Here is a 57,671-nt window from a genome sequence, read left to right on the forward strand (position 1 = left end):
GAATTTTTAGAAATCGGGTGTTATTATTTTTTATAAAAATTTAAATTTTGGGTTGATTTTCAATCAAAAAAATATATTTATATTGTAATACCCATGGCTCTTTTGTAATATAATACAATCAAGAAAGCGTGGGTTTTATTTGTTTAAAGCTAATAAAACACATTATTTATGGTATTAAGGCGAGTTGTTGTAACAGGATTAGGCGCACTTACCCCTATTGGGAATAACATCCAGGATTATTGGAACGCGCTTATTAATGGAGTAAGCGGTGCTGCCCCAATAACGTATTACGATACAGAGAAACATAAAACGAAATTTGCTTGTGAAGTAAAAAACTTCAACATCGAAGATTTTATGGATCGTAAAGAATCTCGTAGACTAGATAAATTTGCACAATATGCTGTTGCCGCAAGTGACGAAGCTATAAAAGATGCTGGTCTTACTGATGACAACGTCGACAAAGAAAGAGTTGGAGTTATCTGGGGAGCTGGAATTGGTGGTTTAGAAACTTTTCAAGAAGAAGTTATTTACTACGCTAAAGGAGACGGAACACCAAAATTCAATCCGTTTTTTATTCCTAAAATGATTGCTGATATTGCCCCTGCACACATTTCTATGAGAAATGGTTATATGGGACCAAATTATACAACTGTTTCTGCTTGTGCTTCTTCTGCCAATGCACTTATTGATGCTTTTAACTACATTCGTTTAGGAATGTGTGATATTATCATCTCTGGTGGATCTGAAGCTGCTATTACAATTGCAGGAATGGGAGGCTTTAACTCTATGCATGCTTTATCAACCAGAAATGATAGTCCTGAGACTGCTTCAAGACCTTTTGATGCTACTCGTGACGGTTTTGTTTTAGGTGAAGGAGCTGGTGCATTAGTACTTGAAGATTACGAACACGCTAAAGCACGTGGAGCAAAAATATATTGCGAAATTGGCGGTGGCGGAATGTCATCTGATGCGTACCACTTAACAGCACCTCATCCGGAAGGACTTGGTGTTATTGCTGTAATGAAAAACACATTACGTGATGCTGGTATGAAACCTGAAGATGTTGATCATATTAATACGCACGGTACATCTACTCCACTTGGAGATGTTGCTGAATTAAAAGCGATTAGTGCTGTTTTTGGTGATCATGCCAAAAACATCAATATCAACTCTACAAAATCTATGACTGGACACTTACTTGGTGCTGCTGGTGCTATCGAAGCTATTGCTTCTATACTTGCTATGCAACACGGTATTGTTCCTCCAACAATCAATCATACGGTTGCTGATGAGAAAATAGATCCTTCATTAAATTTAACACTAAACAAACCTCAAAAAAGAGAAGTAAATGTTGCTATGAGTAACACTTTTGGTTTTGGAGGTCACAATGCTTGTGTTTTATTTAAAAAATTAGTTGACTAATTTTCTTATGAGTATTTTCAAAAAAATATTTTCAAAATCCCGTTCTCAAGAAGACGGGATTTTTTTTGATTCTATTCAAAAAATCCTTGGTTTTCCACCTATTTCGCTTCAATTTTATAAGAAAGCCTTTACTCATCGCTCTTCTAATCGACTGGACGAAAACGGAAATCCTATTAACTACGAACGTTTAGAATTTCTTGGAGATGCAATGCTAAGTGCTGTAATTGCAGCACATCTCTTTAATAAAGCTCCTGCTGGAGATGAAGGTTACCTTACCAAGATGCGTTCTAAAATTGTAAGTAGAGAACATTTGAACGAACTTGGAAAAGATCTTAATCTGGCTCGTTTTATAGAAAGCAAAGTGCCTTTACAACACTTTGGAGAAAACATTCATGGTAACATTTTCGAATCACTTATTGGAGCCATTTATCTTGACAGAGGGTATTCATTTTGTGAAAAATTTATCCAGAGTAGCGTAATCGGTCCGTATGTAGATATTACCCGACTTGAGGGAAAAGTAATAAGCTATAAAAGCTTAGTTATTGAATGGTGTCAGAAAGAGAAAAAGATATTCCATTATGATATTTTTGAGGATAATGGCATTGGTGGAGAACGTTTATTTGGCGTCAAATTAAGTATTGACGATAAAGTAGTCGCAAGAGCGCGAGCAACTTCCAAAAAGAAAGCAGAAGAAAAAGCATCACAACGTGCGTATTTTGCATTTCAAGAAAAAATGGACAAGAAATAAAACTAGTTTTCTTAAAACTACATCGTTTTCGTTTATAAATTAACAAAAACATACCAATCTTAACTATTGAACCAGCAATAGAAATAGTATATTTACAACTTATTTTTTCAGGAAATGGCTATTCATAAATTAGAATTAGGCGAATTTGATGAAATTGATTATAATTTGATTGCCATACATACTTCTATGGAAGATTATCGACTGGCTTATTTTATCAATCAAAACTTCCCGGTTCTTTTGAGTAAAAGTAAAAATGAAATCCAAATTAATGTGAAAGAAGGTGAGACTCATTTTTCACGATTTGATTATTACGATGAAGAAAAAGAACTTTATTGGGATTTAATTCAAAATAAAAACGAAGTCATTCAGAATACACCAAATGACAGTCAGGATTTATTTTCAGATACTTCGATGGAGGTCGCCACAAAAGTATATCTACTACCTGAGTTTAAAAAAGTTGATTATTTTTTAAAAATTGAAAAGAGTGAGGAAGCTTTCGATATATTAAAAATACAACAAATATTAAATACCATTGATACCATCTCAACGGTTTATATAGTTGATACAAATAAAATAAAATCAAAAAACAATTTAATTTTTTAATAGAAATGCTTACAAACAAAAAAACCAAAATTGTAGCCACACTTGGGCCTGCATGTGGAACTAGAGAGATCATCAAGGACATGATCGAAGCAGGTGTTAATGTGTTTAGAGTTAATTTTTCGCATGCAGATTACGAAGGAGTAAAAGAGAAAATCAACATTATTAGAGGACTTAACGAAGAGTTTGGTTATACCACGGCAATACTCGGAGATTTACAAGGACCTAAACTTCGTGTAGGAGTAATGGAAGAAGGAGTTGTAGTAAACGATGGTGATGTAATCACTTTTACTACTGCAGAAGATATTATAGGTACTGCAAAAAAAGTTTTCATGAAGTACCAAAACTTTCCAAATGATGTAAATCCTGGAGAGCGTATTTTATTAGATGATGGAAAACTTATCTTTGAGATCCTTACAACTGATAAAAAAACAGAAGTTACCGCTGTAGTTATTCAAGGTGGTGAATTAAAATCTAAAAAAGGTGTAAACCTTCCTAATACTAAAATATCTTTACCTGCATTGACAGAAAAAGATATTGCAGATGCAATTTTTGCTATTGAGCAAAAAGTAGACTGGTTAGCTCTTTCTTTTGTAAAAACACCACGTGACTTACAAGACTTACAAGAGTTAATTGATAAACATTCTGATTATAAAATTCCGATTGTAGCTAAAATCGAAATGCCAGAAGCATTAGAGAATATGGATAAAATCGTTGCTTATTGTGACGCTTTAATGGTTGCTCGTGGAGATTTAGGAGTTGAACTTCCTGCTCACGAAGTACCATTAGTTCAAAAAGAATTAATCCGCAGAGCAAAAACTGCTCGTATTCCTGTAATTGTGGCAACACAAATGATGGAAACTATGATTACTAGTTTAACTCCAACTCGTGCGGAAGTAAACGACGTTGCAAACTCTGTTATGGATGGTGCTGATGCTGTAATGCTATCTGGAGAAACTGCTGCAGGAAACTATCCTGTTCAGGTTATCCAAAAAATGACACAAATTATCGAAGCCGTTGAAGACTCTCCGCTAATTCATGTTCCACAAAACACACCACAAATAAAAACAAAACGTTTTATTACTAAAACAATTTGTCAGCAAGCTGCGCTTATGGCTAACGTTATTAAAGCTAAGGCAATTTGCACACTTACAAATAGTGGTTATACTGCTTTCCAAATTTCGGCTTGGAGACCATCTGCTCACATTTTAGTATTTACTTCTAACAAAAGAATCTTAACTCAATTAAGTCTTTTATGGGGAGTTAAATCATTCTATTATGACAAAGATGTAAGTACTGATGATACTGTAACCGATGTAAATCAAATCGTAAAAGATAAAGGATATGTTGTAAAAGGAGATTACTTAATCAACCTAGCAGCAATGCCTATTAAAGATAAAGGAATGGTAAACACCATGAGAGTTTCTGAAATAGAGTAATCTTATCTGATTTCAAAATATTAAATCCGTCTTGTAGTTTCTACTTGACGGATTTTTATTTTATATCCCCTAGATATTATTTCCCAAAGAAAAAAACACAAAGAATCACTAAATTTTCTTTCTTATTATCCCACTTCACAACTAGCATTATGCAAGATTGGGAAATTACAAGAATTGGCTATAAAGCATAATTGATTTGCTTTTTTGTGCAGTTCTAATGCTAATTGAATTTTATCAGGATTAGCTATAGTAACTTTTGGATTTAATCGAACCTCAGTAAAGCGTCCGCTTCCGTCAAATTCTACTTCAAGAGTTGCTTCAGCATTATCAGAATAACTCAAAACTTCAATTCCGTTTTGACTGCATACATATAGATATGACATCATGTGGCACGAAACCAGACTGCTTAACAACATATCTTCTGGGTTATATAACTCTTCGTCGCCTTTAAAAGCTTTTGCCGCAGAAACACTCAAAACAGGCTTTCCTTCAATTATTATCTCATGATTTTTAGAAACAAAGCCTTTTTCATTTTTACTCGATGACCATTTGGCTTCTGCTTTAAATAAATGTTTAAATCCCATACTTTTTTATTAGTTAAAAAAATGCAACTTCTTAGTTTCCCACTATAATGAGTTACGCATGATCAGTGACGATTTGTTTTCGATGTTTTGCTTCTTTCCAGACAAAACCATCTTTGCCATAATTTTTCCCATTTCTTCAAAATTTGTCGAAATAGTTGTTATCCCGTTTTCTACCACTTTTTTTAATGGTGTTTCATTGTAAGAGATAATTCCGAAATCGTGACCAAGTTTTAAATCCTGACGCTTTGCTTTTTCGATAACCCGAACCAAATCTCTGTCATTAGGGATAATATATACCTCTCCTACTTTAATTTCTCTTTCTCTAAACTCAGTAATCACTTCATTCTCAAATAAAAAATCATTACAAAAATTTAGAAAACCAGTTTTCATTCCTAAAGGTTCTCTAAATCCTGGAAAAATCATAATTAATTTGTTGTACTTATCCAGCTTAGGCTTTCCCTTAACTAATGCATCATAAATATCTTTTGGGAAATTCTGACAAACTGAAGGATATGCTTTTAAAGCTTCACTCGTCTGATCCAAAATATAAACCTCATTTACTGGTAGGGTATTTATACAGGAAGCTGCATCTGCCAAATCGGTTGGCATAATTATATATTTAGTGTATGCTCCGTTATTATCATTTATTAGTTTCTTAAAAACCTTTGTATTGAAATAATAAAAAAAGATATCAACTTGTACTTCTTCTCCAATATTTCTTAAAAAGGAAATATAGATATCTTCCTTAAAATTATTAAGCTCATCAAAAAGTAAAAAAACGCGCTCTTTGATTGTGATTTCGACACTTTTAATATAATACCCCTTTCCTGGTATGGCATAAATAATCCCTCTTTTTTTTAATTCATCATAAGCCTGCAAAACAGTATCTCTTGATAAAGAAAAAGCCAAACACACTTTATTTACCGATGGCAATCTATCGCCTTTCTTTAAGTTTTTCTTATTAATACTACTCTCGATTGAAGCTATAATCTGTTTGTATTTAGGAATACCTAGATTATTCTGGATAGAAATTATATTCATAAAAGATAATATTTTCATGCAATATACAAAAAACTGGTAGGTGCTGGTATGGATTACATTAATAATATACATATTTTTGAATTTCATTTTTCACAAAAAAATAATGAAAATAAAACACAAATCACATTTTACAGATATAAACACAAAAGAATTCTTTGGTATATTACCTGACAACGAAGCTATTCATTCCTATAAATTAACCAATAAAAATGGCATGCAAGCCACTATTATCGATTATGGCGCAACGGTTACTTCCTTAATCGTACCCCTTGAAAACGGAGATCTTATAGATGTGGTTTTGGGTTTTGATACCTTAGAAAAATATTTAAAATCATACTCTTTTTCTGGCGCTCCTTATTTTGGCGCAACAATAGGACGATATGCCGGCAGAATAAACAACGGAACTTTTACCTTAAATGATAAGACTTATCTTTTAAACAAAAACAATAACAATCATGCTATACATGGCGGAAATATAGGCTTTGCTCAAAAAAAGTGGGAAGTTGAAACCATGACAGAGGGTGAAAATCAATCAATAACCATGACTCTTTTAAGTCCTGCAAATGAAGAAAATTATCCCGGAGATTTGTCTGTAAGCCTAACCTATACGCTAACTGATGACAATGAGCTACAATTAGAATATAATGCTACTACGACACAGGATACCATTATAAACTTAACGAATCACAGTTATTTTAATCTTAACGGACATGGTTCTAGCGTTACTGACCAAGAAATGATTGTAAACTCGGATAAAATATTAGAAACATCCTCTGAGAATATCCCAACAGGAAATATCTTAAATCTTTTAAACCATCCTTTCGATTTTAGAACTCCTGCAAACTGCCCTTCTATTATTGATAATTCATTTATAATAGAAACTAAAAATGATATTGCCGCTGCACTTTATAGCCCAACAAGCAGATTGCGAATGACGGTTTATACAGATCAACCAAGTGTACATGTTTTTGTAGGTGGTAATTGCTCCACCGAAATAAAAGGAAAAGAAGACGTTACTTATCATGCTTTAAGCGGTATTTGTTTTGAAACTCAAAACTATCCCGATGCGCCTAATCAATCTCGTTTTCCTAATTCGATACTAAGAAAAGAAGATAAATACCATCATAAAACTGTCTATAAATTTCAGTGTATTTAAAAAAACCAATAACTATAACCACGAAATACTTTATATTAATTATCTCCTTAAACACAATTAACCATGAACCAAAACCTTGCCATCGCAGATTATGCGGTTTTTATAATCTACTTTATTGTAGTATCTACCTACGGTTATACTATATATCGCAAACGTAAAAAAGACGAAAAAGACGCCAAAGCTTATTTTCTTGCCGAAGGAAACCTAACTTGGTGGGCAATAGGAGCTTCATTAATCGCATCTAATATTTCGGCAGAACAGTTTATAGGAATGAGTGGCGAAGGTTTCTTTTTAGGAATTGCTGTTGCTGCTTACGAATGGGTTGCTGCCATCACTTTAATAATTGTGGCTGTATGGTTTATTCCTGTTTATCTTAAAAACAAGATATACACTATGCCGCAGTTTTTAAAAACACGTTATAATGAATCAACAGCTTTGATTATGGCTGTTTTTTGGTTGTTCCTGTATGTTTTTGTAAACCTTACTTCTATTTTATACTTAGGAGCTGTAGCCATAAACGGATTGGCTGGAGGAGAATACCTTCATGTTATTATGGTAGGATTGGCACTTTTTGCTTTGATAATTTCATTGGGAGGAATGAAAGTTGTTGCTTACACAGATGTTATTCAGGTTGCTGTATTAATCATAGGCGGATTAGTAACTTCTTATATTGCTTTAACAACTGTAGGACAATATTTTGGCGTGGGTCAAAATGCAATTGCCGGTTTTAAAGTTTTGATGCGAGAAGCTCCAGAACATTTTAAAATGATTATCCCAAAACCAACAGCAACTTCCTCTCAGTTAGAAATAGATAAGTACTTAACTTTCCCTGGTATAATGTCTTACGTAGCCGGTATCTGGATTATCAACCTTAACTATTGGGGTTGTAACCAATACATAACTCAAAGAGCCTTGGGTGCCGATTTGCAAACTGCTCGTACGGGTATATTATTTGCTGGTTTCTTAAAACTATTAATGCCTCTAATTGTTATGTTACCTGGTATCGCCGCTTATGTTTTATATCAAAACGGACATTTACCTCAACTTGTTGGCGGAAAAGACGGAGCGTACTCTGCGGTATTAACTTTTTTACCAACAGGATTAAAAGGACTTTCGGTAGCTGCATTAACCGCGGCAATTGTAGCTTCATTGGCTGGTAAGGTAAATAGTATTTCGACTATTTATACGCTAGACATTCATAAAAAATATATTCAAAAAGAAGCTGGTGAAAAACAACAAGTAAACATCGGTCGAATTGCTGTTTTTGCCGCAATGCTTTTGGCTGTTTTATTTACTTGGAATGATATTTTAGGAATTGGCGGTGTTGGAGGTTTTACCTACATCCAAAAATACACTGGTTTTATAAGTCCTGGAGTTTTTGCCATGTTTATTCTTGGTATGTTCTGGAAAAGAACCACTGGAGCTGCAGCTATTGTAGGTGTGATTTTAGGATTTGTATTATCTATTTTATTCAATGAATATGCTCCAATATTATTTGGCAACGATACATTGTTATATACTGCTTATCCAAACGGAAAAGGAGCTTATGAGATTCCGTTCCATATTTGTATGGGATTATCTTTCTGCTTTACTACACTTGCAATGGTTCTTATAAGTTTTGCAGGTCCAAAAGTAAACCCGAAAGCATTTGAACTAGACACTACAATGTTTAAATTAAAACCACAAACAACTGTATTAATAGTAATTACTTTATTGATTATTGCCTCTCTATATGTGAAGTTCTGGTAATACGATACAGCTTAATTAATAAAGAAAGGATACTGTAAATGGTATCCTTTCTTTATTAAATAGAATAAGTTCTTTTAAAAAGCGAACATTAAAAAATTAACAAGACAAATAACACTTTACAAATAACCTTTAATTACATTTGAGCACTAAAAAAATTAATAAACCAACCGTTTAAGCATAAACAAAAAATGAAAAAACTAATAGTTGCCTTTTTATTTCTCTCTTTCGCAATGTCTGCACAAGACATGAAAGTTGTATCTGGAGATTTTAAATTCTTGAAAGACCAAAAAGAAATTAATACCGAATTTGATTATAGCAACTTTACTATGATGAAAGAAAATAAACCAGAAGCACAATATGTTGAAGAACACAAAGTCGATTTAGACAAAAAAGCAAAAGGGAACGGAAATCTTTGGTACAAAAGATGGGTCGTTGCCAAAGAACAAATCTGGACTCCAAAATTTTTAGAAATAGGAAACATTGTATTATCTAAAGCTGGTAAAGACGTAAACTTTCAGGAAGGCTTAAATACCCCTTATACTTTAATCGTACAAACAGTATGGATTTATCCGGGCTGGGACGCAGGAATTATGAAACAACCTGCAAAAGTTACGACTAATTTAAAATTTGTAGAAACAGCTAATAAATCAAATGTATTGTTAGAAATAAAAAGCGAAGAAGCCCCAGGAGATCAATGGGGAAATAATTTTAATAATGAAACAAGAATTGGAGAGGGTTATGCCAAGACAGCAAAATCACTTTCTAAAATGATTCTGAAGAAAGCATACAAATAAGATTCAAAAAACAAAAACCCTAGTTTTCACTAGGGTTTTGTTTTTTCTTACTTTCCATATTTAAGAGGTAAGCCATATTTTTAATTACATTATCGTGTTTCTTCACAAATGGATTTTCTTCATCCCAAACATATCCAGCAAGCACAGCACAGATTTTACGTTTTACATCTGGGTTCTCTGGCTGATGAAAGAATAACGTTTGTAAATTTCCTGTGTACCATTCTTTCACGTAAGTGGTAAAAACATTAATTCCACGTTTCATATATTTGGTAAATTCTACTTCCCAATCTACAGGAATTCCTTGAGATTGTTTCAAATAAAGTTTTGCAGCAAGCATACCCGATTCGGTAGCAAAAGCAACTCCTGATGAAAATACAGGATCTAAAAATTCAGTACTATTTCCTGTCAAAGCAAATCCATCACCATACATTTTCTTTACCGAACGCGAATAGTTTTCTAACTTTATTGGTTCGAATAAAAACTCTGTTCCCTGAAATCTTTTAATATAATAATCTGAAAGCTGAATCGCATTTTTTAATGCTTCGGCATTGTCTTTATTCTCAGAAAGTGAATTGATGAAATCTGTAGGGCCTACCACTCCTAAACTTGTATTTCCGTTAGAGAAAGGAATTACCCATAACCAAACTTCAGTTTCAAGAACATCAAAAGAAATCATTGTTCCCTCTACACCTTCTGGTCTGTTAATATCTTTTACATGCGTAAAAATAGAAGAATGCGGATCTAAAGCCGATGGTTTATCCAAATCTAAAAGTCTTGGTAAAACTCTACCGTAACCACTAGAATCAATAATAAATTTGGCGTGAATCTCTTTTAAATTTCCATTTACATCTTTCACAATTGTTTTTGAATTGCTTCCTTCAAAAGAAACTTCTATAACTTCCGACTCAAATTCTAAATCAATTCCTTTTCGAATTAATTCCTGAGCCATCGTATTGTCAAAATCGGCTCTGGGAACTTGCCAGGTCCAATCCCAACCTTCAGAAAATTTATTAGAAAAATCAAAAACACAAATTTCATTTCCTCTTATAAATCTCGCTCCTAACTTTTTCTCAAAGTTCATTGCATTGAGACTATCAAATAATTCTGCTTCGGCAAAATGATCCATTACACGTGGTATTAAACTCTCACCAACAACAATTCTAGGAAATTTAGTTTTCTCAACAACCTTTATCTTACAATTATTCTTACGTAAATAAGCTGCTGATACGCATCCAGAGGGTCCCGCTCCTATTATTAAAACATCTACAAACTCCTTTAACATATACGAATTGTTATTAATTATTGCCTTACATTTGCCATCATCAAAATAACTACATTTATTTTAATAAATAAAATTAATTTAGCATAATCAAAAAGGGTTAAATGAACACAATTGGCGAATATTTAAGTTTAAAAGAATTTGAATCCATAATCTTTGGAAATAGTAAAATAGACATTAGTAAAACTGTCTTAGACCGGGTAAATGAAAGCTTTGATTTCTTAAAAGAATTCTCTGGCAACAAGGTGATCTATGGTGTAAATACTGGTTTTGGACCAATGGCTCAATACCGTATCAAAGACGAAGACCGAATTCAATTACAATACAATTTAATAAGAAGCCACTCTTCAGGAACAGGAAAACCTTTAAATGCAGCTTGTGTAAAAGCAGCAATTCTAGCTCGATTAAACACACTTTCTTTAGGAAATTCCGGAGTACATCCTTCGGTAATTCATTTAATGAAAGAATTCATAAATAAAGATATTACTCCATTAATTTTTGAACATGGAGGAGTTGGAGCAAGTGGAGATTTGGTTCAGTTATCTCACTTGGCATTAACATTAATAGGTGAAGGCGAAGTTTTTTACAAAGGCGAAAGAAGACCTACAAAAGAGGTTTTTGAAATTGAGAACCTAACTCCTATTCAGGTAGAAATAAGAGAAGGTCTTGCGCTTATAAACGGAACCTCTGTAATGACAGGAATAGGTGTAGTAAATGTACATCACGCCAATAAATTATTAGATTGGTCATTAAAGTTTTCATGCGCAATTAATGAAATTGTACAGGCTTATGACGACCATTTTTCGGAAGAATTAAACCAAACAAAACGTCATAAAGGACAACGAGAAGTAGCTGCAAGAATGAGAGAAAACCTCTCAGACAGTACCTTAATCCGTAAAAGAGAAGATCACTTATATACTGGAGAAAATACCGAAGAAATCTTTAAAGAAAAAGTACAGGAATATTATTCTTTAAGATGTGTACCACAAATTCTAGGTCCAATCTTAGAAACTATCAATAATGTAGGTTCGATTCTAGAAGATGAGTTTAACTCGGCAAATGATAATCCTATTATAGATGTAAAAAACAAACATGTATATCATGGAGGTAACTTTCATGGCGACTACATTTCATTGGAAATGGACAAGCTAAAAATTGTTATTACCAAACTTACCATGCTTGCAGAACGTCAATTGAATTATTTATTAAATTCTAAAATAAACGAAATCCTTCCTCCATTTGTAAATCTTGGAACATTAGGATTTAATTTCGGAATGCAAGGCGTTCAGTTTACTGCAACCTCAACAACTGCCGAAAACCAAATGTTGTCTAACCCAATGTATGTACACAGTATACCAAACAACAATGACAATCAAGACATTGTAAGCATGGGAACAAATGCTGCTGTTATTACTGCAAAGGTGATAGAAAATTCATTTGAAGTTTTGGCTATAGAACTGATTACTATTGTTCAGGCAATTGATTACTTAGAACAAAAAGATCAAATCTCGTCTGTGACCAAAAAAATATATGACGATATTAGAACAATTATACCTAAATTTAAAGAAGATCAGGTTATGTATCCTTTTGTTCAGAAAGTAAAAGACTACCTGATAAATAATTAATATTTTATTTTACATTATTAATCTTGAATCTTAAAATCATGAAAAAAACACTTATTTTTTTATTGCTGTGCAGCATTCAATTTGTTAATAGTCAAGAACTGGCATTAGTTAAGAAAAACGGAAAAATTGGATATCTTACTAAAGATGGAACATTTCGTATTGAACCTCAGTACAAAACTGCAAGAAGTTTTTCTGAAGGCTTAGCTGCTGTAGAAGATAATGGAAAATGGGGGTTTATCGATACTAAAGGAGCTTGGGCAATTCCAGCTACTTTTGATAACGCCAAAGATTTTAATAGTGGTATTTGTATCGTATCTAAAGATAAAAAATGGGTTTACATCAATACCAAAGGAGAGGTACAAATTGCACCACCTTCGGATAAATTATATGATTTTGGAGATGGTGTTGCTTTTATAAAACAAGGAAACAAAATTGGATTAATCAATTCAAAAATGGCGGTTATTTTAGAACCAAAATATGACGTTATCAAACCTTTTGAAAATGGTTTTGCAAGAGTAGAAAATAATAAAAATTGGGGAATTATAAATACTGCTGGAAAAGAGGTTATAGAACCTGCTTATGCCGAAATTGGTAATTATAATAAAAACACGGCTTGGGCCAGAAAAGACAAAATTTTTGGATTAGTATCTGGTGGGAAATTTATTCCGGTAGAAGGTGCTGATAAAATTTGGGATTTCGAATCTCAAGATTTGACTTATGCCAGAAAAGATGGAAAAATCGGATTCATTGACTTAAAAGGAAGTTGGGCAATTCTGCCAATATATGATAAAGCAAAAGCCTTTTCTAAAAATCTAGCTCCGGTTTGTATTGGATCTAAATGGGGATATATTAACCCTAAAGCAGATTTTGTTATTCCGCCAACTTATAGTGATGCCGAAGTTTTTAGTACAAATGGATTAGCTCCTGTAAAAGAAAAAAACTGGGGATTTATTAATGAATCAGGAAAACTAGTAATCCCAACTCAATATACCATAACGGCAAACGGATTTGTCATTGCTCTATTTGTACAACAAGACAAAGGTTTTATAGATGGCTTAGCAAGAGTAAAAAATGAAGGAAAATGGGGATTTCTTAAACCAGACGGAACTGTATTAGGCAACCAATGGTTTGAAAACGCTGAACTATTTTCGCAAACAAAAGAAAAAAATACTATAAGTGAAATCGCCTCTGATAAACCAAAAACTGAAACAAAGTCAGAAACTAAAACAAAACCGGTTACAAAACCAGTAAGTAAAAAAAAGCGATAACATAAATCGACTATAAAAAATAAAATTTACATATATGAAATGTGCATTAGTAACTGGTGGTTCACGAGGAATTGGGAGTGCTATTTGTAAAAAATTAGCTGTAGATACAGAGTACCACATTCTGATTAACTATCATTCAAACAAAATTGCTGCCGAACAAACACTTGAAGAAGTAAAAAAATTAGGCGCAACTGCTGAGATTATACAATTTGATGTTTCTAATTTTGAAGAAGTTCAAAATGTATTAACCAAATGGCAGGATGCAAATCCTGAAGCCATCGTTGAGGCAATTGTAAACAACGCCGGAATTACAAAAGATGGATTGTTTATGTGGATGTCACAAGAAGACTGGAATGGAGTTATGAACACAAGTGTAGGTGGTTTTTTTAATGTCACACAATTTTTTATTCAAAAAATGCTCCGCAATAAATACGGACGCATTGTAAATATGGTTTCAGTTTCGGGAGTAAAAGGTACGCCTGGTCAAACCAATTATTCTGCTGCAAAAGGCGCAATTGTAGCTGCTACCAAAGCATTGGCTCAAGAAGTAGCCAAAAGAAATATTACCGTAAATGCCGTTGCACCAGGGTTTATAAAAACAGATATGACGAGCCAGTTAGACGAAAAAGAATTATTAAAATTAATTCCTGTTAATCGTTTTGGCGAAGCCGAAGAAGTGGCAAATTTGGTAAGCTTTTTGATTTCAAATAAATCAAGTTATATAACTGGTGAAGTTATAAACATAAACGGCGGAATATATTCTTAAAAAATTACTATAAAAAAGAAGATGAATAGGAGAGTTGTAATTACAGGAATGGGGATTTACTCATGTATCGGAACTTCATTAAATGAAGTAAAAGAATCCTTGTACAATGGAAAATCAGGAATACAATTTGATGCAGAGAGAAAAGAATTTGGTTTTCAATCGGCCTTAACTGGTATGGTTCCAAAACCAGATTTAAAAAGTCTACTAACCCGAAGACAACGTATGAGCATTGGTGAAGAAACCGAATATGCTTATATGGCTACCATCGAAGCATTGAAAAATGCTGGAATAGATGATTCTTTTTTCGACAATAACGAAGTTGGTATTATGTATGGTAACGATAGCGTATCTAAAGCTATTATTGATGCAACCGACATTGTTCGAGAAAAAAAAGATACAGCCTTAATTGGTTCTGGAGCAATTTTTAAATCCATGAACTCTACTGTTACAATGAACCTTTCAACAATCTTTAAGTTAAGAGGTATTAATTTAACCATAAGTGCCGCTTGTGCAAGTGGATCCCACGCCATAGGTCTGGCTTATTTTTTAATAAAAAGCGGATTTCAAGATATTGTAATTTGTGGTGGAGCACAAGAAATCAACAAATATGCAATGAGCAGTTTTGATGGTTTAGGTGTTTTTGCTTCCGAAGATGATGATCCTACCAAAGCATCAAGACCTTTTGATTCTGGTCGTGATGGCTTAGTGCCAAGTGGCGGAGGAGCAACTTTAATCTTAGAAAGTTATGAATCTGCGATAAAACGTGGTGCAACTATAATTGCCGAAGTTGGCGGTTACGGATTTTCATCAAATGGAGGACATATTTCGACTCCAAATGTCGAAGGTCCAGCCATAGCAATGCAAAGAGCACTTGATGATGCAAAATTAAATGCATCGGACATTGACTACATAAATGCACATGCTACCTCTACTCCTGTTGGAGATGAAAATGAGGCCAAAGCAATCTTTGAAATCTTTGGAAAAAGCAATCCTTATGTAAGTTCCACAAAATCAATGACAGGGCATGAATGCTGGATGGCAGGTGCTAGCGAAGTCATTTATTCTATACTAATGATGCAAAATGATTTTATAGCTCCAAACATCAATTTAGAAAACCCAGACGAAGCCGCAGCTAAATTAAATTTAGTTAAAACTACGTTAAATAGAAAAATTGATATATTTTTGTCCAATTCCTTCGGATTTGGAGGAACAAATTCTGCACTCGTAGTTAAAAAGTTTAAATAGAATAATGAATAAGCAAGAGATAATAGAAAAGATTAATGGTTTTTTGGTTGATGAATTTGAAGTTGATAATGATGACATTGAACCGAACGCTAATTTAAAAGATACTTTAGGACTAGATAGTTTAGATTATGTAGACTTGGTAGTATCTATTGAATCAAATTTTGGCGTAAAATTAGTTGAAGTTGATTTCGTTGGCATTGCTACTTTTCAAAACTTTTATGACCTTATCGAAACCAAACTAAAAGCCAAAACTGCTTAATGAGCAAATGGGATGGCAAATCAAAAGGAACTGTTTTAGGATATAGAATATTCGTTTTTTTAATACAAAAAGCGGGTGTTAGATCTGCCTACTTTCTCCTGTACTTTGTCGCATCTTATTATTTCCTTTTTCTCAAAAAAAGCAATCGTGCCATCTTTTATTACTTTAATAAAAGACTAGGCTACTCCTATTTTAAATCCAAAAAAATGGTCTTCAAAAGTTACTATACTTTTGGACAAACCATAATAGATAAAGTCTCCATTTCTGCCGGAATGAGAGAACAATTTACCTATGAATTTGATGGAATCGAAACACTAAAAAAACTACTTGCTGAACAAAAAGGTGGTGTTTTAATTAGTGCCCACATTGGGAATTTTGAAATTGCAGAACATTTCTTCGGAGAAATCGATATCAATTTTCAAATCAATTTGGTTACTACCGACTTGGAACATTCGGATATAAAAAAATATTTAGAAAGTGTTACCCAAAAACCAACTGTCAAGTTTATTATCATAAAAGACGATTTGTCCCATATTTTCGAAATCAATGCTGCTCTGGGCAGAAACGAACTTATCTGTTTTACAGGAGATCGTTATTTTGAAGGAACAAAATCATTATCAGACAAACTATTAGGACAAGAAGCTAATTTCCCTGCTGGACCATTTTTAATTGCTTCCCGATTAAAAGTTCCCGTAGTTTTTGTGTATGTAATGAAAGAACCAAACTTGCATTATCACTTATATGCTCGTGAAGCTGCTGTAAAACATCGTGACGAAAAAGGGTTATTACGTGCTTACATAGAAAACGTCGAATCCATGCTTGAAAAGTATCCGCTACAATGGTTCAATTATTTTGATTTTTGGAATCAATTAAAAAACACAAAATAAAACAAGCCACCGCACATATAGTAAGAATTCTTTTATACTTTAGCAAATCTTAAAATAAAGTATGAAAGAGCTTGATACTATCATAATTGGTTCAGGAGTTGGCGGCTTAGCAACAGGAATTTGTTTAGCAAGAGCTGGGCAAAAAGTCTTAATCCTTGAGCAACATTATGTTCCAGGTGGCTGGAGTCATAGCTTTACGTTAAAAGGACAACGTTTTAGTCCTGGCGTACATTATGTAGGTCTTATAGATAAAGGAGCCTCTACCAATGAACTTTATCGTGGCTTAGGAATTGCCAATGATATGGTGTTTTTCCGAATGAATAAAAAAGCTTACGAACATTGCCTGATCGGAAACCAAACTTTTGATTTACCAGCAGGAATCGACAACCTCAAAAAAACACTTTCATCACATTTTCCTAAAGAAGAAAAAAACATAACCGAATATCTTTCCTTAGTCGAGAAAGTAAATTTTGAATTGCAACTAATGCCAAAACTAAAAGGTTTGTGGCAGAAAATAACAGTTCCGTTCCGAACCAAACATTTTGGCAAGTTTGCCTTATTCCCTTTAAAAAAAGTAATTGGCTGGCATATAAAAAACCCAATCCTCAAAGCTGTTCTTAATATACAATGTGGTGATCATGGACTTTCGCCAAATAGAGCCTGTTTCCCTGTACATTGTTCCGTGATGGGACATTATTTTGATGGAGGCTTTTATCCCATGGGCGGAGGTGGAGGTATTGTAAAAGCAATGACAAATGGAGTAAAAAAACATGGTGGAGAAGTTCGCATAAAGCAAAATGTCAAAAGAATAATTATTGAGAATAAAAAAGCAATAGGAGTTGAACTCGAAAACGGAGAAACCATTTTTGCTAAAAATATTATTTCTAATGCTGATCCGTCTATTACTTATTTAAACTTAATAGGTAAAGAACATTTAAGTAAATCACTTATTAAGAAACTACAGAAAACTAAATACTCCGTAACCTCATTAATTTTATTCCTGACATTAGATATGGATGTTACCCAATTTAATATTGATTCGGGGAATATATGGATGATGAAAGATGAAAACGACGATGAAAATTTTGAAAACCTAATGAGTAACAACATTGATTCTGGCGATTCATTTCCAGCCGTTTTTATAAGTTGCACAACCCTTAAAGATCCAGCAAGTTTTAACGGAAGGTATCACAATTTTGAAATCGTTACTTATGTAAATTATGACAACTTAAAGGATTTTAACGGATTAGAAGATTATCATAATGAAGAATATAAAGTTTTCAAAGAAAAAGTGATTGATAAACTGATGAACAATCTGGAGAAAATCATTCCAAATGCAAAACAAAATATTGTTCAAGCCGAATTAGGAACACCAAAAACAAATGAGTTTTATATCAATTCGACCAAAGGCAACGTATATGGAACCGAAAAAACATTAAATCAAGTTGGTCCATTCTCCTATAAAAACAAAACCGAGATTGAAAATTTATTTTTATGCGGAGCTTGTACACTATCACATGGTGTTGCAGGGGCAACCTATTCAGGAGTTGCTGCCGCCGCTTTGATTCTTAATTGCACATCCGACGAATTACTTATTGAAGATAAAAATCAAGAAATTCGTATTTATGATGCCGAAGATGAATCGACTTGGCCAGATTGGATTCACACAAAGCGAACCGATAAAATCAGAAAATTCGTTTCATAAAATTAATTACTTTTGCCATAACCAAAAGCCACAACCAAAATGAAAAATGTTCTTTTTATTTATTACTCTCAATCTGGACAACTCGAAAGTATAGCTCGGAATATAGCGAAACCTTTCTTGAATTCAGACGAGTTTAAAGTAACGTTTCATGAAATACAATTAGAAAAACCTTTTCCTTTTCCTTGGGATAAAGATTCTTTTTTTAATGCTTTTCCTGAGTCATTTAGGCAAATCCCAACAGCATTAAAACCAGTTCCAGAAGAAATACTAAATACAAAATTCGACTTAGTTTTATTAAACTATCAAGTTTGGTATTTATCCCCTTCTATCCCTATTAACTCCTTTTTAAAAAGTCCCGAAGCACATAAAATATTAAATAATACTCCTGTTGTAACCATAAGTGGTTCAAGAAATATGTGGATTATGGCGCAGGAAAAAATTAAAGTTTTACTAAAAGAAGCCAATGCAAATTTGGTTGGAAACGTAGCTTTAGTAGATCGCGTTGGCAATTTAATAAGTGTGATTACTATTGTAGAATGGATGTTCTCTGGAGTTAAAAAAAAGTATTTGGGTATTTTCCCTTTACCAGGAGTATCTGAAAAAGATATTCAGGAATCCTCAAAATTTGGAGATATTATTGCTTCAAATCTAAAAGAAAATAATTTAAAAGACCTACAACCTAAACTAATCGCAAATTCAGCCGTTCGTATTAGTTCTTATTTGGTAACCGTAGATAAAACTGCTAATAAAATTTTTACCAAATGGTCAGGATTAATCTCCAGAAATGATAAAAACAGAAAAGTACTCCTTAAGGTATTTAATGTTTATTTATTCCTCGCGATTTGGTTAATATCCCCAATAGTGTATATATTGCACGTTATTACATATCCTATTAAAATAAACAAAATAAAAAAAGAAACTCAATATTACCAAGGAGTTTAGCACCCATATTATGTTTGAAGTATATATTACAAAAGCCGCAAAATATTTGCCAAATGAAGCTGTCACAAATGATGAAATGGAAAGCTATTTGGGCCTTATCAACGATGCCGTTTCCAAAGCGAGACGTATTATTTTGCGCAATAACAAGATTGTAAGTAGGTATTATGCAATAGACAAAGAAGGAAAAAGCACGCATAATAATGCTGAGCTAACGCATAATGCTATCGTAAAATTATTTGATAACGATTTTACTCCACAAGATATGGAAGTCCTTTCTTGCGGAACCTCAACACCAGATCTTTTTTTACCATCCCATGCAGCTATGGTTCATGGATTACTAAAGAACAAATCGGTTGAGTTGAACTCTTCATCAGGAGTTTGCTGCGCAGGAATGAATTCGCTAAAATATGGTTTCCTTTCTATTAAATCAGGAAATTCAAAAAATGCCGTTTGTACAGGATCTGAGAAAGTTTCGTCATGGTTCTTATCACAAAAATATAATCCAGAAGTTTCTAATTTAAAGAATCTGGAAGAACTTCCTATAATCGCTTTTAAAAAGGATTTTTTAAGATGGATGTTATCCGATGGTTCTGGTGCTTTTTTATTAGAAAATAAACCAAGAGGACCTATTTCCTTAAAAATAGAATGGATGGAAGCTTTTTCGTATGCGTATGAATTAGAGACTTGCATGTATGCCGGAGGAGATAAACTTGAAAGTGGTGAAATAAAACCTTGGAGTGATTACTCTCCAGAAGAATGGTTAAACGAATCTATATTTTCTATCAAACAAGATGTAAAATTATTAGATGAATTTATCTTGGCTAAGGGCGCAAAAAGCATGAGTGAAGCAATGGCAAAAAATGCTGTTACTGCAGACCAGATTGATTATTTTATCCCTCACGTTTCTTCTCATTTTTTTGTTGAAGGTTTAAAGAAAAACCTTGAAGAAAACAATGTAGGAATAGCCGATGAAAAATGGTTTATGAATCTTGCTAATGTTGGAAACGTAGGTTCGGCATCGATTTATCTTGCTGTTGAAGAATTAATGAACTCAGGAAAATTAAAAGTAGGCGACCGCATTCTTTTATCAGTTCCCGAAAGCGGACGATTCTCATTTGCGTATGCGTATTTAACGGTTTGCTAAATCATGACAAAACCTATTCTAGATAAAGAAGCAGTCGAAAATTTATTACCTCAAAAGTTTCCTTTTGTAATGGTAGACAAAATGTTTTCATTTGATGAAAGTTCTTTGGTTGCTGGCTTAAAAATTCAAAGTGAAAATATTTTCTCAGAAAACGGAATTTTTTTAGAAGCTGGATTAATAGAACATATGGCGCAATCTGTGGCTTTACATACAGGATATGTTTTTTTCTTAAAACAAGAAAAAGCACCGACAGGATATATAGGTTCTATCAAGCAAATTGATATAAAGAAACTGCCTAGTGTAAACGACGAAATTCAATCGACGATTACTATTATACAAGAATTTGCCGGAATAACATTGGTAGATATTGTTACGACCTTAAACAACGAAGAAATTGCCAACGGACAAATGAAAACCGTTTTGGCTAAATAATATAACAAATGGACACTCTAGTAGACATCCGAAATTATCTCCCGCACCGTGAGCCAATGCTTATGGTCGATTTGATTCTTACGATAGATGCTCAAAGTGTAGAAACCATTTTTTTAATTAAAGAAGACAATATCTTTGTCGATAAGAATATTTTTATCGAAGCCGGATTAATTGAGAATGTGGCGCAAACCTGCTCTTCTATTGTAGCACAAAAATATTTTGCTAATCCTGACAAAGAAGAAAATGTAAGCGTTATTGGTTTTATCAGTACGCTTAAAAATCTTAAAATATACGAATTGCCAAAAGTGAACACGAGCATAATTACACGAGCAACATTGGTTTCTAAATTTACTGGAGACGATTATACATTATGTACGATGAGTTGCGAAAGCTTTCATGAAGAAACACAACTTTTAGAATGTGAAATTAATTTGTTCATTCAAAAGACAAATCCAATCATGCAATAATTTAAACATGGATTTAAAAAAAATATTGTTTCATGTTTTAATACGAATAGCAATTTTAGCATTATTGCTAGGAAGTCTTTTCCTCATTTGGAGTTTTACATATGATCCTCATAAACATTGTGACGGAGATATGCACCGACATGTTGATGGTGGTTTAGGATTATTCATTTTTGGATTCCTAATTATCCAAATGTATTGTATTGGTCTATTTGCTGAAATGATCTATTTATTTATCAAAAAAAGAAAAAAACCAGCTTTTGCAAATTTGGGTATTTTAACAATTCTTGCTTTTATAACAGCTGCTTTTATGTTCGGAATATCATAGTTTAAAGACAATATGGAAAAAGAAAAAGTACCACAAGACCAAGGGAATTTGACCAAAAACAATATGAAAGAACTTGTATATGCAACCGACGAAAACGGTAATTATACTACAGCTCTAAGTACAGGTTGGGAACCTAAAACTATTGCACTTTCTAATTCTATCGATGAAATAAACGAACGCATCGCCGATGCAAAATTGCAAGTCAGAAACGGAGAAGTAAGCCCTATTTGCTATTTTATGGAATTGAACCGAATGGATTTATTAATCCTTTCCAATTATGTTGGTCTGTGGAAATGGCGCGTAAAAAGGCATTTTAAACCCGCTATCTTTGCAAAACTAAATGACCGGATTTTACAAAAATATGCTGATGCTTTTTCAATCACAGTATCCGAATTAAAAAATTTTAAAACAGATTAATGCAAACTACTTTTACACATCATCAATCGGCGCATTGCGAAAATGGAGTAGCTTCAAATTTGCTAAAAAACAGCGGTTTAAATTTAAGTGAACCTATGGTTTTTGGTATTGGCTCGGGGCTTTTTTTTGTGTACCTGCCTTTTATAAAAGTTAATTATGCACCTGCAATAAGTTACAGAACCTTACCAGGACAAATTTTTAGGAGAGTTGCCAATAGATTACATTTAAAAATAAAAAGACAAAAGTTTTCATCCGTTTCCAAAGCAAGCCAAGCTTTAGATGAAAATCTAAAAAATAATATCCCAACAGGATTACAAGTCGGTGTTTACAACCTAACTTATTTTCCAGACGAATATCGCTTTCATTTCAATGCTCATAACTTAGTGGTTTACGGAAAAACCGATACCGATTATCTTATTAGCGACCCTGTAATGGAAACCGTTACCACGCTTACACATGACGACTTAGACAAAGTCCGTTTTGCCAAAGGTGCTTTTGCTCCAAAAGGTCAAATGTATTATCCGATTCATATTCCTGAGAACGTTGATTTAAAAAGTGCGATTATCAAAGGAATAAAAAATACTTGCCGCGATATGCTTGCGCCAATGCCTATTATTGGTGTTAAAGGAATAAAACTAGTTTCGGGAAAAATACGCAAATGGCCTCTTAAACACGGAACCAAAAAGGCCAATCATTACCTGGCGCAAATGGTACGAATGCAAGAAGAGATAGGAACTGGTGGCGGAGGTTTCCGTTTTATATATGCTGCTTTTTTACAAGAAGCTGCCGTTATTTTAAACAATGAAGATTTAAAAATCCTTTCGAAAGAAATGACTCAAATTGGAGATTCATGGCGAGATTTTGCTGTAGAAGCTTCAAGAATCTACAAAAACCGAAGTGCCAAAAACGATGCTTACAATACCATTGCCGACCAACTTTTGGACATTGCCAATAGAGAAGAAGTGTTTTTCAAGAAATTAAAAAAAGCAATTAGCTAATATATTTTGCAACCTATTATTCAAATAACATCCCTTTCTAAAAAGTACAAAAATGCAGAAATGTATTCTTTGAACGATTTAACGCTTACGATAAACGAAGGTCAGATTTTTGGTTTATTAGGTCCAAACGGAGCTGGAAAAACCACATTAATTTCTATGCTCTGTGGTTTAGTCAAGCCTACTTCGGGTTCTTTTACAATTAACGGAATGACATATGGAACTAATGCTACCAAAATAAAAAAAATTATCGGCGTTGTTCCTCAGGAGTATGCCTTATATCCTACCCTAACCGCAAGAGAAAATTTGCATTATTTCGGGAGTATGTACGGCTTAAAAGGTCAGGATTTAAAAGACAAAGTAATCGAAACTTTAGACCTTTTGGGTTTACTGAAATTTGCAGACAAACGCATCGAAACCTTTTCAGGAGGAATGAAAAGAAGAATCAATTTAATTGCAGGGATATTACACAATCCTAAAATTATATTTCTGGATGAGCCAACTGTTGGTGTCGATGTACAATCTAAAAATGCTATTATTGATTACCTAAAATACCTCAACCAAAACGGAACTACTATAATCTATACTTCGCATCATTTATCTGAGGCGGAAGATTTTTGTAGCGATATTGCGATACTTGACCAAGGGAAAATTTATGCCCAAGGCACTCCGTCAGGATTAATATCGAATACACAAAATGCCCAAAACCTAGAGGACGTTTTTATTTCATTAACTGGTAAAGAACTGAGAGATGATATATAAACTATGGATGTCCGTCGTGAAAGAATTTCTTTTACTGAAAAGAGATTTAGGAGGATTAATCATTTTATTTGTGATGCCTCTGGTACTTGTTATTACCGTAACCTTAATTCAGGACAGTACATTTAAAACCGTAAGCGATTCCAAAATCGAAATTCTTCTCGTTAATAACGACAACGGTTCAGTAGCCAAAACAGTTTATGATAATTTACAAAAAAGCAACCTGTTTACTGTAGTTACCCAAATTAACAATATTCCTTTAACCGAGGCTGTTGCCAAAGAAGCTGTTTATAAAGGAAAATATCAATTGGCGATTGTAATTCCACAAAACTTAAGTAAAGATTTACAGGCAAAAATCGACCAGAATGTACAAAAAATAGTGAGCAGCATTGGTTTAACCGATACACTTGCCCAGACTGAAACTCCTAAAATAATCAACCAAAAGGAGGTTAAACTATACTTTGACCCTGCGGTACAAATGAGTTTCAAGAATGCGGTCATGAACTCTATCGATAAGATGATCTCGCAAATAGAAACACATTCTATATACACTGCTTTTCAGGAACAATTAGGAGAAGGAAGCGCTAGTTTTGAACAAAAAAGTTTTATCACTTTCAAAGAAATAGTTCCTAGAGTAAACAACAAAGAAGTGTTGCCAAATTCGACACAACATAACGTTCCGGCTTGGACACTTTTTGCCATGTTCTTTATTGTGATTCCGCTTTCGATTAATATTGTAAAAGAAAAAACACAAGGAACCTTCGTTCGATTATTAACAAATCCAGTTTCAAATCGTGTTGTAATGTTGGGCAAAACAATTACGTATTCTGTAATTTGCATGATTCAGTTTTACATGATGGTAGCTGTAGCCGTATTTCTATTTCCAGAAATTGGTTTGCCACCACTTAATATCGAAGGACATTTATTTTTAATGAGTATCGTTGCGTTGTTCTCTGGATTTGCTGCTATAGGTTTCGGGATTTTATTAGGAACCGTTGCCAAAACACAAGAACAATCGGCACCCTTTGGCGCAACAAGTGTTATTATCTTAGCTGCAATTGGTGGAGTTTGGGTTCCTGTTTTTGCAATGCCAAAAATTATGCAAATTATCGCCAAATCATCACCGATGAACTGGGGATTAAATGCCTTTTATGATGTGTTATTACGTAACGCATCTATCTTAGAAATCATTCCGGAAATAAGTTTATTATTTCTGTTTTTTATAATTACCACAACAATTGCCTTAGCATATGATAAGAAGAAAAGAGCAGTATAACGAAGCTATTGCATTAACAGTTACCGAAGAAGTTAGAGTTCGCTTTAACGAAACCGACGCGCTCGGAATCGTTTGGCACGGCTATTATATAACTTATTTTGAAGATGGTCGTGAAGCTTTCGGGCGTAAACACAAACTTACCTATCTGGATGTTGCCGAAAGTGGCTATACAACCCCAATTGTAAAATCTATTTGCGAACATAAATTATCTTTACGTTATGGCGATGTCATTCGGGTAGAAACAAGTATTGTAGATACTCCTGCCGCAAAAATAATTTTTAGATTTAGAATTTTCAATACCAATGATGAGATTGTCTGCACAGGCGAAACCACTCAGGTATTTTTAAATAAAGAAGGAAACTTAATGCTTACCAATCCTCCATTTTATGAAGAATGGAAGAGAAAAGTAGGATTATTGAAGTAAAAACAAACACGAATTATCACGAAATAAAAATAATCCGTGTAAATCTGCTTAATCTGTAAAATCTGCGTGCCTTTTTAGGTAACACAAGATGCAATCACAGGAAAGCTTTCCAACAAGGTTTTTTTACCTTGTAGATATGATAATAAATACAAGATACCTAACAGGTTTTAAAAACCTGTTAGGATAAAACAATAAAAATGACAAGAGCAGTTTACATCGCGCAAACCAATTGCATCACACCATTAGGATTTAATGTTCCATCAAACATTGAAACTATCCTACGTGGTGAATCTGGTATTCAGTTGCATGAAGATGTATCCTTGATGCCAAATCCTTTTTATGCATCGATTATAAATGATGAGAAACTAAATACCGCTTTCGCGAAAGTTAGTTCCGAAACTAAATATTCAAGATTAGAGAAAATGATGATTTTGGCTTTAGAGCCAATTGTCAAAAACTCAAAAATAGATTTAGATTCAAAAACAGCCTTTATACTTTCGACAACAAAAGGGAATATTACTGCATTAAAAAATGATTCGCAAGAGAGTTTTCAGAATGCGCATTTGCATACTTTGGCTCAAACAATAGCCGATTATTTCGGGTTTAAAACCCAACCCATCGTGGTATCAAATGCTTGTGTATCTGGAATTCTGGCCGTTTCGGTTGCCAAAAGATTAATACAAAGCGAGCTTTACAACAACGTTTTTATCGTTGCCGGCGATGAAGTTTCAGAATTTGTTTTGTCTGGCTTTAATGCTTTTCAGGCAATGAGCAATTTACCATGCAAACCGTATTCTTTAAACAGAACAGGTGTAAGTCTTGGCGAAGCTGCTGCTGCAGTTTTAGTTTCGGCGGAAGCCAAAAATTCAAAAATAAAAGTTACAGGAGATAGTTCTATAAACGATGCCAATCATATTTCGGGTCCTTCAAGAACAGGGGAAGGTTTGTTCAGAAGTATTCAAAATGCCCTGAACGAAGCACAAATAAAACCTGAACATATCGATTATATTTCCGCACACGGAACCGCAACATCTTTTAATGACGAAATGGAAGCCATTGCTTTCAACAGATTAGAAATGGGAACAGTTCCTGTAAATAGTCTGAAAGGTTTTTATGGTCATACATTGGGCGCGTCAGGATTATTAGAAACAGTTATTGCGATTGAATCTGTGCTCCAAAACAAGCTTTTTGTTTCATTAGGTTTTGATGAATTAGGCGTAAGTCAATCGATAAATATTATTGAAGAAAATGAAGATAAAAATATCAAGACATTCCTAAAAACAGCTTCTGGATTTGGAGGTTGTAATACGGCTGTGGTTTTTGAAAAAGTGAAATGAGATTGAACTGTTCGGAAATTCCGAACAGTTCAAATTTGAAATCCAACTTGCAAGTAATCCTTACAAGTTCAAAACTTAAAGAAATGAATTTAGACGAATCACTTTTTAAAGAAGCTTTAAAAATTAAAAACTTTGATTTTAAAGATAATGCAATAAAAGTAACAGATAAAACTATTGAGTTTTTTGAAAACTTAAACTTATCTCAAGATTTGATAATTTTTTTTAAAACATTTTCATTTAGAGAAGAAATTAAATTTGGAAGTATATATTTTAATTGCGTAAACAGAATTAAAACAGAAAATCTTGAAGAAGAGAATAACGAAATTTATAAAAAAGATTTATTAATTATTGGTTCCGGCGCAAACGGAGATCCAATTGTTCTAAATACAAAAACAATGAGCGTTGGATATATTTTTCATGACATTCTTTGGGAAGAAGAAAATATTGAAGATTTAAATAAAATTTACATTGATTTAAAAATGAGTATTGGAACTTTCTTCTATAAATCGATAACTGAAGAAGATTTTCCTATTGATGCTTATGATGCAGAAGATTATATAAAATAAAATGACTCAAAACAAAACATACATACAATCCTATTGCACAATCCAAAACAACGAAATTGTTTTGAATGGAACTTCTGTATTCAAAACAGAACCCACTTTATTTGCTGATTTCTCAAAACAAGCATATCGCAATTTTGAGATTAATTATCCTAAGTTTTTCAAAATGGATTCTTTAAGCAAACTTGCTTTTTTAGGAGCCGAATTACTTTTGAAATCGGAAACAGAATCGCACCCGAACGATAGTGAACTGGCAAAACAAATAGAAAACAATACCGCTTTACTTTTAGCCAATAAATCATCAAGTTTAGATACCGATGTAAAGTATCAGGAATCTATATCTGATAAAGAGAATTATTATCCAAGTCCGGCCGTTTTTGTTTATACCTTGCCGAACATTTGCTTGGGCGAAATAAGCATACGCCATCAATTAAAAAGCGAGAATTCTTTCTTTATATTTGATGCCTTCAATCCAGAATTTATGACCAGTTATGCCAATACGCTTTTGCATACCAATAAAGCGGAAAAGGTACTTTGTGGATGGGTTGAATTTTTTAATGAGGAATATAAAGCTTTTCTTTGCCTGATTGGTAAAGACGAAAACCATAAGTATCAAAACGAAACGATAGAAACATTATATAATAAATAATCATGGACGCATTAAAATTAGAATTAAAAAATAAAATTATTACTGTTTTAAACCTTGAAGATATTACCCTTGAAGATATTAATGACAATGACCCTTTGTTTGGAGATGGTCTAGGTTTAGACTCTATCGATGCTTTGGAATTAATTGTTATTCTTGATAAAGATTACGGAATTAAATTAGTTGACCCGAAAGAAGGAAAAGTAATTTTCCAATCAATCGAATCAATGGCTGCTTACATAACAGCTAATAGAACTAAATAGACTTGTTTAGACTTCTTAGATTTTTATCCCGAAGCTTCGGGATTAGATAAAAGTATTGTCTAAAGTCTAAAATAGTTTCAAGAAGCTTTTTCAAAGTTTAAAATAATAAATTGTTCGATTTTTAAATTATTCAACTATCCTTTAGTTTTTCATGAATTTTTATCTAGAAAATCTAAGAAGTCTAAGTAAGTCTAAAAATCTAAGTCGTCTAAAAAAATGGTAAAAGGAGTTGCTATAACTGGTATGGGAATAATTTCTTCAATCGGAAATTCGGTTGAGGAAAATTATATTTCATTAATAAATAACAAAGTTGCTATTACAACTATCGAAAACATTTCGACAGTTCATGCCGATGTTATTAAGGTTGGTGAAATAAAAAAAACCAATGCTGAGTTAATCGCTCAATTACAACTTGACGAAGAAAACAACTTTTCGAGAACAGCTATGCTTGGTACAATTGCTGCCAAAGAAGCTGTAGCAAATGCAGGAATTACATCAATTAATGAATATAAAACGGGATTAATTTCGGCAACAAGCGTTGGCGGAATGGATATGACCGAGAAATATTATTACGATTATTTTGATAATCCCGAACTCGAAAAATATATTAGTTGTCATAATTGTGGCAATGTAGCCCAGAAAATTGCCGACGAACTCGGATTAATAGGAATGGTTACTACAATAAGTACGGCTTGTTCTTCGGCTGCAAATGCAATTATGCTTGGTGCACGATTGATAAAAACCGGAAAACTAGACCGAGTAATTGTTGGTGGAACCGATGCTTTGGCAAAATTTACAATCAACGGTTTTAAAACTTTAATGATATTATCTGATGGATATAATAAACCATTTGATGATGAACGCAAAGGATTAAACCTAGGCGAAGCTGCTGCGTTCTTAGTTTTAGAATCTGAAGAAATTGTAAAAAAAGAAAACAAAAAAGTTCTCGCTCGTGTTTCGGGTTATGGCAATGCCAATGATGCTTTTCATCAAACTGCTTCATCCGAAAATGGAGATGGTGCTTATCTTGCTATGAAAAAAGCATTTGATGTTGCTGCTATAAATCCTGGCGAGATCGATTATATAAATGTTCACGGAACGGCAACTCCCAATAATGATTTATCTGAGGGAAGAGCAATTCTTAGAATTTACGACCAGAAACCTGTTCCCGATTTTAGCTCGACCAAACCTTTTACAGGACATACGCTGGCGGCGGCGGCAGCAATCGAAGCGGTTTATAGCGTACTTGCTATCCAAAACAACGTCGTTTTCCCTAGTTTAAATTTTGAAACTCCAATGCAGGAATTTAACCTAACGCCACAAACAACATTAAAACATAAAAATATCGAACACGTATTATCAAATTCTTTCGGATTTGGTGGTAATTGTTCTACTCTTATATTTTCTAAAAGCAAATGAGGAAAACATATATAAATGGTACAGGTTGTCTTTCAGCTCAAAAAACATTTGATACTGTTTTTTTAGAAGATGCTGAATGGAATAAAAATGACAACGTTTTATTTTTAAAAAAACCTGTTTACAAAGATTTCATTTCTCCAGTTGCAAGCCGAAGAATGGCTAATGGAATCAAAAACGGAATTGTAGCTTCGGCTTATGCATTAAAAGAAGCCAATGTTACGAACATCGATGCTATTATTACCGGAACCGGAATGGGGTGCATCGAAGATTCGGAGAAATTCCTAAAAGCAATTATCGATAATAACGAGGAGTTTTTAACTCCTACTGCTTTTATACAATCAACACACAATACTGTTGGAGCACAAATAGCCCTAACATTGCAATGCAAGGGATATAACTTTACTTATGTAAATGGTGCAATCTCTTTTGAGTCGGCTCTTTTGGATGCAAAAATGCAGATTGAAGGAAACGAAGCCAACTCAGTATTAGTGGGTGGAGTTGATGAAAACGGAGATTATACTATTTCACTTTTTAAATTAGCAGGATACATAAAAGGAGAAAGAAATGAACCTTACGAACTTTTAAACGAAACCACAAAAGGATATGTTTGTGGTGAAGGAGCTAGTTTTTTTGTTTTAGAAAATGAAAAAAAAGAAACTACTTATGCTGAACTTCTAGATGTAGAAATCAAGAACAAGTTACAAGAAAATGAAGTTGAAGCTGAAATTATTGAATTCTTAAAATCGAATAATTTAGAAATTTCGGATATTGACGCTATTGTTTTAGGCTTAAATGGTGATGTAGAATTCGATTCTTATTATACCAATTTAACCGAAAATGCTTTCGCAAATACACCACAGGTTTATTACAAACATTTATGTGGAGAATACAATACCGCTTCATCTTTTGGATTATGGGTTGGTTCTAAAATTATCAAAACACAAACAATCCCAGAACTGATTAGAGTTAATTCACTAGAGAAACCAGCATATAATACTATTTTATTGTACAATCAATTAAACGGTAAAGACCATAGTTTTACATTAATTTCAAAATGATAACGCATAAAAACACTTCTTTGTTTTTTATCATCATATTGCTTTTACTGCTTCTTTCGAAACTTTATATCGCAATCAATATTTGGTGGTTTATTATCATTGGAATAATCTGGTTGAGTATTGCTGCGATAAACTCGGCACGAATAAATTCTAATTATCATGTAAAGGCTTATTGCAATAATTCGTCGGTAACCAAAAAGAAAATTGCATTAACGTTTGATGATGGTCCAAGCGAAACTACATTAGAAATTCTGAATGTTTTAAAAAAACACGATGTAAAAGCTACCTTTTTCTGCATTGGAAAAAACATCGAGAAACATCCCGAAATTATAGAACGTATTTTATCCGAAGGGCATTTGGTAGGGAATCATTCTTATAGTCATTCTGATTTTTTTGATTTTTACAATGCTAAAAAAATACTCGAAGAACTGAGGAAAACGGATGTATTGCTGGAAAAATTTACTTCAAAAAAAATACAGTTTTTCCGTCCACCGTATGGAGTAACAACCCCATCTATACGAAGAGCTTTAAAAATAAGTAAACATAAAGTAATTGGTTGGAATATCCGATCCCTTGATGGCGGCATTAAAGACCAAGAAATCATTTACAATCGCATTATAAAACGAGTTTCTCCTGGCGGAATTGTACTTTTGCACGATACAGCCAAGCATTCGGTTTTGGTCTTGGAACAGTTCTTGCAGTTCTTGCAGCAAAACAATTATACCGTAATTTCAGTTGAAAAACTTTTGAATCTTAAAGCATATGAAGAAGACTAAAATATACTTATCCGTTATAATTCTGAACCTGTTCGTCTTGAACTCGTTTGCACAAGAACAAAAAATGTCTGATAGTGAAATTGCAGCTTTCAAGCAATCTGTGAATGTAGTTTCTAAAAAAATAAAAACATTAAGTACCGATTTCGTTCAGTACAAACATTTGGATTTTTTATCCAAGGATATTGAAACATCTGGAAAGATGATTTTTAAAGAACCAAGCTTATTACAATGGCAATACAAAAAACCATATAATTATAGTATTGTTTTTAAAAACGGTAAAATCCTGATTAATGACGAAGGCAAAAAAAGTGCGGTCGATATTGGAAACAGCAAAATCTTTGGTCGAATCAATAAACTTATTGTAGGTAGTGTAAGTGGCGATATGTTTGATGATAAGGAATTTAGCATCAGTTATTTTAAATCAAAAAACCAGAACATTGCCAAGTTTATTCCAAAAGATGTAACTTTAAAAAAATACATCAAGCAAATAGAATTGACTTTTGATAAAGAAGACGCAACTGTTGTTCAGGTAAAATTACTTGAATCATCTGAAGATTATACTCGAATTGTACTTAAAAATAAAGTGATAAATGCAAAAATCGACGACTCCGTTTTTACTAATTAATTGCTTTCTAGTCATTTTCTTATTTTCTTGTGGTCAAAAAATTACCAAAAATTATACTCCAAAACCATTAGAAAAAACGACTTACGAAGCTCCTTATTTTTCTAATCCCGAAATTGATTATGTCTATAAAGCAAACATAACGGTTTATGGTCATGAACTGTCAGGAATTTTTATTGCCAAGAAAATAAATGATACTACACATCGAGTAGTATTTACAACTGAATTTGGTAACAAATTATTAGACTTTGAAATTTCGGAAACCAGTTTTAAAGTCAACTCAATTGTATCCGAATTAGACCGAAAAATTCTTATTTCGACCTTAAAAAAAGATTTTCGTTTACTTCTTAAAAAGAACTACATAATCGACAAATTATTTGAAAATCAAGAAAATACCATCTACCAAACCAAAGATGACAACCAATATAATTTTATATTTTTATCTAAAGAAAATAACAAACTAGAGAAGGTAGTACATGCCTCACAAACAAAAGAAAAAATAACTATTAGTTTTAGTTCAGAAAACAATATTTTTGCAGAAAAAATAGAGATTTTACATCAAAATATAAAGTTAAAAATAGAGCTGAATTATTTTAAATCAGAGTAAAACTTAAACGAATCATTAAAAATTAAATCAAAAATGAAAAAATTAATCTTAATCGCAGTTGTATTCCTTGTTGGAATCCTTAACACACAAGCTCAGGTAACTGTAAGTCCAGGAATTCGTGGGGGTTTAAATATTTCGAACTTAACTAATTTTGGATCTAGCGACGCTAAAACAGATTTTTATGTGGGGGGTTTGGTAGCCATAAGATTCAATAAATATTTTACCCTTCAGCCAGAATTAACCTATACAAGACAAGGTGCAGAAGCACGTGAATACGCATTAGGATCATTTAGATCAAGAAAAGTAACCTACGAATTAAATTATGTTTCATTAGGTGCAGTTGCTAAATTTCATTTTGCGGGAGGTGGATTTCATATATTAGGTGGTCCGTCGGTAGATTTTAAAACAAGTGACAATTTCCCTTCATACGACTACAATCCTGTTGGAGTTGATGTTGCTTTCGTTGCTGGTCTTGGATATACTTTACCTAATGGTTTAACTTTTGAAGCAAGATTTAAACAAGGTCTAATCGATATTTACGGATATGATGGTATTGATAACGGATACGATGATTACTATGATAACATCATCTTAAATAACGTTTTCCAAATTGGGATTAGTTATACATTTAAAGTAAAATAACCTGTTAGGTATAAATTACAGCATCTGTTCGCTCGGGTCATAAAAATTTCATTTAACGTATAAAAACATAGATTTCATACGTTAAAATTAACTACACCCAACAGGGGAAATAAAATGTAATTATGGTTTTAAAAGACTTTTATAAAATACTTTCATTAGAAAACACAAGTGATTCTAAATATGATGCTGTCATTTTAATAAATGATAAACACGCTGTTTTTAAAGGTCATTTTCCAGACAACCCGATAATGCCGGGAGTATGTATGATACAAATTATAAAAGAACTTTCGGAAACAATTACCAAAAGTAACCTAATGATGCAAACGCTAAGTAATGTAAAGTTCATGGCGCTAATTAATCCCGAAGTTACACCCGAATTACGTTTAGAATTGGATATCACCACAACCGAAGACGGTTTAGTAAAAGTAAAAAACACGACTTATTTTAATGAAACGGTTGCTTTAAAACTAAGCAATGTTTATAAAAAGACTTAATCATGAAATTATTTCTATCCTTATTTTTATTAGTAAGTCTGGTAAATACACCAGATCTTGCAACTATCAGGAAAATATATCCAACAGCTTCAGGTTCTGAAACAAGTGCAAAAGATTTTACTGCAAAACTAAATGACATTTCTACCACAGACGAAAATATTCTGGTAGCATATAAAGCCGCTTCTATCCTATTGGATTCTAAATATGAGAAGAAAGTTTCGGCCAAAATGAGTCGTTTTAAAGAAGGTGCTAAATTATTAGAAAGCACTGTCGTAAAAGAGCCAAACTCGATAGAAATTAGAATGATTCGATTAAGTATTCAGGAAAATGTTCCTGGAATTACGGGCTATAAAAAAAATATCAAAGAAGACAAAAAATTTATTCTGGCACATTATAAAGATCAAAATACTGCGCTAAAGGAATATCTAAAGAACTTTATCCTACAATCTAAAAGTTTTTCTGCAGAAGAAAAGCAAACTGTAAAGTAGTTAAAGAAAAACCACAAAATGGAACCTATTTTATCTCAAGAAGAACAACTTGCCCAAACTAATTTTTGTGTTATTGTACCCACGTACAACAACCACAAAACGTTAGCAAAAGTTCTTGATTCTATTTTAACCTACACCAAGGATATTATTGTTGTCAATGATGGATCGACAGATAAAACAAGAGAAATTTTAGAAAATTTTCCAGAACTCATACAAATTCACCATCCCGAGAATCAAGGAAAAGGAATTGCATTACAAAACGGTTTTAATAAAGCGATTGCTTTAAATTACGAATATGCGATAACAATCGATTCCGATGGACAACATTTTGCTTCGGATATTCCTTCGTTTATTGATGCTATCCAAAAAGAACCAAATTCCTTGCTTATTGGAAGTCGTAATATGACTCAGGAAAATGTACCTAAAAAAAGTAGTTTCGGAAACAAATTTTCAAACTTCTGGTTTTGGTTTGAAACAGGAATTCGACTTCAGGACACACAATCCGGATTTCGATTATACCCTTTACGATTAATTCCCGAGAAACATTTCACACCTAAATTTGAATTTGAAATCGAAATAATTGTACGTGCTGCCTGGAAAGGCATTCCGGTCAAAAACATTCCAGTCAAAGTTTTGTATGACCCTCTGGAAAGAGTTTCACATTTTCGTCCATTCAAGGATTTTACCCGAATCAGTATCTTAAATACTGTATTGGTTTTTATTGCTCTTGTTTACATTAAACCTAGAGATCTAGTTCGGAAAATTAAAAAAAAAGGACTTAAAAAATTCCTACTAGAAGATATTCTGGAAAGCGACGAATCTAATTTTAAAAAATCGGCAGCAATTGCATTAGGCGTTTTTATTGGGATTTCACCATTTTGGGGATTCCAGACCGTATTACTTCTTTTCTCTGCCACCTTATTCAAGCTTAATAAAGTCATCGCCTTTTTAGCATCAAATGTTAGTTTCCCACCATTCATCCCTTTAGTAATATATGGATCTTTAAAAATGGGAAGTCTTTTTATAACAAATACAGCTCCTTTGGTACTAAATGATTCACTATCACTTACAGATGTATCAAAGAATGTAACACAATATGTTGTTGGGAGTTTAGTATTAGCATCCGTAATGGCATTATTATTAGGATCAATAGCCTACTTACTTTTAACATTGTTTAGTACACCCAAAAATAAAACCAATAATTAAATTAAATATTTTGCCACAGATTAAAGGATTAAAGAAAATTATATTCGCAACGGGAGTAATCTGTACGAATCAGTATAATCAGTGGCTAAAAAAACTATAAGCATGCATCATTATTTCTACGCCATACATCTATTTGTAAATAAGAGAAAATCGTTATCGGTTTTCTTGGCAATTGCGATGCTTTTTATATTTGGATTTTTTGCTTCAAAAATTAAATTTGAAGAAGATATCACCAAACTTATTCCAACAAACGATAAAGCCGATGTTACTGCCAAAGTACTAAAGCAACTTAATTTTGCCGATAAAATCACCGTTATTTTCCAAATTGAAAAAGACGGAACAGATGAAGATTTAAAAGAAATGGCAGCAGTTTTTACAGATAGTATTGCCAAAACTTGCAAGCCTTATATAACAGCTGTACAAGGAAAAATCAATGAAGAAAACATTCAGGAAACTATCGATTTTGTTTACAACAATGTGCCTCTTTTTCTAGACGATAAAGATTATGCAACCATACAATCAAAATTGCAACAAGATAGTATTGCGGCAACAGTGCAAGGAAATTACAAATCGATAATTTCTCCTTCGGGATTTATTACCAAAGATTTTATATTACAAGATCCATTAGGGATTTCATTTATAGCCTTAAAAAAATTACAGCAATTAAATGTTGGCGATGATTTTACCCTCGCCAATGGTTTTGTAATGACCAAAGACAAAAAGAAATTGTTGTTGTTTATTACTTCTAATCTACCTTCGAGCGAAACAGAACAAAACTCCATTTTTGCTGCAAAGCTCAATACGATAAAAGACAATTTAAACAAGCAATTTAAAACAAAAGCTTCGGTAAGTTATTTTGGATCAGCACTTATTGCTGTTGCAAATGCCAACCAAATTAAGAGCGATATTGTACTTACTACAACTATTGCAATGATTACGCTAATGCTTATCTTGATTTTGTTTTATCGAAAAGTATTTATCCCATTAATCATTTTTCTTCCAACAGTTTTTGGTGCTTTATTTGCCGTTGCATTTTTATACTTTGTCAAGGAAAGAATTTCGGCAATTTCACTTGGTATTGGTTCAATTCTTTTAGGAATCACAATAGATTATTCTATACATATCTTAACACATTACAAGCACAATAGCGATGTAAAAACATTATACAAAGACATTACGATGCCAGTAATCATGAGTAGTTCTACAACTGCTGTTGCATTTTTATGTCTGCTTTTTGTAAAATCAGATGCATTAAACGACTTAGGAATTTTTGCTGCAGTAATTGTAATGGCTTCCGCATTTTTCTCTCTTCTCATTGTTCCGCATTTGTATAAACCAAAAGAAAACAATATTGAACACAAGAAAAATGTGATTGATAAATTGGCACATTTTTCATTTCATAACAATAAATTCTTAATTGGCTTTTGTGTTCTTATTACAATCGTTTGTTGTTTTACTTATAACGATGTTGGTTTTAATAACGATTTATCACAACTTAATTTTGTTCCAAAAGAAATTAAAGCTGCCGAAAAAGATCTTGAAGAAAGTACAACAAGTCTAACTTCTAAAACTATTTATCTGGCATCCTACGGAAATAGTATGGAAGATGTTTTGCAAAAAAATAGCTTGCTTTTTAATGCTCTTGCAAAAGAAAAACAGGAAAATAAAATATTAAATTACAGTTCTGTAGGAGGAATTATGCTTTCGCAAAAGGAGCAAAAGCAAAAAATTGATAAATGGAATTCGTTTTGGGATACCAATAAAAAGCAACTATTAAAATCTCAATTAATAAACGAAGGTGCAAAACTTGGGTTTAAACCCACAACCTACACCGCATTTTTTGACCATCTTGATGCTAGCTTCAAACCTATATCCTATCAGGATTATTTAAAGATAAGTGCCTTACAATTACAGGAATTTATTAGTGAGAAAAACGGCTTTTTCACCATCTCAACATTAGTAAAAGTTGCTCCCGAACAACGTGACGCATTTGTAAAATCGGCTTCTGCCAAAGATGGTTTACTGGCAATTGACCGCCAGCAAATGAATGAAACTTTTTTTAGCACACTAAAAACCGATTTTAATTCTCTTGTAAATTATTCTTTTGTCGCCGTGATTCTTATTCTGTTCTTCTTTTTCAGAAGAGTCGAATTGGTTATTATAAGTTGCATTCCGATTGCATTAACCGGAATTGTAACCGCTGGTATCATGGGAATTTTTAATATCGAACTGAATATTTTCAGCATGATTGTATGTACTTTGATTTTTGGTCATGGTGTCGATTTTAGTATTTTCATGACAAGCGCCTTACAGAAAGAATATACAACCGGAAAGAATGAGATTGCGATATACAGAACATCAATTATACTTGCGGTAATAACAACAATTCTAGGAATTGGTGCATTAATATTTGCCAAACATCCCGCATTACAATCTATTTCATCAATTTCATTAATTGGGGTTTTTGCAGCGCTAATCATTACGTTTATCTTCTACCCAATTTTATTCAAGCTATTCTTGTCTAATCGCCCTAAAAACGGAAAAGCACCATTCCAGCTTCGTTCCTTTATACATGGCGTATTATCATTTTTATACTATGGTCTTGGTGGAGTCCTAATGTCCCTTTTTTGCCTGACATTTATGAAAATTCTTCCTCTAAAAGAAGAGACAAAAATAAAAGGATTCCGATATCTGATTTCTAAATTCATGAAATCCGTTTTATATACAAATCCATTTGTAAGCAAAAAAGTAATTAATATTCATAACGAGAAATTCGAAAAACCAGCTGTAATTATTGCCAACCATTCTTCCTTTTTAGATATTTTGGCAGTTGGAATGCTAAGCCCTAAAATCATTTATCTGGTAAGCGACTGGGTTTACAATTCTCCTATTTTTGGTGCTACGGTAAGAAAAGCAGGTTTTTATCCCGTATCAGAAGGGCTTGAAGGAGGTCTTGAACATTTACGAAAAAAAATAGACGAAGGATATTCCTTAATGGTTTTCCCAGAAGGAACAAGATCTGAAAGCAATCAGGTAAAACGATTCCATAAAGGCGCATTTTATCTTGCAGAACATTTTAATCTGGATATTATCCCTATCCTGATCCACGGTACTTCTGAGGCATTACCAAAAGGAGATTTCATTATATATGATAGTGCAATAACCATTTCTATTCTTGACCGAATTACTCCTGATAATCTTTCTTTTGGAAAAAATTATACCGAAAGAACAAAGCAAATAAGTACCTTCTTTAAAGCTGAATTCCATAAAACACGTGAGCAACTTGAAGGTCCTGATTATTTCAAAAAAATAATTATCAATAGTTTTGATTATAAAGAATCAGAAATAATAAATAGTGTAAAAAAGAATCTAAAAACCAATTTAGAGACCTATTATCTATTAAATAAATACATAAAACCTAAAGCCAAAATCTTGCATCTTACCAATGATTATGGCCAACTCGATTTACTATTAACATTACAAGAACCACAACGAAAAGTGGACTCTTATACAACCGATGAAGAAAAACATGAGGTTGCACAAACCAATTATATCGTTAAGAAAAGAGCCATACATTATCTGGAAAATCTAGATGTGGCATTACAAAAACAATATGATGTTGTTTTAATTTCCGACGAAAGTTATAACTCAATTATTGAAAAAATTATTCCGACAACATCTTGTTTTATTTTAATAAATAGCACAAGTTTAAAGGACACATTGCTTAATTTTGGCTATACTTGTACAAATGAAGAAGACAAAATTATAGTCTTAAAGAAAGAATAGCATGAAAGAACGTTATGATGTTGTTATCGTAGGAAGCGGTTTAGGCGGTCTTGTTTCGGCTATTATTCTTGCCAAAGAAGGATATAGCGTTTGTGTTCTCGAAAAAAATAATCAGTTCGGTGGAAACCTCCAAACATTTGTAAGAGATAAAACCATTTTTGATACAGGAATTCACTATATCGGAGGACTGAGTGAAGGACAAAATTTGTATAAATATTTCAAATATCTAGGCATCATGGATAATTTGAAACTAAAAAAAATGGATGAAGATGGTTTTGATATCATCTCATTTGAAGATGAAAACAAAGAATATCCACATGCGCAAGGATATGATAACTTCGTTGCCCAATTATTAAAACACTTTCCAGAAGAAAAAGAAGCAATAGAGAATTATTGCACAAAAATAAAAGATACCTGCGATTCGTTCCCGTTATACAACTTGCGTTGGGAAGGGAAATACGATAGTGATATCCTGACCTTAAATGCCAAACAAACCATTGATGAGATAACCGATAATAAACAACTAAGGGCAGTGCTTGCAGGTTCTAATTTTTTATATGCTGGTATTGAAGATAAATCACCTTTTTATGTACATGCTTTATCTGTAAACTCATACATTCAGAGTTCTTGGCGATGTATAAATGGTGGAAGCCAGATTACAAAACAACTCATTAAACAATTAAAAAAATACGGCGGAGAAGTTCATAAATACAAAGAAGTAGTTCGTTTTAATGTCGAGGACAACAATGTTACCAACGTTAAAATAAAAGATGGAACCGAAGTTTCGGCAACGTACTTCATCTCTAACATTGAACCCAAAACCACTTTAAAAATGGTTGGTGAAGAAAATTTTAGAAAATCATTTTATAGTCGAATCCAAAGTCTCGAAGGTGTAATCTCAGCGTTTAGTTTGTACTTGGTTTTTAAACCAAATACATTTAAATACATCAATCATAACTACTATCATTTTAAAAATAGTAATGATGTTTGGACAGCCCATGAGTACGACGAAAACTCTTGGCCAAAAGCATATATGGCATCCATGAACGCATCTAAGAAAGATGAAGAATGGGCGGATGGAATGACTTTTATTACCTACATGAAATTCGACGATTTATTACCTTGGGTAGATACATTTAATACGACTGCCGAAAAAAATGATCGTGGCGAAAGTTATGATGAATTTAAATCCCGTAAAGCAACCAAGTTTTTAAACGAAATCGAGATAAAATTTCCCGGAATAAAAGATTGTATCCAATCGATACACACTTCTACTCCACTTTCTTATCGTGATTATATTGGTGGACATAATGGTAATATGTATGGTTACATTAAAGATTCTAACAATCCTATGAAATCATTTATTGCTTCTAAGACCAAACTTAACAACCTGTATTTAACAGGACAAAGTATTAATATGCATGGCGTTTTGGGCGTAACTATTGGCGCCGTTGTTACTTGCTCAGAAATAGTTGGGAAAGAATATCTAGTAACCAAAATCAATCAAGCCTCTGAATAATTTTGATTATGAAAAAGCGAATTCTGATTGTATTCTTAATCGGTTTTTTGTTGGTGTTTCTCTCCTGTGGCACTTCAAAATCAATGCATCATCAGCCCAATATCGCAGATTATGATACCATTTTACCTATCGTAAAAAAACAATCCGATTCGGTATTTTCAGCTGGAAAGAACTCTCTTTTAAAAAATAAACAAGGTCTTTGGGAACTTTATGTAGAAGGTGATGCTTATCAAATTGGACTTAATTCTGGAGCATTAACTGACTCTCTTTTAAAGAAGCAAGAACTCATATTTTTCTCAAAAATTAAAGATTTAGTACCTTCAAAGTTTAAGCAAAATATGCTTCGGAACTTTTTAAAATGGTACAACAGGAAATTATACCTCAATGTTCCCGAAGAATATCAAACCGAAATTTACGGTGTTTCTCAATATACATCTCATGATTATGATGCCATCGCATCGCAATATTTACGCAATTTGTATTTGCATGCAGCTCATGATATTGGGCACGCATTACAAGATTTGGCATTAGTAGGTTGTTCCTCATTTGCTGCTTGGGGAGAAAAATCTGAAGATGGGAATTTAATTCTTGGTCGCAATTTCGATTTTTATGTAAATGACGCTTTCGCGAAAGACAAAATCGTAGCCTTTATAAAACCAAAAACAGGTCATCCGTTTATGATGGTAACCTGGCCGGGAATGATTGGAGCAGTTTCAGGAATGAATCAGGAAGGATTAACAGTAACCATCAATGCTGGAAAATCGAAAATTCCGCTAATTGCCAAAACTCCTATTTCTGTTCTCACCCGCCAAATATTACAATATGCAACTAACATAGATGAAGCTATTGCTATTGCAAAAAAGACAACCGTTTTCGTTTCCGAATCTATAATGGTAGGAAGCGCCAATGATAACAAAGCCGTTTTAATAGAAGTTTCTCCACACAAATTTGGAGTTTATGAAGTCTCAAACAACAATCAGCTTATTTGTTCCAATCATTTTCAAAGCGACGCTTTAAAAGATGACAAACGAAATGAGAACCAAATCCTAAACAGTCATTCGAAATATCGATACGATAGAATGGTAGAACTTTTTGAAGAAACTCCAAAAGTAAATCCTAAAAAAGCATCAGAAATACTCAGAAACAAAGAAGGTTTGGAAAATATTAAATTGGGTTATGGTAACGAAAAATCCTTAAATCAATTAATGGCGCATCATGGCATAATTTTTAAACCCGAAGAAAAATTAGTTTGGGTTTCTGCCAATCCCTATCAACTGGGAGAATTTGTTTGTTACGACTTGAATAAAATCTTTAAAAACAGAGAGCAAACAGATACAATTGTATCTTTGTCTGAGAGTGAATTGAATATTGCCAAAGATCCTTTTTTGGCTACAGCCGAATTTAAAAATTATCAAAAATTCAGAATTGAAGATGAAAAAATCAATTCTTATTTAAAAAGTAAGAAGGAAATTTCACCTAAATTTATTCAGGAATATCAATCCTTAAACCCTGATTACTGGGTAGTTTATTACAAAGTGGGATTGTATTTTTATCAGAAAAAAGAATATGCTTTGGCACAAAATCAGTTTGAAAAAGCATTGACAAAAGAAATTACCACACTTCCTGAAAAACAGAAAGTTGAAAAATATATTAAGAAAATCAAAAGAAAATTAAGATGATTCCAGAAATAGAAAAAGGTTCTTTAGAAGAAATTAAAGTTTTTCAAGAACAAAAATTAGTTGAGCTTTTGACTTACATAAGTCAGAATTCACCTTATTATAAAGACCTTTTTGAGAAAAAAAACATTGATGTTTCTACTATCAAAACACTGGAAGATCTTCAACTTTTACCTGTTACTACCAAAGAAGATCTTCAAAATAATAACGATGATTTTTTGTGTGTACCAGTTTCTAAAATCATAGATTTTGCAACCACTTCGGGAACTTTAGGTGATCCTGTAACTTTTGGTTTAACCGATGCCGATTTAGACAGATTGGCTTACAACGAAGCTATTTCTTTTGACTGTGCCGGAATTAAAGAAGGTGACATTGTACAACTTATGACTACAATTGATCGCAAATTCATGGCTGGATTAGCTTACTTTTTAGGATTACGAAAATTAAAAGTAGGTGTAATCCGTGTTGGTGCAGGAATACCCGAATTGCAATGGGATTCTATCTTAAAATACAATCCTTCATATCTAATAACTGTTCCTTCATTTTTATTAAAACTGATAGAACATGCCGAAAGCCATAATATCGATTATAATAATTCGAGCATAAAAGGCGCTATTTGCATTGGAGAATCGTTGAGAAATCAAGATTTTTCGATGAATATTTTGTCAAAAAAAATAACAGACAAATGGAATATTAAGCTATTCTCGACTTATGCCTCAACCGAAATGAGCACAGCCTTTACCGAATGTGAACATCAAAACGGAGGACATCATCATCCCGAACTTATCATTGTAGAAGTCCTTGATGAAAATAATAATCGAGTAAAAAATGGCGAAGCTGGTGAACTTACTTTTACCACTTTAGGTATTGAAGCCATGCCTTTATTGCGTTTTAAAACTGGCGATATTGTTCAGTTGCACGATACTCCATGTGCTTGCGGAAGAAATACTTTGCGTGTTGGTCCAGTTATCGGGCGTAAAAAACAAATGATAAAATATAAAGGAACAACGCTTTATCCACCAGCAATGAATGATGTTTTAAATGATTTTGATACTATCGAAAATCACATCATCGAGATATTCACCAATGATTTAGGAACAGATGAAATCCTAATCAAGATTGCTGTAAAAAATCAGTCGAATGAATTGTTGCAAGAAATTAAAGATCACTTTAGAGCCAAATTAAGAGTAACTCCAAAAATAGAATTTACTTCAAAAGAAATATTAAATCCTTTGGTTTTTAATCCAATGAGTCGCAAGCCGATTCGTTTTTTCGATAATAGGATTTCTTAAAAAGAGGGACAAAGGTTCTGAGGTTCAAAGGGACAAAGGTTTTTCGTAGAGACGCACTGCTGTGCGTATAAAACCACAAAGGTTTAAAGAAGGTTCTAGGGCTCTGAGTAACAAAGGCCCAAAGGTTTTAAAATTGGAAATAATACGATCCTTTTTTAAAACCTTTGAGCCTTTAATCTTTTTATAGAGATAAACTGCCGCACCTCTATAGAAAACCTTTGAACCTTTGAACCTTTGAACCTTTGTCCCTCTGAACCTTTGTCCCTCTGAACCTTCTCTAAGCCTTTGCACCTCTCCTACCCCTTTGAATCTCTAAATAGCAAGGAATTAAACTAAAAGTTGTAATTTTGCAAAAAATAATGAAGATGGTCAAGATTGGCAACATAGAATTACCCGAATTTCCTTTACTACTCGCCCCTATGGAAGATGTGAGTGATCCACCGTTCCGTAGATTGTGCAAAACACACGGAGCCGATTTAATGTATTCGGAATTTATTTCTTCGGAAGGATTAATTCGTGACGCTATTAAAAGCCGAATGAAGTTGGATATTTTTGATTACGAACGTCCTGTTGGAATTCAGATTTTTGGTGGAGATGAAGAAGCGATGGCAATGTCATCAAAAATTGTTACTACCGTGAATCCTGATTTAATTGATATTAATTTTGGTTGTCCTGTAAAGAAAGTAGTTTGTAAAGGCGCTGGTGCAGGAGTTCTTAAAGATGTTGATTTAATGGTACGTTTAACCAAAGCTGTTATCGATAGTACTAATTTGCCTGTTACTGTAAAAACTCGTTTGGGTTGGGATGATAACTCGATAAATATCGATGAAGTTGCCGAACGCTTACAAGATATTGGAGTACAAGCATTAACAATTCATGCAAGAACACGTGCTCAAATGTACAAAGGCCATTCAGACTGGTCACATATTGCTCGTGTAAAAAACAATCCTAGAATTACAATGCCTATCTTCGGAAATGGCGATATCGATAGTCCTGAAAAAGCATTAAAATTTAAAAATGAATACGGTATCGACGGTATTATGATTGGTCGTGCTGCAATTGGCTATCCTTGGATTTTTAACGAAATAAAGCACTTTTTTGAAACTGGTGAGCATTTACCTGCTCCAACCGTTAGTGATCGTGTAGAAGCCGCAAGAAACCATCTTACATGGTCGATGGAGTGGAAAGGCGAACGCTTGGGAATTGTAGAAATGCGTCGTCATTATACCAATTACTTTAAAGGAATCCACTCGTTTAAAGAATACAAACAAAAACTAGTTACAATCGATGATCCTCAAGGATTATTTAATGTAATGAACGAAATCCAGGAAGTATATGCTGGATATGAATTTGTTTAAATTATAGCTTAATCTTTGTCAAAGTTCAAAACCAAGGATGTAAGGAACTTGCTTTCGAAATTTCATAATTTTTTTTATTGAAACAAACACAATCTTTTCTTTTTGATATGAAGAAACTCAGATGATGTAAATGGAACCAAAGCTTAACACAGATTGTAAACACAAATAACACGTTACAAACATTGCCAACGGTTTCAACCGTTGGCGCGCAATTTATTATCCCAATCCGTACCACACGGTTGAAACCGTGCGCTATTATCAAAATAGGAAAGAATTTAAAAAAATAAAAGACCGTCAATTGACGGTCTTTCTTATTTATAATCATAAATCGATTCTTCTATAATTACCTCGAATTAATTTGCGGAAATTCGTGCAATTCATGTTAGTTTTTTAAAATTACTATACCTGAATGCGTTTCCATTTTCCTTTTTTGTAAAGCACTATACTTGCCAACGTTATTGCTGTTTCGGCAACCGGAATTGCGATAAAAACTCCTGTTGGTCCCATTTTAAAATGTTTGGCTAATACATACGCCAATGGAATCTGAAATAACCAAAACCCAAAGAAGTTTACTAATGTAGGTGTCCAGGTATCTCCGGCACCATTAAAGGTATTAATTAATACCATCCCAATTCCGTAGAAAATGTATCCAGAACTCATAATCTGTAATGCTTCGACAGCTATGTTTTGGATAAGGATATCATTGGTAAAAAATGAAACTATATATTTTGCAAAAAAGAATGTGATAAGCATAATTGTAGCCATAAAAATGACATTGTATTTTGCGGTTGTAAAAACCGATTTTTCGGCACGTTCTATTTGTTTTGCACCCAAGTTTTGCCCAACCAAAGTGGCTGCCGCGTTACTTAATCCCCAAGCCGGAAGAATAAAAAACATCATGATACGTAATGCAGTTTGATATCCTGCAGAACCATGATCTCCACCTGTTGTTGCTACCAATTGTGCCAGAAAAATCCAACTACAAGATGCAATAACAAATTGCAATACTCCTGGTGCAGCAATTTTTACCAAAGCCTTGATTTGCTCAAAGTCTGGAATGAAGTAAGATGAAATAATCTTTAAAACTCCACGACCATTAAACAAGTGGTACAATTGATATAACACACCAATACTTCGTCCAGAAGTTGTTGCTATAGCAGCTCCAACTAATCCAAAAGCAGGAATTGGTCCTAGTCCGTTAATTAAAATCGGACATAAAATAATGTTACAAATATTAGCAATCCAAAGACTTTTCATGGCTATAGCAGCATTTCCTGCTCCACGAAAAATTCCGTTGATAAGAAATAAAAGCATCACACATAAGCTTCCGCCTATCATTATTTGGGTGAATTTATAACCATATTCTGCCGCTTCTGCAGATGCACCCATAAGTAACAAGATGTCTTTGGCATAAATAAAACCAAAAATACTAATCACACTATTAATTGCAAAAGCAATAATAATGGCTTGCATTCCTGCTTTTGCTGCGGCAACAGGATCTTTTTCGCCTATACGACGAGCAACAACTGCTGTTGCAGCCATACTAATCCCGATTGCAATTGAGTAAACAATCGTAATAACCGACTCTGTAAGTCCAACTGCCTGAATAGCAAAACTGCTATGCTCCAGATGTCCTACGAAATATAAATCGACCAATGCAAAAACCGATTCCATAAGCATTTCCAATACCATTGGAATAGCAAGAAGAATTACGGCTTTTTTAATACTGCCCGAAGTGTAATCAAAAGATTCATCTCCTTTGATAGCTTGTTTTATTGTTGAGAAAATTCGAGAAAATAAACTTTTCTGTATTGTTGTTTCTGTCATGATAATTAAGGATATATGATAAAATTGTCCAGAACCAATTATTTATTGGCTGGACTTAAAAAATTTGAAGGCATCCTAATTATTCTAAAAATAAAATAGGATTAGGCAGAAACTATCATAGCGTATTTTTTTGAGACGATAAATATAAGTAATATTTTTAATTTTAGAATAAAAATTCTAATCTAGCAATTTTTCGCTAACGCGTTTACTTGCTATAAATGAAGCTATAAATCCAAGTGAAAATATAGTCCCTAAAACAATAAATACATTTTCGAGAGTAAAAACAACCGGAAATGCTAGCGTTGCAGTAATCATGATAAGTTCAAATCGTTGTTGTAATAGGACCAAAATAACACCTAAAACAAGACCAATTAATCCTCCAAATACACTAAGCAAGGTACCTTGTAGCAAAAATATTTTTCGCAAATCTTTGATTTCTGTTCCTAGATTAAAAAGCGTTTTTAGGTTGCCTTTTTTATCCAAGATCATCATGATTAATGCTCCAATTAAATTAAAAAGAGCTACTATAATTACCAATGTAAAGATTAAATATACCGCAATATTTTCGGTATTAAGCATTTTATACAAAGACGCATTAAGTTGAGCCCTATTTTTTGTAGTGACTTTATTATTGAAAATCTTTTGCAATTGCGAATCGATATTAGATTCGTTTGCATTCGGTTTTAACTTAAACTCGATTCCCGAAATCTGATTCGGTTTATATTCTAATAATTCCTGAACCAACCCTAAATCGGCAAAAACATATTTAGAATCTAAATCCTCGCTTATCGAATATATCCCAACAGGCAATACATCGGTTTTACTAAAAGCTTCTTCAGGATTTTCGATAGCGCCCTTTCCTGGTTTTGGAGCAAATACTTGCAATGGATTTTCGAAATCCAATATTCCCATCGAAAAGTTTTTCGAAATCCCATACCCTACAACAACCTGATACGTATCGGGTTTTAGCCATTGTCCATTAAAGAGTTTTTTTCTAATATCGTTTACAACAGGATAATTACGATCAACTCCTTTTAAGTAGGTAACTTGTTGTTTTCCATTAAAAATAAACAAAACTCGTTCTTCGATTATTTTAGTGTACGAAGCGATACCCTCAATTTTTTTAATCTGAGTTTCTTGATCTGGAGTAACCAAAAATGATTTTCCGTAGGTACTTTCAATTTTTAAATCAGGATCTATCTCATTTGTAAAAGAAAGACTGAATACTTTTAATCCGCTAAAAACGGATAAAACCACAAACAAAGCCATTGTACCAACAATAATTCCAAGGCTGGCAATACGATTTATGATATTGATAGCATTGTTTTTACTTTTGCTAAAAATATACCGTTTGGCTATGTAAAGGGGAAAGTTCAAACTATGATTTTCTTCTTTTTTCTAAAAGATCACGATTTTCTATTGGGTTATCTCTATTTGCTAATGCATTATCTATTTTCTCAATATAATCTAATGAGTCATCTATAAAGAAAACTAAGTTTGGCACTTTACGTAATTGTAAACGTACGCGTTGTGATAAATCATGCTTAATCAAAGTTGAATTTGACTTAATTGCTGCCAATGTTTCTTTAGCTTTATCCTGAGGAAAAATACTTAAATATACTGTTGCCACAGATAAATCTGTAGTTACGCTAACTTTGGATACTGAAATTATCAAATTGTTAATTCCATTTTTTCTCACTTCACCTTGCAAAATATCAACCAAATCCTTTTGGATGACACCGCCTATTTTTTTCTGTCTATTTGTTTCCATAGTGCAAAAATACTATTTTTAAATTTCAATCGATACAATTTCAAATGAACAATAAGATGATTTTTCTATTCTTATCTTCATTAGTGCAAATTTCGATACTCTTTTTTAATAAAAGCCTAAAATTGGAATAATTATTCCTCCTCGATTTCATTTCTCCAATGTGATAAAAATCATGTTTTTTATCAGAAATATTTTACACCTTTAATAGAAATATAACAACACATCTATTATGAAAAAGAGAGAACCAATTAGTCATATAATGACTAAAACCGTAGTAACTGCAAATGAAAATGACGGCTTAAGAATGGTAGTCGAAAAGTTGAAAAAAAATACCATTAGACACATTCCAATCGTTCGAGGTAAAGAAGTGATTGGTATTATAAGTCGTACAGATATAAACCGATTAACATTTGGAGCTTTATTTGAAGGGCAAGAAGGAGCTGATGAAGCAATTCTGGATATGCTTACCATCCCTCAAGTAATGACATCTAAACCTATGACAGTATCATCGGATTCGATTATAAGAGATTTAGCGGAAATTTTTGTGAAAGAAGAATTTCATGCTTTGCCTGTAGTCGATAATGGAGAACTTAAAGGTATTGTTACAACAACCGATGTTGTAAGATACTTTTTAGAACAATACGATTAAATCAAAATATAACCATAAAAAAACGGGACTAATGTCCCGCTTTTTTATTACATATTATACAACCAACTTTGCGGATTGTTGTACGTTGTGTTTTGTAGTATTAAGAATTTAATGGTTGTTTTTCCTGTTTCTCCACTAGTTCTAATCTTACCTATATTTTGTTTGATACTTACTTTATCTCCTTTACTTACAGATACAGAACTTAAATTTTGATATACTGTAAAGTAATCTCCATGTTGGATCATTACTGCCTTGTTTATTGGAGATAATACCATAACGCTAGATACAACTCCTTCAAAAACTGCTCTTGCGTTTGAACCTGCTTCTGTCGTGATTTCGACACCACTATTATGAATTACCAGAGTATTATAAATAGGATGTGGCTGATCACCATAACCCAATGATACAAATCCTTTTTCTACTGGCCAAGGTAATTTACCCCTATTGGCTTTAAAGTCTGCAGCTAGTAATTTAGCTTCGGCTGTTAATGCAATTTTTGTGTCAGATACTGCAGCAACAGATTTTGTTCCAGTTTCTTTTTCTTTTTCTGCAGCAGCTTTACGGTTGGCAGCGGCAATAGCTTCACGAATTAAACGATCAATTTGTCTGTCGATTCTTTTCGATTCCTGTTGTTTACTTTTCGTATCAGCAATAATCTTATTTTTATCTTTCTTAATCGAGTTAACTAGTTTTTGCTGTTCTTTCTTTTCTTGTTCTAATGCTACTTTTTCCTTTTCATTTTCGGCAATGATTTTTTTCTTTACCTGTCTTTGTCCGTCTAATTTTGAATTATAATCAGCTAATTGAAGTGATTTTGACTGAATTTCTTCTCCTTGATTTTTTCTAAAATTAGTATATTGTTTCATATACTGTGCACGTTTATATGCTTGCAGGAAACTCTCTGATGATAATAAGAACATCGCTCTACTTTGTTCTGAGCGACTTTTATACGATTTAAGAATCATCTTAGCATAATCAGCTTTCAATATCTCTAACTCTTTCTTAAGCTTATTAATTTTTGATTGATTAATATACATATCATTACTCAAAAGCTTCGTTTGCTTTTCGGTAGTATTGATTAGTTTTTCTTTAAGTTTTATTTTATTAGACTGAACAATAAAAACATTCACCGCAGATTTTTCTTTCTTCTTTACAGACTGCAACATTTTTTCGTTATCTCTAATTTCTTGTTGAATCTGAGCTTTACGTTGTTCCAGTTTTTCTTGTTGCGAGTCTTGCGCCCACATAAACGAAGTGGTGCAAATAAGAATTAGGCTTAGGAGAAATTTTGGCATCTTTAAAATATATTTTTGCAAACTTACTTAATTATAATTTTTTTATATCCATTTGGGACACTATAAGGAAAAGAAAGTTCTTCATTAAATGTAATTGTATTGTAATTTAAATTGATTTCTGTTTTTCCTTTTGGTTGAATCGCTTCTATTGCAATACTTGTTGGAAGTATTCCCTGATCAAAAGTTCTATTCTCACCATATGCAATTTGCATCATGATATTTTTGGAAGTTTGCGAAATTTGCTCTTTTTCCAATAAAAATTTATCTGCTTCAAAAAAGAATGATTTTTTAATATCCGTTTCTTTTGCCTCGTCCAATCGATATAATCTGTCAATTAATGTTTCGGTATATTTTCCTTTTTTTAAGTCGTCGATTGCTTCACCTATCAAAAGATTTTGAACTTTATTAAAATCTAAATCTGTTCCTAACCATTTGCTCAAACTACTAAAATCACCATCATAATAAGTGCTACTAATTTTTTCATAATAGCTTACCGAATTTGGTGTAATTAAAGCTTTTGCCATTGTAATTCCAAGAAAACGGATACTTACCAAAATCTGTTCGTCTTTTTTTATTTTTATCTCAGCCGTAACATTCTGATTTTGTTTATCATCCGAATATTTTGCACTAGCTTTAATATATAAAGTCGAAAACTGTAATTTATTATTATAATGTCCGTCGATAATTTTATTCGCAGAAACTGGATTTACTTCCTCTTTGCTTGTATTATTTCCTTGTACTGCACCCGATTTCGATTTGCACGAAACAATAAAAACGAGTAACAATAACATTAGATATTTCTTCATCAGAATTTATTTGTTTTGAACTTTTACCTAAAATAAAAGATTCTTATTTTTTTTGTCTTAATAATTGATTTGCCTTCGCAAAATACGCTTCTTTTTTCTTCAAATCTCCTAAACCATTATAAGCTTCTCCTAACTGAATGTTAAAATTTGCTTCTAAAGTTACATCATCTACAACATAATCAAGTCCCATTTCTAAAACGTCTTTTGCTTTTTTAAATTGTTGCAACTGATTATTAGCCAATCCCGAATAAAAATAAAACTGCGGTTGCGTTGGGAATGTTTCTATCATTACTTGCGAACGTTTTCCCATCGGTTCGTATTGTTTAGTTTCGGTGTACGCTTGAAGCAAAAGTAAATTTGTTTCTATATCTACTTGTGAAGCCGAATTTACTGACAATTCATAATATTTAGTTGCCTGATCAAATTGGTTTTTGCTATGATAAAACTTCCCTATTTCTTTTGCAACATCTACATCTGGGTCATTCTTAAAATAAGTAATCGCTTTATCCAAATCAGGACTATATTGTGGATTCTTACCTACAAAAATTAGAAATTCGTTTAATATTCTATGTTTGATTTTCGAATCTATTTTAGAATTTTTTAAAACAACATCCATTGCCTGAATTGCTTTTTCAGGTTGATTCTGATCTAAATACGTTTTAAAAGAACTTACTTGTGCCCACTCCGATGTTGGAATTGCTTTCTCTAATTGTTGCGTAATTTCCAATACCTTATTAGCGTCATTGTTCTTTGCATACAAAGAAATCAAAGCAATATAATTAGACTCTTCTTTCGGATTTTTCTTAATCTGATCCGTAAGACTTTCTATTTCGACATTTTGATATTTTCCTTGTGACAAAATCTGTGCCTTATATAATTCTCTTTCACTTGATTTTCCAAACTTGTCATTCATTTCATTAATCAATGCAAGCGCTTTGTCCCACTGATTTGTAATCATGTACAAAGAAATCAGATCGTCTTTATATTCCTCATCAAACGGAATAATCTTCTGGATCGTTTCTATCGCCAAAGGATAATTTTTAGTCTGATAAGAAACATCATAAATACCCAACCAAAACCACTTGTTTTTTGGATTTATCTGTACCGCTTTTTCAAACGAACTTTGGGCATTTCTATAATCTTTTAAAGACAGGTAGTTTTTACCTAATTCAAAATAAACAGTTGCGTCATTAGGTTGCAATTTCTCGCATTTTTGCAAAGCTGTTATTGCTTTGTCATAATTCTCGATTCCTTTTTGCAATAATGATTCATAAAAAGAGTCCTGAAATTCATCGGTAGCCATAGCTATATCTTCTGGCTCGGTTTGAGCCATTATCGAAGCCTGATTGCCAAGCAAAGCCATAAATACAATTATTAAAACTCTTTTTTTCATTTTTATATTATGATATTAAAGTAAAAACGAACCCCTAATAAACTTCTTGTTTATTCTAAAACCGAATAATCTCCTATGCTAATGCTTGTAAACTTACCGTCATAAACAACGTGGTTTCCTATCATTGCATTGTCTAAATTAGCGTTTTTTATTTGTGCATTAGTTTGCACCAAACTATTTTTGATTGAACTATCAATAACATAACATCCTTTTCCTAAAGATACATTAGGTCCTACAGTTGCATTTTTCAATACTACGTTTTCACCAATGTAACACGGTGGAATAATAGTTGAGTTTTCTAATTTTACATCATAATCTACTAAATGTTCTCCATCATTATGCAAGAATCCTAACATTCTGGAATTAGTTTCGACAGTAACATCTTTATTACCACAATCCATCCATTCATCTACGCTACCGGTTTTAAAAACTTTTCCGTTAGCCATCATTGCTTTAATACCGTCATTAATCTGATATTCTCCACCGTTCTGGATATTATTATCCAAAACTATTTGAAGCTCATTTTTAAGAATTTCAACTTCTTTAAAATAATATATTCCTATAACAGCTAAGTCACTAACAAACTCTTTTGGTTTTTCGACCAACTCTGTAATTTCATTATTAGCATTTAACTTAACTACTCCAAATGCTTCTGGTTGCTCAACTTGTTTTACCCAAATCACAGCATCAGCTTCTGGATCTAATTCAAAATCAGCTCTAATTAAAGTATCTGCATAAGCAATTACCGCAGGTCCTGATAAAGATTCTTTGGCACACATAATAGCATGTCCTGTCCCTAAAGGTAAATCCTGACGATAAATAGATGCTTTAGCTCCTAAACCATTTGCTAACTCTTTTAAACTTGCTACAACATCATCACCAAAAAAAGCTTCATCACCTAATATAAATGCAACTTCTTCGATAGGCTCTTTAAGAATTTTAGCAATATCTTCGACTAAACGATGTACAATTGATTTTCCTGCAACCGGAATTAATGGTTTAGGTATAGTTAATGTATGTGGTCTAAGTCTTGATCCGCGACCTGCCATTGGAACGATTATTTTCATGTTTTTTTATTGTAAAGATTAAAAGATTGAAAAATTGAAAGATTACAGAATCTTTAAATCATTGAATCTTTAAATTATTTAATTTTTATTTTACTCCCGTACTACCAAAACCTCCTTCGCCTCTTGATGTTTCCGAAAGTTCATTAACTTCAACCCATTCAGCTCTTTCATGTTTGGCAACAATAAGTTGTGCAATTCTTTCTCCATTTTCAATCACAAAAGCCTCATTGGATAAATTTACTAAAATTACTCCTATCTCACCTCTATAATCCGCGTCTACAGTTCCTGGAGAATTTAAAACGGTGATTCCTTTTTTAGCAGCCAATCCACTTCTTGGTCGCACTTGTGCTTCGTAACCAATTGGTAATTCTATAAAAAGTCCCGTTTTAACTATGGTTCTTTCTAAAGGTTTTAATGTTATTGGTTCAGATAAATTAGCACGCAAATCCATTCCTGCCGAAGCTATTGTTTCGTAGTTAGGTAAATCGTGTTGTGATTTGTTGATAATATTAATCGTCATTTTTATATTTTTAAAGCTAAATGTAAATCTTGAATTTGTTATTTTTTGCTAAGAATTCCTTTTATCGTATCCTTTTCGTTATGATAAACGAAATAAACAAACAGAAGGAACAATGGAATTCCGACAAAATAATTTTCTCTGAATCCGTAAAAAGAAATAACCGAGAATACAATTGAAATTCCTAAATAGGCTCCAATTTTCTTCATATCATAAGGTATCGGGTAATACTTGTTTCCTAAAACATACGAAATAAGCATCATGCTTCCGTAAGCCGAAATTGTTGCAATTGCTGATCCATAGTAACTATACTTCGGAATTAAAAGATAATTTAATACTAAAGTTAGTATAGCTCCAACTATCGATATGTAAGCACCAATTTTTGTCTTATCAGTTAGTTTATACCATACCGATAAATTATTATAAATTCCTAAGAAAAAGTTCGCCAGGATAATTAACGGAACTACTTTCATAGCTTCCCAATAAGATTTATTTTCTAACAGTAGTAATTTTAAAATATCTGCAAAAACAATTACTCCTAACAAAATCAAAGATCCAAGAATCACAAAATATTTCGTGATTACTGCATAAGTTTGAGGTGCATTTGCATTTTTAGCATGACTAAAAAAGAAAGGTTCTATTCCTAATCTAAATGCTGTTGCAAATAAAACCATAAATAAACCCAATTTATAACATGCTGAATACGCTCCAACTTCTGACTTTGCTATGTTTTCCGGCAATAAATAACCTAGTAAGATTTTATCAAAATGTTCATTAACCGCAAAAGCTAATCCAGCCACCAAAATTGGCAAACCATACTTCATCATTTTTTTCCAAAGTATAGGGTCAAATTTTCGTCCAAGCGAAAGATAATTAGGAGATAACACTATAAAAGTAGCCAAACTAGCAAGCAGGTTAGCAATAAAAATATAAGCAATTTGGAAATTTTCTACATATAAATTATCCCAAACTGAATTTGGATTATCAGCCGCAAGTTTAGGTAAGTACATCAAGAAGAAAATATTCAGAACAAGATTTACTATTACATTTCCAATTTTTATTGCTGCATAAACCATTGGTCGCTGATTGGCTCTAAGCTTAGAAAAAGGTACTAAAACCAATGCATCCAAAACTAAAATCCAAACCGAATAGGTAACAAACTGCACATCGACTTCGGCAAGAGTTGCAAGTGTATTTCTAAAAATTAATGCTGCAAAAAGAAAAATAATTGATGACCAAAAAATAGAAATTGTAGAAGTCGCAATGACATTTTTCTTATCTGGTTCGGAATTATAAAACCTAAAAAAAGCAGTTTCCATTCCGTAAGAAAGTACTACGTTAAAGAAAACCATCCACGATAACACGATAGAAACCTCACCATACTCTGCTGTTGGTAAAATTCCGGTGTATAATCGTACTAATAAAAAACTCAGCATTCGTGGCAATACTGTCGCAAGCCCATAAATAGCTGTCTGTTTAAAAAGATTTTTATATAATCCCAAAATATTTGTGGTAATAAAATTTATAAAACAAAAATAACCAATTCTTTGGTTTAATATCGTTTTTATCGATTCATTAAGGAAATGTTATGCTTTTTTATATTAAGTCAACTTATTTTCATCTAATATTTTTACAAAATGAAATCCTTTAGGGCCATAACCTTGATTATAATAAAAACGATGTGCGGCAAAATTAGAAGTAAATGCGTCCAAAACAATATTAGAACATCCTAAATCAAGTGCTTTTTTCTCAATATAATCCGTCAGTAATTTCCCGATTCCTTTAGAACGATGATCTGGATGCACAACAAAATTATCTATCTCCAAATATTTTCCAGACCAAAGCTTTGTAGATGACCAACATCCTGTAATTCCTAAACAAATATCATCCTCAAAAACAGCAATTTGGGTATAATTATGAGGAACCATTTCTGATAGGTATAATTCATATTTCTCCAAATCCAGATTAGGATATAAATACTGCATGGTTGCAATTTGAGCAACCATTTCTTTAATAGTAGTAAGTTCTTTGATTATAAATTGCATGTTGATATAAAAATAGAAGCCAAAATTAATCAAAAAAACTGATTAATAATTGGTGTCACTATAATCATGGGGCAATTAGAACAGATTGTCGATGAACTATTGTTTTATAATATCGATATAAATGATCATAAATTAATAGTTCATACATTCTTTGTTTGGATGTATACTGCCTATTTACCATCATGTGTATGTGACTCTTTAAAAAACTTGATAGAGAAATTTCTAGATTTTCTTTAATCTGTAAAGTCACTTTATCAACTTTAGTCTGTTTTTCTTGTATTAACTCAAAAACTTCAGGATAATCATTTATACTTTTATCAAATAAAAATCGATTCATTTCAGGAAATAACTCTCGATAGTGTTTATCCATTTCTTTTTTAAGATTCTTATCGGCATTAAATTCTTCTTTAAAAGATAATTGTAACTCATCCATTAGTTTTAGTTTATCTGCACTTGTTAACAAAAATGAATTTAGAAAACTATCAATCGCACAAAAACTAAAAAGCAATGGTATGCTGTTATTTGCAAATCCCGATTTTAAGATTAAATATTGCAAAACCATTTCACTGTCTTGATAGAAAAGAAATTCTGAATCAATCATTGTGTTCTGGCCATACCTTTCAATTTCTCTTTTATAAGTACCCGTTTTTACTTTCCAAACAATGTCTTGCTCTAACATCTCATCCAAAACAGGATAAAGCATTGCTATTATTTCAGATAATTTATCAGGTGAAGCTAGCAAAAAACGAATTCTCAAATGTTCATCAGGGTCTTTATATCGTATAAAAAACCATTTACTTA

At 32.8% G+C, this 57,671-nt stretch carries 57 protein-coding genes (1 of these 57 running past the window's edge); 43 read left to right on the top strand and 14 right to left on the bottom strand.

Going from position 1 to position 57,671, the window contains the following annotated elements; all coding sequences use genetic code 11:
• The first annotated feature begins 168 nt into the window (after nucleotides 1-168).
• The 4 genes from fabF to pyk all read left to right on the top strand — a co-directional run bounded on the left by fabF (nucleotide 169) and on the right by pyk (nucleotide 4,209).
• Nucleotides 169-1,422, top strand: coding sequence for a beta-ketoacyl-ACP synthase II (fabF, locus tag B8T70_RS02920; RefSeq protein WP_039113407.1), 1,254 nt, complete (start codon nucleotides 169-171; stop codon nucleotides 1,420-1,422).
• 7 nt (nucleotides 1,423-1,429) lie between these two features.
• Nucleotides 1,430-2,170: a ribonuclease III family protein gene (locus B8T70_RS02925; protein WP_039113406.1), complete on the top strand. Its 741-nt coding sequence runs from the start codon at nucleotides 1,430-1,432 to the stop codon at nucleotides 2,168-2,170.
• Nucleotides 2,171-2,284: 114 nt separating this feature from the next.
• On the top strand, nucleotides 2,285-2,773 hold the full coding sequence (locus tag B8T70_RS02930) for an IPExxxVDY family protein (RefSeq protein WP_035620033.1): 489 nt from the start codon (nucleotides 2,285-2,287) through the stop codon (nucleotides 2,771-2,773).
• A 5-nt stretch (nucleotides 2,774-2,778) separates the two neighbouring features.
• Nucleotides 2,779-4,209: a pyruvate kinase gene (gene pyk / locus B8T70_RS02935; protein WP_086893866.1), complete on the top strand. Its 1,431-nt coding sequence runs from the start codon at nucleotides 2,779-2,781 to the stop codon at nucleotides 4,207-4,209.
• A 125-nt stretch (nucleotides 4,210-4,334) separates the two neighbouring features.
• Here pyk and B8T70_RS02940 read toward each other — a convergent pair whose 3' ends face one another.
• Nucleotides 4,335-4,793, bottom strand: coding sequence for an OsmC family protein (locus tag B8T70_RS02940; RefSeq protein ID WP_086893867.1), 459 nt, complete (start codon nucleotides 4,791-4,793; stop codon nucleotides 4,335-4,337).
• A 42-nt stretch (nucleotides 4,794-4,835) separates the two neighbouring features.
• A complete protein-coding gene (locus tag B8T70_RS02945; RefSeq protein ID WP_086893868.1) occupies nucleotides 4,836-5,834 on the bottom strand; it encodes a GntR family transcriptional regulator in 999 nt (332 codons plus the stop codon).
• 103 nt (nucleotides 5,835-5,937) lie between these two features.
• On the opposite strand from B8T70_RS02945, the gene B8T70_RS02950 reads away from it, so the two are divergent.
• From B8T70_RS02950 to B8T70_RS02960, 3 genes are all read left to right on the top strand, one after another.
• Nucleotides 5,938-6,990, top strand: coding sequence for an aldose epimerase family protein (locus B8T70_RS02950; protein ID WP_086893869.1), 1,053 nt, complete (start codon nucleotides 5,938-5,940; stop codon nucleotides 6,988-6,990).
• A gap of 63 nt (nucleotides 6,991-7,053) precedes the next feature.
• Nucleotides 7,054-8,739, top strand: coding sequence for a sodium/sugar symporter (locus B8T70_RS02955; RefSeq protein WP_086893870.1), 1,686 nt, complete (start codon nucleotides 7,054-7,056; stop codon nucleotides 8,737-8,739).
• A 188-nt stretch (nucleotides 8,740-8,927) separates the two neighbouring features.
• Nucleotides 8,928-9,533 (top strand): hypothetical protein, encoded by a 606-nt coding sequence (locus B8T70_RS02960; protein WP_039113397.1) that lies wholly within the window; start codon nucleotides 8,928-8,930, stop codon nucleotides 9,531-9,533.
• A 19-nt stretch (nucleotides 9,534-9,552) separates the two neighbouring features.
• Here B8T70_RS02960 and B8T70_RS02965 read toward each other — a convergent pair whose 3' ends face one another.
• On the bottom strand, nucleotides 9,553-10,815 hold the full coding sequence (locus tag B8T70_RS02965; protein ID WP_086893871.1) for an NAD(P)/FAD-dependent oxidoreductase: 1,263 nt from the start codon (nucleotides 10,813-10,815) through the stop codon (nucleotides 9,553-9,555).
• Nucleotides 10,816-10,916: 101 nt separating this feature from the next.
• On the opposite strand from B8T70_RS02965, the gene hutH reads away from it, so the two are divergent.
• From hutH to dusB, 35 genes are all read left to right on the top strand, one after another.
• On the top strand, nucleotides 10,917-12,437 hold the full coding sequence (gene hutH, locus B8T70_RS02970) for a histidine ammonia-lyase (protein WP_086893872.1): 1,521 nt from the start codon (nucleotides 10,917-10,919) through the stop codon (nucleotides 12,435-12,437).
• Nucleotides 12,438-12,475: 38 nt separating this feature from the next.
• A complete protein-coding gene (locus tag B8T70_RS02975) occupies nucleotides 12,476-13,705 on the top strand; it encodes a WG repeat-containing protein (RefSeq protein ID WP_086893873.1) in 1,230 nt (409 codons plus the stop codon).
• Between the two features lie 34 nt (nucleotides 13,706-13,739).
• The gene (fabG, locus tag B8T70_RS02980) at nucleotides 13,740-14,471 is read left to right on the top strand and encodes a 3-oxoacyl-ACP reductase FabG (RefSeq protein WP_086893874.1); all 732 of its coding nucleotides are present in this window, start codon (nucleotides 13,740-13,742) and stop codon (nucleotides 14,469-14,471) included.
• Between the two features lie 21 nt (nucleotides 14,472-14,492).
• Nucleotides 14,493-15,716, top strand: coding sequence for a beta-ketoacyl synthase (locus B8T70_RS02985; RefSeq protein WP_039117453.1), 1,224 nt, complete (start codon nucleotides 14,493-14,495; stop codon nucleotides 15,714-15,716).
• Between the two features lie 4 nt (nucleotides 15,717-15,720).
• On the top strand, nucleotides 15,721-15,975 hold the full coding sequence (locus B8T70_RS02990) for an acyl carrier protein (protein WP_035620058.1): 255 nt from the start codon (nucleotides 15,721-15,723) through the stop codon (nucleotides 15,973-15,975).
• Entirely contained in the window at nucleotides 15,975-16,862 is an 888-nt protein-coding gene (locus B8T70_RS02995) for a lipid A biosynthesis acyltransferase (protein ID WP_086893875.1), read from the top strand. The genes B8T70_RS02990 and B8T70_RS02995 overlap by 1 nt, the downstream gene beginning before the upstream one ends.
• Before the next feature lie 61 nt (nucleotides 16,863-16,923).
• Nucleotides 16,924-18,567 carry an NAD(P)/FAD-dependent oxidoreductase gene (locus B8T70_RS03000; protein ID WP_086893876.1) on the top strand — a complete coding sequence of 548 codons (1,644 nt, stop codon included), beginning with the start codon at nucleotides 16,924-16,926 and terminating at the stop codon, nucleotides 18,565-18,567.
• Between the two features lie 39 nt (nucleotides 18,568-18,606).
• Nucleotides 18,607-19,509, top strand: a complete 903-nt coding sequence (locus B8T70_RS03005; protein WP_086893877.1) for a hypothetical protein — start codon at nucleotides 18,607-18,609, stop codon at nucleotides 19,507-19,509.
• Between the two features lie 10 nt (nucleotides 19,510-19,519).
• Nucleotides 19,520-20,653, top strand: a complete 1,134-nt coding sequence (locus B8T70_RS03010) for a beta-ketoacyl-ACP synthase III (RefSeq protein WP_086893878.1) — start codon at nucleotides 19,520-19,522, stop codon at nucleotides 20,651-20,653.
• A gap of 3 nt (nucleotides 20,654-20,656) precedes the next feature.
• On the top strand, nucleotides 20,657-21,085 hold the full coding sequence (locus B8T70_RS03015; protein WP_369827343.1) for a hypothetical protein: 429 nt from the start codon (nucleotides 20,657-20,659) through the stop codon (nucleotides 21,083-21,085).
• Between the two features lie 8 nt (nucleotides 21,086-21,093).
• A complete protein-coding gene (locus B8T70_RS03020) occupies nucleotides 21,094-21,552 on the top strand; it encodes an ABC transporter permease (RefSeq protein WP_086893880.1) in 459 nt (152 codons plus the stop codon).
• Nucleotides 21,553-21,559: 7 nt separating this feature from the next.
• On the top strand, nucleotides 21,560-21,877 hold the full coding sequence (locus B8T70_RS03025) for a hypothetical protein (RefSeq protein ID WP_039113381.1): 318 nt from the start codon (nucleotides 21,560-21,562) through the stop codon (nucleotides 21,875-21,877).
• Nucleotides 21,878-21,889: 12 nt separating this feature from the next.
• Nucleotides 21,890-22,294: a hypothetical protein gene (locus B8T70_RS03030; RefSeq protein WP_086893881.1), complete on the top strand. Its 405-nt coding sequence runs from the start codon at nucleotides 21,890-21,892 to the stop codon at nucleotides 22,292-22,294.
• On the top strand, nucleotides 22,294-23,292 hold the full coding sequence (locus tag B8T70_RS03035; RefSeq protein WP_086893882.1) for a BtrH N-terminal domain-containing protein: 999 nt from the start codon (nucleotides 22,294-22,296) through the stop codon (nucleotides 23,290-23,292). The genes B8T70_RS03030 and B8T70_RS03035 overlap by 1 nt, the downstream gene beginning before the upstream one ends.
• A 60-nt stretch (nucleotides 23,293-23,352) precedes the next feature.
• Nucleotides 23,353-24,051 carry an ABC transporter ATP-binding protein gene (locus tag B8T70_RS03040; protein WP_039117446.1) on the top strand — a complete coding sequence of 233 codons (699 nt, stop codon included), beginning with the start codon at nucleotides 23,353-23,355 and terminating at the stop codon, nucleotides 24,049-24,051.
• Nucleotides 24,041-25,324, top strand: a complete 1,284-nt coding sequence (locus B8T70_RS03045) for an ABC transporter permease (RefSeq protein ID WP_039117445.1) — start codon at nucleotides 24,041-24,043, stop codon at nucleotides 25,322-25,324. The genes B8T70_RS03040 and B8T70_RS03045 overlap by 11 nt, the downstream gene beginning before the upstream one ends.
• A complete protein-coding gene (locus B8T70_RS03050; RefSeq protein WP_039117444.1) occupies nucleotides 25,299-25,748 on the top strand; it encodes a thioesterase family protein in 450 nt (149 codons plus the stop codon). The genes B8T70_RS03045 and B8T70_RS03050 overlap by 26 nt, the downstream gene beginning before the upstream one ends.
• 197 nt (nucleotides 25,749-25,945) lie before the next feature.
• Entirely contained in the window at nucleotides 25,946-27,085 is a 1,140-nt protein-coding gene (locus tag B8T70_RS03055) for a beta-ketoacyl synthase (RefSeq protein ID WP_039117443.1), read from the top strand.
• An 83-nt stretch (nucleotides 27,086-27,168) separates the two neighbouring features.
• Nucleotides 27,169-27,651: a hypothetical protein gene (locus B8T70_RS03060; protein WP_123912063.1), complete on the top strand. Its 483-nt coding sequence runs from the start codon at nucleotides 27,169-27,171 to the stop codon at nucleotides 27,649-27,651.
• Nucleotide 27,652: 1 nt separating this feature from the next.
• Nucleotides 27,653-28,297 carry a 3-oxoacyl-ACP synthase gene (locus tag B8T70_RS03065; protein WP_039117441.1) on the top strand — a complete coding sequence of 215 codons (645 nt, stop codon included), beginning with the start codon at nucleotides 27,653-27,655 and terminating at the stop codon, nucleotides 28,295-28,297.
• 2 nt (nucleotides 28,298-28,299) lie between these two features.
• Entirely contained in the window at nucleotides 28,300-28,557 is a 258-nt protein-coding gene (locus B8T70_RS03070) for a phosphopantetheine-binding protein (protein WP_035620100.1), read from the top strand.
• Between the two features lie 216 nt (nucleotides 28,558-28,773).
• Complete coding sequence (locus B8T70_RS03075) at nucleotides 28,774-29,976, top strand: beta-ketoacyl synthase (RefSeq protein ID WP_039117440.1); 1,203 nt, start codon at nucleotides 28,774-28,776, stop codon at nucleotides 29,974-29,976.
• Nucleotides 29,973-31,034, top strand: a complete 1,062-nt coding sequence (locus B8T70_RS03080; RefSeq protein WP_086893884.1) for a beta-ketoacyl synthase N-terminal-like domain-containing protein — start codon at nucleotides 29,973-29,975, stop codon at nucleotides 31,032-31,034. Before B8T70_RS03075 ends, B8T70_RS03080 begins: the two co-directional genes overlap by 4 nt.
• Entirely contained in the window at nucleotides 31,031-31,810 is a 780-nt protein-coding gene (locus B8T70_RS03085) for a polysaccharide deacetylase family protein (RefSeq protein ID WP_086893885.1), read from the top strand. Before B8T70_RS03080 ends, B8T70_RS03085 begins: the two co-directional genes overlap by 4 nt.
• Nucleotides 31,797-32,435 (top strand): outer membrane lipoprotein carrier protein LolA, encoded by a 639-nt coding sequence (locus tag B8T70_RS03090; RefSeq protein ID WP_039117437.1) that lies wholly within the window; start codon nucleotides 31,797-31,799, stop codon nucleotides 32,433-32,435. The genes B8T70_RS03085 and B8T70_RS03090 overlap by 14 nt, the downstream gene beginning before the upstream one ends.
• Nucleotides 32,401-33,039 (top strand): hypothetical protein, encoded by a 639-nt coding sequence (locus tag B8T70_RS03095; protein ID WP_039113361.1) that lies wholly within the window; start codon nucleotides 32,401-32,403, stop codon nucleotides 33,037-33,039. The genes B8T70_RS03090 and B8T70_RS03095 overlap by 35 nt, the downstream gene beginning before the upstream one ends.
• 33 nt (nucleotides 33,040-33,072) lie before the next feature.
• On the top strand, nucleotides 33,073-33,681 hold the full coding sequence (locus B8T70_RS03100) for a porin family protein (RefSeq protein WP_086893886.1): 609 nt from the start codon (nucleotides 33,073-33,075) through the stop codon (nucleotides 33,679-33,681).
• Between the two features lie 122 nt (nucleotides 33,682-33,803).
• Nucleotides 33,804-34,175, top strand: coding sequence for a 3-hydroxyacyl-ACP dehydratase (locus B8T70_RS03105; RefSeq protein ID WP_086893887.1), 372 nt, complete (start codon nucleotides 33,804-33,806; stop codon nucleotides 34,173-34,175).
• Nucleotides 34,176-34,177: 2 nt separating this feature from the next.
• The gene (locus B8T70_RS03110; protein ID WP_086893888.1) at nucleotides 34,178-34,663 is read left to right on the top strand and encodes a hypothetical protein; all 486 of its coding nucleotides are present in this window, start codon (nucleotides 34,178-34,180) and stop codon (nucleotides 34,661-34,663) included.
• Between the two features lie 18 nt (nucleotides 34,664-34,681).
• On the top strand, nucleotides 34,682-35,869 hold the full coding sequence (locus B8T70_RS03115) for a DUF2062 domain-containing protein (RefSeq protein ID WP_086893889.1): 1,188 nt from the start codon (nucleotides 34,682-34,684) through the stop codon (nucleotides 35,867-35,869).
• 102 nt (nucleotides 35,870-35,971) lie between these two features.
• Entirely contained in the window at nucleotides 35,972-39,655 is a 3,684-nt protein-coding gene (locus tag B8T70_RS03120) for a 1-acyl-sn-glycerol-3-phosphate acyltransferase (protein WP_086893904.1), read from the top strand.
• A 1-nt stretch (nucleotide 39,656) separates the two neighbouring features.
• The gene (locus B8T70_RS03125) at nucleotides 39,657-41,174 is read left to right on the top strand and encodes an NAD(P)/FAD-dependent oxidoreductase (protein WP_086893890.1); all 1,518 of its coding nucleotides are present in this window, start codon (nucleotides 39,657-39,659) and stop codon (nucleotides 41,172-41,174) included.
• Between the two features lie 8 nt (nucleotides 41,175-41,182).
• Complete coding sequence (locus B8T70_RS03130) at nucleotides 41,183-42,853, top strand: C45 family peptidase (RefSeq protein ID WP_086893891.1); 1,671 nt, start codon at nucleotides 41,183-41,185, stop codon at nucleotides 42,851-42,853.
• Nucleotides 42,850-44,142: a phenylacetate--CoA ligase gene (locus B8T70_RS03135; RefSeq protein WP_086893892.1), complete on the top strand. Its 1,293-nt coding sequence runs from the start codon at nucleotides 42,850-42,852 to the stop codon at nucleotides 44,140-44,142. The genes B8T70_RS03130 and B8T70_RS03135 overlap by 4 nt, the downstream gene beginning before the upstream one ends.
• 365 nt (nucleotides 44,143-44,507) lie before the next feature.
• Nucleotides 44,508-45,500 (top strand): tRNA dihydrouridine synthase DusB, encoded by a 993-nt coding sequence (dusB, locus tag B8T70_RS03145; protein WP_039113353.1) that lies wholly within the window; start codon nucleotides 44,508-44,510, stop codon nucleotides 45,498-45,500.
• 399 nt (nucleotides 45,501-45,899) lie between these two features.
• Here the strand turns inward: dusB and B8T70_RS03150 are convergent, their stop codons facing one another.
• From B8T70_RS03150 to rbfA, 3 genes are all read right to left on the bottom strand, one after another.
• Nucleotides 45,900-47,327: an MATE family efflux transporter gene (locus B8T70_RS03150; protein WP_086893894.1), complete on the bottom strand. Its 1,428-nt coding sequence runs from the start codon at nucleotides 47,325-47,327 to the stop codon at nucleotides 45,900-45,902.
• 177 nt (nucleotides 47,328-47,504) lie between these two features.
• The gene (locus B8T70_RS03155; RefSeq protein WP_086893895.1) at nucleotides 47,505-48,704 is read right to left on the bottom strand and encodes an FtsX-like permease family protein; all 1,200 of its coding nucleotides are present in this window, start codon (nucleotides 48,702-48,704) and stop codon (nucleotides 47,505-47,507) included.
• Between the two features lies 1 nt (nucleotide 48,705).
• Nucleotides 48,706-49,098, bottom strand: a complete 393-nt coding sequence (gene rbfA / locus B8T70_RS03160; protein ID WP_039113350.1) for a 30S ribosome-binding factor RbfA — start codon at nucleotides 49,096-49,098, stop codon at nucleotides 48,706-48,708.
• A 229-nt stretch (nucleotides 49,099-49,327) separates the two neighbouring features.
• On the opposite strand from rbfA, the gene B8T70_RS03165 reads away from it, so the two are divergent.
• Nucleotides 49,328-49,747 carry a CBS domain-containing protein gene (locus B8T70_RS03165; RefSeq protein ID WP_039113349.1) on the top strand — a complete coding sequence of 140 codons (420 nt, stop codon included), beginning with the start codon at nucleotides 49,328-49,330 and terminating at the stop codon, nucleotides 49,745-49,747.
• A 47-nt stretch (nucleotides 49,748-49,794) separates the two neighbouring features.
• Here the strand turns inward: B8T70_RS03165 and B8T70_RS03170 are convergent, their stop codons facing one another.
• From B8T70_RS03170 to B8T70_RS03205, 8 genes are all read right to left on the bottom strand, one after another.
• Entirely contained in the window at nucleotides 49,795-51,042 is a 1,248-nt protein-coding gene (locus tag B8T70_RS03170; protein WP_039113347.1) for a murein hydrolase activator EnvC, read from the bottom strand.
• A gap of 23 nt (nucleotides 51,043-51,065) precedes the next feature.
• Nucleotides 51,066-51,848 (bottom strand): DUF4292 domain-containing protein, encoded by a 783-nt coding sequence (locus tag B8T70_RS03175; protein ID WP_039118594.1) that lies wholly within the window; start codon nucleotides 51,846-51,848, stop codon nucleotides 51,066-51,068.
• A gap of 43 nt (nucleotides 51,849-51,891) precedes the next feature.
• A complete protein-coding gene (locus B8T70_RS03180; protein ID WP_039113345.1) occupies nucleotides 51,892-53,241 on the bottom strand; it encodes a lipopolysaccharide assembly protein LapB in 1,350 nt (449 codons plus the stop codon).
• A 50-nt stretch (nucleotides 53,242-53,291) separates the two neighbouring features.
• Complete coding sequence (locus B8T70_RS03185; protein WP_039113343.1) at nucleotides 53,292-54,308, bottom strand: sugar phosphate nucleotidyltransferase; 1,017 nt, start codon at nucleotides 54,306-54,308, stop codon at nucleotides 53,292-53,294.
• A gap of 85 nt (nucleotides 54,309-54,393) precedes the next feature.
• Nucleotides 54,394-54,828 (bottom strand): dUTP diphosphatase, encoded by a 435-nt coding sequence (gene dut, locus B8T70_RS03190; protein ID WP_086893896.1) that lies wholly within the window; start codon nucleotides 54,826-54,828, stop codon nucleotides 54,394-54,396.
• 38 nt (nucleotides 54,829-54,866) lie between these two features.
• Nucleotides 54,867-56,327: a lipopolysaccharide biosynthesis protein gene (locus B8T70_RS03195; RefSeq protein WP_039113340.1), complete on the bottom strand. Its 1,461-nt coding sequence runs from the start codon at nucleotides 56,325-56,327 to the stop codon at nucleotides 54,867-54,869.
• Nucleotides 56,328-56,426: 99 nt separating this feature from the next.
• Nucleotides 56,427-56,870: a GNAT family N-acetyltransferase gene (locus B8T70_RS03200; RefSeq protein ID WP_086893897.1), complete on the bottom strand. Its 444-nt coding sequence runs from the start codon at nucleotides 56,868-56,870 to the stop codon at nucleotides 56,427-56,429.
• A 64-nt stretch (nucleotides 56,871-56,934) separates the two neighbouring features.
• Nucleotides 56,935-57,671, bottom strand: partial view of a thiopeptide-type bacteriocin biosynthesis protein gene (locus tag B8T70_RS03205; protein ID WP_086893898.1) — the 3' portion only. The gene runs 130 nt beyond the window's last position; 737 of the gene's 867 nt are visible here — the last part of the coding sequence; its start codon lies beyond the right edge, outside the window — the gene reads right to left on this strand; it ends in the stop codon at nucleotides 56,935-56,937.

It is taken from the genome of Flavobacterium sp. AJR (genome assembly GCF_002156885.1).
Classification (GTDB): domain Bacteria; phylum Bacteroidota; class Bacteroidia; order Flavobacteriales; family Flavobacteriaceae; genus Flavobacterium.

Bases quoted from the DNA above. Each gene is read 5' to 3' on its own strand.
- B8T70_RS03020 (WP_086893880.1), top strand. From the start codon at position 21,094: ATGGACACTCTAGTAGACATCCGAAATTATCTCCCGCACCGTGAGCCA.
- B8T70_RS03115 (WP_086893889.1), top strand. From the start codon at position 34,682: ATGGAACCTATTTTATCTCAAGAAGAACAACTTGCCCAAACTAATTTT.
- B8T70_RS03125 (WP_086893890.1), top strand. From the start codon at position 39,657: ATGAAAGAACGTTATGATGTTGTTATCGTAGGAAGCGGTTTAGGCGGT.
- B8T70_RS03080 (WP_086893884.1), top strand. From the start codon at position 29,973: ATGAGGAAAACATATATAAATGGTACAGGTTGTCTTTCAGCTCAAAAA.
- B8T70_RS03105 (WP_086893887.1), top strand. From the start codon at position 33,804: ATGGTTTTAAAAGACTTTTATAAAATACTTTCATTAGAAAACACAAGT.
- hutH (WP_086893872.1), top strand. From the start codon at position 10,917: ATGAACACAATTGGCGAATATTTAAGTTTAAAAGAATTTGAATCCATA.
- B8T70_RS02925 (WP_039113406.1), top strand. From the start codon at position 1,430: ATGAGTATTTTCAAAAAAATATTTTCAAAATCCCGTTCTCAAGAAGAC.
- B8T70_RS03120 (WP_086893904.1), top strand. From the start codon at position 35,972: ATGCATCATTATTTCTACGCCATACATCTATTTGTAAATAAGAGAAAA.
- B8T70_RS03045 (WP_039117445.1), top strand. From the start codon at position 24,041: ATGATATATAAACTATGGATGTCCGTCGTGAAAGAATTTCTTTTACTG.
- B8T70_RS02955 (WP_086893870.1), top strand. From the start codon at position 7,054: ATGAACCAAAACCTTGCCATCGCAGATTATGCGGTTTTTATAATCTAC.
- B8T70_RS03100 (WP_086893886.1), top strand. From the start codon at position 33,073: ATGAAAAAATTAATCTTAATCGCAGTTGTATTCCTTGTTGGAATCCTT.
- B8T70_RS03000 (WP_086893876.1), top strand. From the start codon at position 16,924: ATGAAAGAGCTTGATACTATCATAATTGGTTCAGGAGTTGGCGGCTTA.
- B8T70_RS02940 (WP_086893867.1), bottom strand. From the start codon at position 4,793: ATGGGATTTAAACATTTATTTAAAGCAGAAGCCAAATGGTCATCGAGT.
- B8T70_RS02960 (WP_039113397.1), top strand. From the start codon at position 8,928: ATGAAAAAACTAATAGTTGCCTTTTTATTTCTCTCTTTCGCAATGTCT.
- B8T70_RS03180 (WP_039113345.1), bottom strand. From the start codon at position 53,241: ATGAAAAAAAGAGTTTTAATAATTGTATTTATGGCTTTGCTTGGCAAT.
- B8T70_RS03170 (WP_039113347.1), bottom strand. From the start codon at position 51,042: ATGCCAAAATTTCTCCTAAGCCTAATTCTTATTTGCACCACTTCGTTT.
- B8T70_RS02975 (WP_086893873.1), top strand. From the start codon at position 12,476: ATGAAAAAAACACTTATTTTTTTATTGCTGTGCAGCATTCAATTTGTT.
- fabF (WP_039113407.1), top strand. From the start codon at position 169: ATGGTATTAAGGCGAGTTGTTGTAACAGGATTAGGCGCACTTACCCCT.
- rbfA (WP_039113350.1), bottom strand. From the start codon at position 49,098: ATGGAAACAAATAGACAGAAAAAAATAGGCGGTGTCATCCAAAAGGAT.
- B8T70_RS03015 (WP_369827343.1), top strand. From the start codon at position 20,657: ATGACAAAACCTATTCTAGATAAAGAAGCAGTCGAAAATTTATTACCT.
- B8T70_RS03110 (WP_086893888.1), top strand. From the start codon at position 34,178: ATGAAATTATTTCTATCCTTATTTTTATTAGTAAGTCTGGTAAATACA.
- B8T70_RS03090 (WP_039117437.1), top strand. From the start codon at position 31,797: ATGAAGAAGACTAAAATATACTTATCCGTTATAATTCTGAACCTGTTC.
- B8T70_RS03030 (WP_086893881.1), top strand. From the start codon at position 21,890: ATGGAAAAAGAAAAAGTACCACAAGACCAAGGGAATTTGACCAAAAAC.
- B8T70_RS02990 (WP_035620058.1), top strand. From the start codon at position 15,721: ATGAATAAGCAAGAGATAATAGAAAAGATTAATGGTTTTTTGGTTGAT.
- fabG (WP_086893874.1), top strand. From the start codon at position 13,740: ATGAAATGTGCATTAGTAACTGGTGGTTCACGAGGAATTGGGAGTGCT.
- dusB (WP_039113353.1), top strand. From the start codon at position 44,508: ATGGTCAAGATTGGCAACATAGAATTACCCGAATTTCCTTTACTACTC.
- B8T70_RS03040 (WP_039117446.1), top strand. From the start codon at position 23,353: ATGTATTCTTTGAACGATTTAACGCTTACGATAAACGAAGGTCAGATT.
- B8T70_RS02945 (WP_086893868.1), bottom strand. From the start codon at position 5,834: ATGAATATAATTTCTATCCAGAATAATCTAGGTATTCCTAAATACAAA.
- B8T70_RS03055 (WP_039117443.1), top strand. From the start codon at position 25,946: ATGACAAGAGCAGTTTACATCGCGCAAACCAATTGCATCACACCATTA.
- B8T70_RS02985 (WP_039117453.1), top strand. From the start codon at position 14,493: ATGAATAGGAGAGTTGTAATTACAGGAATGGGGATTTACTCATGTATC.
- B8T70_RS03025 (WP_039113381.1), top strand. From the start codon at position 21,560: ATGGATTTAAAAAAAATATTGTTTCATGTTTTAATACGAATAGCAATT.
- B8T70_RS03200 (WP_086893897.1), bottom strand. From the start codon at position 56,870: ATGCAATTTATAATCAAAGAACTTACTACTATTAAAGAAATGGTTGCT.
- B8T70_RS03135 (WP_086893892.1), top strand. From the start codon at position 42,850: ATGATTCCAGAAATAGAAAAAGGTTCTTTAGAAGAAATTAAAGTTTTT.
- B8T70_RS03050 (WP_039117444.1), top strand. From the start codon at position 25,299: ATGATAAGAAGAAAAGAGCAGTATAACGAAGCTATTGCATTAACAGTT.
- B8T70_RS03010 (WP_086893878.1), top strand. From the start codon at position 19,520: ATGTTTGAAGTATATATTACAAAAGCCGCAAAATATTTGCCAAATGAA.
- B8T70_RS02995 (WP_086893875.1), top strand. From the start codon at position 15,975: ATGAGCAAATGGGATGGCAAATCAAAAGGAACTGTTTTAGGATATAGA.
- B8T70_RS03065 (WP_039117441.1), top strand. From the start codon at position 27,653: ATGACTCAAAACAAAACATACATACAATCCTATTGCACAATCCAAAAC.
- dut (WP_086893896.1), bottom strand. From the start codon at position 54,828: ATGACGATTAATATTATCAACAAATCACAACACGATTTACCTAACTAC.
- B8T70_RS02965 (WP_086893871.1), bottom strand. From the start codon at position 10,815: ATGTTAAAGGAGTTTGTAGATGTTTTAATAATAGGAGCGGGACCCTCT.
- B8T70_RS03075 (WP_039117440.1), top strand. From the start codon at position 28,774: ATGGTAAAAGGAGTTGCTATAACTGGTATGGGAATAATTTCTTCAATC.
- B8T70_RS03035 (WP_086893882.1), top strand. From the start codon at position 22,294: ATGCAAACTACTTTTACACATCATCAATCGGCGCATTGCGAAAATGGA.
- B8T70_RS03070 (WP_035620100.1), top strand. From the start codon at position 28,300: ATGGACGCATTAAAATTAGAATTAAAAAATAAAATTATTACTGTTTTA.
- B8T70_RS03185 (WP_039113343.1), bottom strand. From the start codon at position 54,308: ATGAAAATAATCGTTCCAATGGCAGGTCGCGGATCAAGACTTAGACCA.
- B8T70_RS03095 (WP_039113361.1), top strand. From the start codon at position 32,401: ATGCAAAAATCGACGACTCCGTTTTTACTAATTAATTGCTTTCTAGTC.
- B8T70_RS03150 (WP_086893894.1), bottom strand. From the start codon at position 47,327: ATGACAGAAACAACAATACAGAAAAGTTTATTTTCTCGAATTTTCTCA.
- B8T70_RS02950 (WP_086893869.1), top strand. From the start codon at position 5,938: ATGAAAATAAAACACAAATCACATTTTACAGATATAAACACAAAAGAA.
- B8T70_RS03085 (WP_086893885.1), top strand. From the start codon at position 31,031: ATGATAACGCATAAAAACACTTCTTTGTTTTTTATCATCATATTGCTT.
- B8T70_RS03165 (WP_039113349.1), top strand. From the start codon at position 49,328: ATGAAAAAGAGAGAACCAATTAGTCATATAATGACTAAAACCGTAGTA.
- B8T70_RS03060 (WP_123912063.1), top strand. From the start codon at position 27,169: ATGAATTTAGACGAATCACTTTTTAAAGAAGCTTTAAAAATTAAAAAC.
- B8T70_RS02930 (WP_035620033.1), top strand. From the start codon at position 2,285: ATGGCTATTCATAAATTAGAATTAGGCGAATTTGATGAAATTGATTAT.
- B8T70_RS03005 (WP_086893877.1), top strand. From the start codon at position 18,607: ATGAAAAATGTTCTTTTTATTTATTACTCTCAATCTGGACAACTCGAA.
- B8T70_RS03130 (WP_086893891.1), top strand. From the start codon at position 41,183: ATGAAAAAGCGAATTCTGATTGTATTCTTAATCGGTTTTTTGTTGGTG.
- pyk (WP_086893866.1), top strand. From the start codon at position 2,779: ATGCTTACAAACAAAAAAACCAAAATTGTAGCCACACTTGGGCCTGCA.
- B8T70_RS03175 (WP_039118594.1), bottom strand. From the start codon at position 51,848: ATGAAGAAATATCTAATGTTATTGTTACTCGTTTTTATTGTTTCGTGC.